This window comes from Arthrobacter sp. YD2, from assembly GCF_030410475.1.
GTDB lineage: Bacteria > Actinomycetota > Actinomycetes > Actinomycetales > Micrococcaceae > Arthrobacter_B > Arthrobacter_B zhangbolii.
Genome location: NZ_JAUHHB010000002.1, coordinates 57,672 through 114,899 on the forward strand (window position 1 = coordinate 57,672; position 57,228 = coordinate 114,899).

At 65.5% G+C, this 57,228-nt stretch carries 53 protein-coding genes (1 of these 53 cut by a window edge); 38 read left to right on the forward strand and 15 right to left on the reverse strand.

Annotated features, from left to right (window positions below; translation table 11 throughout):
* Positions 1-3,470, forward strand: the 3' portion of a protein-coding gene (locus QWJ37_RS06820; protein ID WP_290244879.1) for a CDP-glycerol glycerophosphotransferase family protein. Its footprint begins 277 nt before the window's first position; the window shows 3,470 of its 3,747 coding nt (coding positions 278-3,747); its start codon lies off the left edge, out of view; the stop codon is at positions 3,468-3,470.
* On the opposite strand, the gene QWJ37_RS06825 is transcribed toward QWJ37_RS06820, so the two are convergent.
* Both QWJ37_RS06825 and wecB read right to left on the reverse strand, forming a co-directional pair.
* Positions 3,467-4,333 carry an acyltransferase gene (locus QWJ37_RS06825; protein WP_290244880.1) on the reverse strand — a complete coding sequence of 289 codons (867 nt, stop codon included), beginning with the start codon at positions 4,331-4,333 and terminating at the stop codon, positions 3,467-3,469. The two genes, QWJ37_RS06820 and QWJ37_RS06825, sit on opposite strands and share 4 nt — an antisense overlap.
* A gap of 266 nt (positions 4,334-4,599) precedes the next feature.
* Positions 4,600-5,739, reverse strand: a complete 1,140-nt coding sequence (gene wecB / locus QWJ37_RS06830; protein ID WP_290244881.1) for a UDP-N-acetylglucosamine 2-epimerase (non-hydrolyzing) — start codon at positions 5,737-5,739, stop codon at positions 4,600-4,602.
* A 413-nt stretch (positions 5,740-6,152) separates the two neighbouring features.
* Here wecB and QWJ37_RS06835 point away from each other — a divergent pair, with 413 nt between their 5' ends.
* From QWJ37_RS06835 to QWJ37_RS06850, 4 genes are all read left to right on the forward strand, one after another.
* Positions 6,153-7,166: a DAK2 domain-containing protein gene (locus QWJ37_RS06835; RefSeq protein WP_290245281.1), complete on the forward strand. Its 1,014-nt coding sequence runs from the start codon at positions 6,153-6,155 to the stop codon at positions 7,164-7,166.
* Positions 7,156-9,375, forward strand: a complete 2,220-nt coding sequence (locus QWJ37_RS06840; RefSeq protein ID WP_290244882.1) for an ATP-dependent DNA helicase RecG — start codon at positions 7,156-7,158, stop codon at positions 9,373-9,375. The genes QWJ37_RS06835 and QWJ37_RS06840 overlap by 11 nt, the downstream gene beginning before the upstream one ends.
* A 60-nt stretch (positions 9,376-9,435) precedes the next feature.
* Positions 9,436-10,002: a 16S rRNA (guanine(966)-N(2))-methyltransferase RsmD gene (rsmD, locus tag QWJ37_RS06845; protein ID WP_290244883.1), complete on the forward strand. Its 567-nt coding sequence runs from the start codon at positions 9,436-9,438 to the stop codon at positions 10,000-10,002.
* A 289-nt stretch (positions 10,003-10,291) separates the two neighbouring features.
* Entirely contained in the window at positions 10,292-11,185 is an 894-nt protein-coding gene (locus QWJ37_RS06850) for a GT-D fold domain-containing glycosyltransferase (protein ID WP_290244884.1), read from the forward strand.
* Positions 11,186-11,222: 37 nt separating this feature from the next.
* Here QWJ37_RS06850 and QWJ37_RS06855 read toward each other — a convergent pair whose 3' ends face one another.
* Both QWJ37_RS06855 and QWJ37_RS06860 read right to left on the reverse strand, forming a co-directional pair.
* Complete coding sequence (locus QWJ37_RS06855; RefSeq protein ID WP_290244885.1) at positions 11,223-12,011, reverse strand: fused MFS/spermidine synthase; 789 nt, start codon at positions 12,009-12,011, stop codon at positions 11,223-11,225.
* Positions 12,012-12,046: 35 nt separating this feature from the next.
* A complete protein-coding gene (locus QWJ37_RS06860; protein WP_290244886.1) occupies positions 12,047-13,294 on the reverse strand; it encodes an aminotransferase class I/II-fold pyridoxal phosphate-dependent enzyme in 1,248 nt (415 codons plus the stop codon).
* Positions 13,295-13,334: 40 nt separating this feature from the next.
* Here QWJ37_RS06860 and coaD point away from each other — a divergent pair, with 40 nt between their 5' ends.
* Entirely contained in the window at positions 13,335-13,808 is a 474-nt protein-coding gene (gene coaD, locus QWJ37_RS06865; protein ID WP_227901462.1) for a pantetheine-phosphate adenylyltransferase, read from the forward strand.
* Here the strand turns inward: coaD and QWJ37_RS06870 are convergent.
* Positions 13,805-14,386 (reverse strand): YdcF family protein, encoded by a 582-nt coding sequence (locus tag QWJ37_RS06870; RefSeq protein ID WP_290244887.1) that lies wholly within the window; start codon positions 14,384-14,386, stop codon positions 13,805-13,807. The genes coaD and QWJ37_RS06870 overlap by 4 nt on opposite strands.
* Before the next feature lie 228 nt (positions 14,387-14,614).
* On the opposite strand from QWJ37_RS06870, the gene QWJ37_RS06875 reads away from it, so the two are divergent.
* The 5 genes from QWJ37_RS06875 to QWJ37_RS06895 all read left to right on the forward strand — a co-directional run bounded on the left by QWJ37_RS06875 (position 14,615) and on the right by QWJ37_RS06895 (position 18,923).
* Positions 14,615-15,181, forward strand: coding sequence for a DUF177 domain-containing protein (locus tag QWJ37_RS06875; protein WP_227901578.1), 567 nt, complete (start codon positions 14,615-14,617; stop codon positions 15,179-15,181).
* A gap of 2 nt (positions 15,182-15,183) precedes the next feature.
* Positions 15,184-15,387, forward strand: coding sequence for a 50S ribosomal protein L32 (gene rpmF / locus QWJ37_RS06880; RefSeq protein ID WP_146364453.1), 204 nt, complete (start codon positions 15,184-15,186; stop codon positions 15,385-15,387).
* A gap of 88 nt (positions 15,388-15,475) precedes the next feature.
* A complete protein-coding gene (rnc, locus tag QWJ37_RS06885) occupies positions 15,476-16,183 on the forward strand; it encodes a ribonuclease III (RefSeq protein WP_227901464.1) in 708 nt (235 codons plus the stop codon).
* A gap of 12 nt (positions 16,184-16,195) precedes the next feature.
* The gene (gene mutM, locus QWJ37_RS06890) at positions 16,196-17,176 is read left to right on the forward strand and encodes a bifunctional DNA-formamidopyrimidine glycosylase/DNA-(apurinic or apyrimidinic site) lyase (protein ID WP_290244888.1); all 981 of its coding nucleotides are present in this window, start codon (positions 16,196-16,198) and stop codon (positions 17,174-17,176) included.
* 262 nt (positions 17,177-17,438) lie between these two features.
* Entirely contained in the window at positions 17,439-18,923 is a 1,485-nt protein-coding gene (locus tag QWJ37_RS06895; protein ID WP_290244889.1) for an HNH endonuclease signature motif containing protein, read from the forward strand.
* Positions 18,924-18,976: 53 nt separating this feature from the next.
* On the opposite strand, the gene QWJ37_RS06900 is transcribed toward QWJ37_RS06895, so the two are convergent.
* The 4 genes from QWJ37_RS06900 to QWJ37_RS06915 are packed head-to-tail and all read right to left on the reverse strand — an operon-like array spanning position 18,977 to position 24,594.
* Entirely contained in the window at positions 18,977-19,795 is an 819-nt protein-coding gene (locus tag QWJ37_RS06900; RefSeq protein WP_290245282.1) for a serine hydrolase domain-containing protein, read from the reverse strand.
* A 10-nt stretch (positions 19,796-19,805) separates the two neighbouring features.
* Entirely contained in the window at positions 19,806-20,879 is a 1,074-nt protein-coding gene (locus tag QWJ37_RS06905; protein ID WP_290244890.1) for an NAD-dependent epimerase/dehydratase family protein, read from the reverse strand.
* A complete protein-coding gene (locus tag QWJ37_RS06910) occupies positions 20,876-23,575 on the reverse strand; it encodes an alpha/beta fold hydrolase (RefSeq protein ID WP_290244891.1) in 2,700 nt (899 codons plus the stop codon). The genes QWJ37_RS06905 and QWJ37_RS06910 overlap by 4 nt, the downstream gene beginning before the upstream one ends.
* On the reverse strand, positions 23,569-24,594 hold the full coding sequence (locus tag QWJ37_RS06915) for a 3-oxoacyl-ACP synthase III (RefSeq protein WP_227901580.1): 1,026 nt from the start codon (positions 24,592-24,594) through the stop codon (positions 23,569-23,571). Before QWJ37_RS06915 ends, QWJ37_RS06910 begins: the two co-directional genes overlap by 7 nt.
* A 214-nt stretch (positions 24,595-24,808) precedes the next feature.
* On the opposite strand from QWJ37_RS06915, the gene smc reads away from it, so the two are divergent.
* Positions 24,809-28,420, forward strand: coding sequence for a chromosome segregation protein SMC (gene smc / locus QWJ37_RS06920; protein WP_290244892.1), 3,612 nt, complete (start codon positions 24,809-24,811; stop codon positions 28,418-28,420).
* A 34-nt stretch (positions 28,421-28,454) separates the two neighbouring features.
* Here the strand turns inward: smc and QWJ37_RS06925 are convergent, their stop codons facing one another.
* Together QWJ37_RS06925 and QWJ37_RS06930 are read right to left on the reverse strand one after the other, a co-directional pair.
* Positions 28,455-29,186 (reverse strand): glutamine amidotransferase, encoded by a 732-nt coding sequence (locus tag QWJ37_RS06925; protein ID WP_227927635.1) that lies wholly within the window; start codon positions 29,184-29,186, stop codon positions 28,455-28,457.
* Positions 29,183-30,409, reverse strand: coding sequence for an MFS transporter (locus QWJ37_RS06930; protein WP_227901472.1), 1,227 nt, complete (start codon positions 30,407-30,409; stop codon positions 29,183-29,185). The genes QWJ37_RS06925 and QWJ37_RS06930 overlap by 4 nt, the downstream gene beginning before the upstream one ends.
* Positions 30,410-30,474: 65 nt before the next feature.
* Here QWJ37_RS06930 and ftsY point away from each other — a divergent pair, with 65 nt between their 5' ends.
* Positions 30,475-31,662 carry a signal recognition particle-docking protein FtsY gene (ftsY, locus tag QWJ37_RS06935; protein WP_227927637.1) on the forward strand — a complete coding sequence of 396 codons (1,188 nt, stop codon included), beginning with the start codon at positions 30,475-30,477 and terminating at the stop codon, positions 31,660-31,662.
* Between the two features lie 109 nt (positions 31,663-31,771).
* On the opposite strand, the gene QWJ37_RS06940 is transcribed toward ftsY, so the two are convergent.
* Positions 31,772-33,439, reverse strand: a complete 1,668-nt coding sequence (locus QWJ37_RS06940) for a hypothetical protein (RefSeq protein ID WP_290244893.1) — start codon at positions 33,437-33,439, stop codon at positions 31,772-31,774.
* Positions 33,440-33,676: 237 nt separating this feature from the next.
* Here QWJ37_RS06940 and QWJ37_RS06945 point away from each other — a divergent pair, with 237 nt between their 5' ends.
* Together QWJ37_RS06945 and QWJ37_RS06950 are read left to right on the forward strand one after the other, a co-directional pair.
* Positions 33,677-34,972, forward strand: coding sequence for an ammonium transporter (locus tag QWJ37_RS06945; RefSeq protein ID WP_227901475.1), 1,296 nt, complete (start codon positions 33,677-33,679; stop codon positions 34,970-34,972).
* On the forward strand, positions 34,969-35,307 hold the full coding sequence (locus QWJ37_RS06950; RefSeq protein WP_227901476.1) for a P-II family nitrogen regulator: 339 nt from the start codon (positions 34,969-34,971) through the stop codon (positions 35,305-35,307). The genes QWJ37_RS06945 and QWJ37_RS06950 overlap by 4 nt, the downstream gene beginning before the upstream one ends.
* A 5-nt stretch (positions 35,308-35,312) precedes the next feature.
* Here the strand turns inward: QWJ37_RS06950 and QWJ37_RS06955 are convergent, their stop codons facing one another.
* On the reverse strand, positions 35,313-36,707 hold the full coding sequence (locus QWJ37_RS06955; RefSeq protein WP_290244894.1) for a glucose-6-phosphate dehydrogenase: 1,395 nt from the start codon (positions 36,705-36,707) through the stop codon (positions 35,313-35,315).
* Positions 36,708-36,836: 129 nt separating this feature from the next.
* Here QWJ37_RS06955 and ffh point away from each other — a divergent pair, with 129 nt between their 5' ends.
* From ffh to QWJ37_RS07030, 15 genes are all read left to right on the forward strand, one after another.
* Entirely contained in the window at positions 36,837-38,420 is a 1,584-nt protein-coding gene (gene ffh, locus QWJ37_RS06960; RefSeq protein ID WP_290244895.1) for a signal recognition particle protein, read from the forward strand.
* 103 nt (positions 38,421-38,523) lie between these two features.
* Positions 38,524-39,087, forward strand: a complete 564-nt coding sequence (locus QWJ37_RS06965; protein WP_290244896.1) for an NUDIX hydrolase — start codon at positions 38,524-38,526, stop codon at positions 39,085-39,087.
* Entirely contained in the window at positions 39,084-39,629 is a 546-nt protein-coding gene (locus QWJ37_RS06970; RefSeq protein ID WP_290244897.1) for a GNAT family N-acetyltransferase, read from the forward strand. Before QWJ37_RS06965 ends, QWJ37_RS06970 begins: the two co-directional genes overlap by 4 nt.
* Positions 39,630-39,636: 7 nt before the next feature.
* Positions 39,637-40,155, forward strand: a complete 519-nt coding sequence (locus QWJ37_RS06975; protein ID WP_290244898.1) for a GrpB family protein — start codon at positions 39,637-39,639, stop codon at positions 40,153-40,155.
* Positions 40,156-40,180: 25 nt separating this feature from the next.
* Positions 40,181-41,062, forward strand: a complete 882-nt coding sequence (locus tag QWJ37_RS06980; protein ID WP_227901482.1) for a VOC family protein — start codon at positions 40,181-40,183, stop codon at positions 41,060-41,062.
* A 207-nt stretch (positions 41,063-41,269) separates the two neighbouring features.
* On the forward strand, positions 41,270-41,677 hold the full coding sequence (gene rpsP / locus QWJ37_RS06985) for a 30S ribosomal protein S16 (RefSeq protein WP_227901483.1): 408 nt from the start codon (positions 41,270-41,272) through the stop codon (positions 41,675-41,677).
* A gap of 1 nt (position 41,678) precedes the next feature.
* Positions 41,679-41,921 carry an RNA-binding protein gene (locus QWJ37_RS06990; protein ID WP_146364407.1) on the forward strand — a complete coding sequence of 81 codons (243 nt, stop codon included), beginning with the start codon at positions 41,679-41,681 and terminating at the stop codon, positions 41,919-41,921.
* A 158-nt stretch (positions 41,922-42,079) separates the two neighbouring features.
* Complete coding sequence (rimM, locus tag QWJ37_RS06995) at positions 42,080-42,646, forward strand: ribosome maturation factor RimM (protein WP_227901484.1); 567 nt, start codon at positions 42,080-42,082, stop codon at positions 42,644-42,646.
* Positions 42,647-43,426, forward strand: coding sequence for a tRNA (guanosine(37)-N1)-methyltransferase TrmD (gene trmD / locus QWJ37_RS07000; RefSeq protein WP_227901485.1), 780 nt, complete (start codon positions 42,647-42,649; stop codon positions 43,424-43,426). It abuts the gene before it with no gap.
* Between the two features lie 238 nt (positions 43,427-43,664).
* The gene (gene rplS, locus QWJ37_RS07005; protein WP_227901486.1) at positions 43,665-44,024 is read left to right on the forward strand and encodes a 50S ribosomal protein L19; all 360 of its coding nucleotides are present in this window, start codon (positions 43,665-43,667) and stop codon (positions 44,022-44,024) included.
* A gap of 5 nt (positions 44,025-44,029) precedes the next feature.
* Positions 44,030-44,740 (forward strand): signal peptidase I, encoded by a 711-nt coding sequence (gene lepB, locus QWJ37_RS07010; protein ID WP_290244899.1) that lies wholly within the window; start codon positions 44,030-44,032, stop codon positions 44,738-44,740.
* Between the two features lie 11 nt (positions 44,741-44,751).
* Positions 44,752-45,519 (forward strand): signal peptidase I, encoded by a 768-nt coding sequence (lepB, locus tag QWJ37_RS07015; RefSeq protein ID WP_290244900.1) that lies wholly within the window; start codon positions 44,752-44,754, stop codon positions 45,517-45,519.
* Positions 45,516-46,331, forward strand: coding sequence for a ribonuclease HII (locus QWJ37_RS07020; RefSeq protein WP_290244901.1), 816 nt, complete (start codon positions 45,516-45,518; stop codon positions 46,329-46,331). The genes lepB (QWJ37_RS07015) and QWJ37_RS07020 overlap by 4 nt, the downstream gene beginning before the upstream one ends.
* Positions 46,328-46,648, forward strand: coding sequence for a DUF2469 domain-containing protein (locus tag QWJ37_RS07025; protein WP_227901490.1), 321 nt, complete (start codon positions 46,328-46,330; stop codon positions 46,646-46,648). Before QWJ37_RS07020 ends, QWJ37_RS07025 begins: the two co-directional genes overlap by 4 nt.
* A 20-nt stretch (positions 46,649-46,668) precedes the next feature.
* Positions 46,669-47,268, forward strand: coding sequence for a hypothetical protein (locus QWJ37_RS07030; RefSeq protein WP_290244902.1), 600 nt, complete (start codon positions 46,669-46,671; stop codon positions 47,266-47,268).
* A 47-nt stretch (positions 47,269-47,315) separates the two neighbouring features.
* On the opposite strand, the gene QWJ37_RS07035 is transcribed toward QWJ37_RS07030, so the two are convergent.
* Positions 47,316-48,233, reverse strand: coding sequence for a hypothetical protein (locus tag QWJ37_RS07035; protein WP_290244903.1), 918 nt, complete (start codon positions 48,231-48,233; stop codon positions 47,316-47,318).
* Between the two features lie 265 nt (positions 48,234-48,498).
* Here QWJ37_RS07035 and QWJ37_RS07040 point away from each other — a divergent pair, with 265 nt between their 5' ends.
* The 8 genes from QWJ37_RS07040 (at position 48,499) to QWJ37_RS07075 (ending at position 55,808) form a co-directional block, all read left to right on the forward strand.
* Positions 48,499-49,539, forward strand: coding sequence for a hypothetical protein (locus QWJ37_RS07040; RefSeq protein WP_290244904.1), 1,041 nt, complete (start codon positions 48,499-48,501; stop codon positions 49,537-49,539).
* 110 nt (positions 49,540-49,649) lie between these two features.
* Positions 49,650-50,006 (forward strand): YraN family protein, encoded by a 357-nt coding sequence (locus tag QWJ37_RS07045; protein WP_290244905.1) that lies wholly within the window; start codon positions 49,650-49,652, stop codon positions 50,004-50,006.
* A 171-nt stretch (positions 50,007-50,177) separates the two neighbouring features.
* Positions 50,178-50,624, forward strand: coding sequence for a hypothetical protein (locus QWJ37_RS07050; protein WP_290244906.1), 447 nt, complete (start codon positions 50,178-50,180; stop codon positions 50,622-50,624).
* A gap of 142 nt (positions 50,625-50,766) precedes the next feature.
* Positions 50,767-52,311, forward strand: coding sequence for a YifB family Mg chelatase-like AAA ATPase (locus QWJ37_RS07055; RefSeq protein WP_290244907.1), 1,545 nt, complete (start codon positions 50,767-50,769; stop codon positions 52,309-52,311).
* Positions 52,308-53,561: a DNA-processing protein DprA gene (dprA, locus tag QWJ37_RS07060; RefSeq protein WP_227901497.1), complete on the forward strand. Its 1,254-nt coding sequence runs from the start codon at positions 52,308-52,310 to the stop codon at positions 53,559-53,561. The genes QWJ37_RS07055 and dprA overlap by 4 nt, the downstream gene beginning before the upstream one ends.
* A gap of 62 nt (positions 53,562-53,623) precedes the next feature.
* A complete protein-coding gene (locus QWJ37_RS07065) occupies positions 53,624-54,151 on the forward strand; it encodes a methylated-DNA--[protein]-cysteine S-methyltransferase (RefSeq protein WP_290244908.1) in 528 nt (175 codons plus the stop codon).
* Between the two features lie 62 nt (positions 54,152-54,213).
* On the forward strand, positions 54,214-55,158 hold the full coding sequence (locus QWJ37_RS07070) for a tyrosine recombinase XerC (protein WP_290244909.1): 945 nt from the start codon (positions 54,214-54,216) through the stop codon (positions 55,156-55,158).
* Between the two features lie 146 nt (positions 55,159-55,304).
* Positions 55,305-55,808: a DUF3145 domain-containing protein gene (locus QWJ37_RS07075; protein WP_227901500.1), complete on the forward strand. Its 504-nt coding sequence runs from the start codon at positions 55,305-55,307 to the stop codon at positions 55,806-55,808.
* A gap of 145 nt (positions 55,809-55,953) precedes the next feature.
* Here the strand turns inward: QWJ37_RS07075 and fabF are convergent, their stop codons facing one another.
* Entirely contained in the window at positions 55,954-57,189 is a 1,236-nt protein-coding gene (gene fabF, locus QWJ37_RS07080; protein WP_227901501.1) for a beta-ketoacyl-ACP synthase II, read from the reverse strand.
* Positions 57,190-57,228 lie beyond the last annotated feature (39 nt).

Consider the following 57,228-nt stretch of genomic DNA (forward strand, 5'->3'; position numbering starts at 1 on the left):
TCCGGCAGTACCGGGCAGCACTCGGACTGGAGCCCGGCCAGCCGGGATGGATACACCGCGCTGAATCATGCGAGGCGGCCATTACGAAACTGCGGGTCGACGCCGTGGTTGAAAGCCGCGGGCCAACCTGGCAGTTGACCGAGGCGCTGGAAGACGGGCTGGAAGCCCATGCGACGGACCACAACTGGGCCGAGCGGCTGGGGGATGCGTATTTCCGCATGGGCCGGTATGCGCTGGCCGGCGGGGCCTATGCCCGCTGTACGGGTTTGAAACCCGAGGACTCGAATCTGCACTTCAAAGAAGGCTGGGCCTGGCAGCTTGCCGGAAACCAGCCCGAATCCGACAGCGCATTTCAGCGTGCCGTGTCCCGTGACAAGCGGCTTGGGGCCAGGGACTTCGGCATCGGAGTCTTCTTCGAAGCAAGAGGGCGGTGGAAACTGGCCGCAGAAGCGTACGCCAGGACGCTGCGCGACAAACGGAGTTCAGTGGAGCTGCACTATCGCCTGGGTGTGGCCCGGCAAAAAGCCTATGACTGGGCCGGCGCCGCGGAAGTGCTCCTCGCAGGAACCCGGATCAGTCCACTGACCGCCAAATTGTTCTGGCGCCTTGGTCTGTCCTACGAGCGGCTGGGGGATCTGCAGGCCGCCGAAGCCGCCTACGCCACCGTGCTGGGCAGCCCCTCAGCGGGCAGCCGGTACTGGAAATACCGGCTGGGCCATGTGCTGCGTCTCCAGGGAAAGTACCGGGAAGCATGTGTTGCCTACTTCCTCGCCCACAAAGACGGTCCTGTCCCACAGCCTTCACCGGTACAGGCAGATCCATACCTGGCGCGGGCTTTGGAACGGGACCTGGGACAGCTAAGGGCCACACAATCCGCTGAACTTCTCTACGACTTTGGCCAGCGGGCCGAAAGCCTGGGATGCAACTTTGTAGCGGCGGAGGCGTATCTCGCCACTGTCCAACGAACAACCGACTACTCTCCGGAGCGGTATTTCCGGCTGGGCTGTGCCCTGATGCTCACCGGCAGTTACCAGGACGCGTGTGCGGCGTTTGCCGAGACGAGGCAGTTCAAGCGGGCCCACGCCGTGGACACGGGGCAGTACATGAAACACAAGCACCACAAGCAGGGCATGGCGTACACGGAATACATGGAAACCCTCACGGTTGACACCCGCACCATCATGTACGAGAGCATGCACGGGGCTGCAGTCGCAGGGAATCCGCTGCAGATCTACCGGACGGTCATCCGCGATCCCCGGTTTAATGGTTTCACCCATGTGTGGGTGCTGAACCGGGAGGAAGCGGTACCGGAGGAACTCAAGGGCCGCGTTGATGTCGTTTATGTCCCGAGGAGCAGTGACCTTTATCTGCGCTACCTGGCAAGTGCGGCCTACCTGATCAACGACAATACTTTCCCTCCGTACTTCATTCGCCGACCGGAACAGAAATACCTCAATACGTGGCACGGTACGCCGCTCAAGACCCTGGGCCGGGATATCCGGAACGGGTTCATGGATCATAAGAACGCCGCCCGCAATTTCCTGCACGCCACGCACATGATCGCGCCGAACGATTTTACGGCCGATTGCCTGATTGAGAAGTATGACGTGGCCGGACTCTACAGTGGACGTCTCGCGGTAACCGGCTATCCGCGGATAGACGCCACTCTCACAGCAGACAGCGCACGGCGGCGGGCGCTCAGGGCCAAGCTGCGGATACCCGCCGACAAGAAGGTCGTGTTGTATGCCCCCACCTGGCGGGGGGACCTCGGCTCGGGCAGGCTCGACAACGCCCGTCTGCTCGCGGATGTCCAGGCGCTCGGGTCCGGCAACTGGCATTTCCTCTACCGTGGGCACACCATGACGGGTGATCAGGCCAGCGGGGATGCCCTGGAGCGGCATACGGTTCCTGCCGCCGTCGACACGAACGACCTCCTTGCCATTGTTGACGTCCTGGTCACGGACTATTCGAGTATCTTCTTCGATTTCATACCCACGGGGCGGCCCATCGTCTACTACGCGCACGACCGGGACGAGTATGAAGCGGAACGCGGACTCTACTTCGACCTCGAAACACTGCCGGGCAGCATCTGCTACGACGTTGAAGCACTGATGGACCGGGTTGCCACCGGACTGGAGAGCGAAGATATAGCCGAAAACACCGAGCGGCGGGATGCAGCAATGCGGAGATTCTGCCCGTTGGAGGACGGGAAAGCGTCGGGCCGGGCTGTCGAGTTCTTCTTTTTCGGTGCGTCCGGTTGCGAGGTTCCCGTGAAACAGGACGGTAAACGGAATGTCCTGCTGTTCCAGGGCTCGTTCCTGCCCAACGGCATCACCACCTCCTATCTGAACCTCGTCTCGCATATCGACCGCACTGAGAACAACGTCTACGTCGTCGTTGACCCGGAGGCGCTGGGCTCCAAGGCCGAGCGCCTGGAGAAATTCGCTCAGAACCCGGAGCATGTACGGGTACTGGCGCGAGTGGGAACCCACGTCCTCACGCCCGAGGAGCGCTGGGTGATTGACAAGATGAACACCCAGCATGCCGTGGACACGCCGGAAATGTGGAGCATCATTGACCGGGCATTCGCACGCGAATTCCGTCGTGTCTTCGGGGACGCGGCCTTCGACTCCGTCATCTGTTTTGAGGGCTATGCGAGGTTCTGGGTCGCCCTGCTTGGCAGCGCTCCACTCGAACGGGCAAGGAAATCCGTCTATCTGCATAATGACATGCACAAAGAGTGGAAAAACCGGTTCGAGTACCTTGAGGCCAACTTCCGGCTCTACCGAAAGTTCGACTCGCTGATATCCGTAACCAAGAGCGTTTCCGAAGAAAACCGTCAGCGGCTTTCGGAAGACTTTCACCTCAGTCCGGAGTCCTTTACCTACTGCAACAACCTCGTCAATCCGGAGGAAACAGTGCGCATGGCGGCCGAACCGCTCGACCATGACATTGCCGAGTGGGTAGAGGAAGGTGACACCCTGTTTGTCACCCTGGGACGGCTCTCCCCGGAAAAGGGCCATGCGAAACTCATCCGGGCTTTCGCCGGCGTGGCCGCCGACTATCCGAGGGCAAAGCTCGCCATTCTGGGGGATGGTCCGTTGGAGGAAGGGCTCCAGCAGCTCATTGTCCAACTGGGCCTTGGCGCTCAGGTTATGCTCGCCGGCCGACGGGCAAACCCCTTCGCCATCCTGAAGAATGCCGACTGCTTTGTTTTTTCATCGGACTACGAGGGACAGGGCCTGGTGGTCCTGGAGGCACTGATCCTGGACCGTCCGGTGATATCCACGGACGTGGTGGGACCGCGAAGCGTCCTCGAAGACGTGCACGGACTCCTTGTGGAGAACAGTGCGGAGGGCCTGGCGGACGGATTCCGGCGGTACTTCCGCGGAGAGGTGCCCCACCATCCCTTTGACTACGAGGTCTACCAAAAAGACGCCCTGGCGAAGTTTGCCGCCGTTGCTCTTTAGGCTCCCGGGTGGGAATCCAGTTGCCTTGAAGCTTCGTCCTGCCTTATCACGGGGACAATTCTGGCTGCTGTGCAGTAGCGGTCCGACCACCGGTGTGCAGCGGACTCGGAGGCAAACGAGACGGCAAACGTCGCGCCGTTGCTCTCATAAAGTGCCACAAAGGGTACGTCGGGTTCCTGATCCTCTGTCTTGTCCCAGTAAGCGGACTTGGCGACGGTGCTTGCATCAGGTTTGTAAAAGGGCCTCGTCCGTGAAAGATGGGGCCGCTCCCACGCCACATTGCGTTTGATCACCCGCGCGGGTACGCCGGCGGCGACACTGTTATTGGGCGCCGGACCCGTGACCAGGGAGCCGAATCCGATGACGCTTCCGTCGGCAACGCGCGCGCCACCGAGCAGGACAGCACGTTTGGCTACCCATACGTGGTTGCCTATGGTGATGTCCCTGGACCAGTTGACCCGCCGGTCCGTGATGACATCGAAGATGGCATGCCCGTCATCGGCGCGGATCTCGTTGTCACTTGCCAGCATGACGTCATCTCCGATGACAACCGATGTTCCTTCGACAGCCGAAATCACGCACGTGTTGGTGGTTGTCAGCTCTTTCCCCAGGATGACCCGGGAGTCCTGTCCGATGCGGATAAAAGCCGAGAATGTGCCAAAGCTGTTGCCCGCCATGTCAAGAACGCCGTTGTCGCAATCGAAGACCACGTCCAGCTTGCCCAAAAACACGCCTGACCTAACGCGAAAGCTGTTCCCCGAGCCGTTGAATTCAATTCGGACGTTCGGGATTGCGCTGCCATCATAAATAATCCGATTCCCGTTCTCGTCGCTGTACTTCGCCAGCGTATTCAGGATCACCATGACGCCGAGCCTATATTCGCCGGGAGCCCCGTCAATACGTAATGACCCCCAAGTTCCCTGGCTGTAGGTAATTCCCCTCAAGCTATTCAGATGGCACCAAAGAGCCTCTTTTTCACGAACAATCAGCAGTAGTCTCCGGATGGGTGGAAGCGCAAAAATGCCGGTAGACCACGGTTTCATAGCGATGTTTGGCGGTCTTCCAAGCAAACCCGTTCATCCGCGAATGGACGGCGGTTCTGGAGCGCTCGGCGGGCGGTGCGTAGTCCTCAGGACCGGATGGCGTAGGGCCGGTCCGCGGTCAGAAGTTTTTCCATGGCATCAACACACCGGCGGGCGGCATGTCCGTCCCCGTACGGGTTGACCGCTCCGAGCCCTGCCGACAGGCGACTGGCGTCATGCAGCAGCAGGTCAACCTCGCTGACGATGCTGTCCTCGTTGGTGCCGACAAGTTTCGCCACGCCGGCCTCCAATACCTCGGGCCGTTCCGTGGCGTCCCGCATCACGAGGACGGGAGTTCCGAGGCTGGCTGCCTCTTCCTGCACCCCGCCGGAGTCCGTGAGGACAACGTTTGCCAGACAGAGCAGCCGGGTGAATTCCCCGTATTCGAGCGGTTCCGTGATGTGGACGTTGGGGAGCCTGTCCACATAGGGCAACACTGCAGACCGGACGGCCGGATTGCTGTGAATCGGCAGGACAATCGTCAAATCCGGCTCGGCTGAGGCAATACGTGCCAGCGCCCGGCCAATGCGGTGCATCGCTTCGCCCTGGTTCTCGCGCCGGTGGGTGGTGACCAATAGCATTTTTCGCCCGCCGGAGGCCAGTTCCTGCAGCCGTGTATCAGCGAATCGGATCTCTCTGTCCATAGCGGAATACAGAGCATCCACAACGGTGTTCCCAGTTACCACAATGTTTTCCGGCCTGACTTTCTCCGCCAGCAGGTTGTCCCTGCTGGTTTCCGTGGGTGCCAGATGGAGGCTCGAGATCTGAGTGGTGATTTTCCGGTTTCCTTCTTCGGGAAACGGTGCATGTAGATTGCCGCTTCGAAGCCCGGCCTCCACGTGGACAACCGGGATGGTGTGGTAGAAAGCAGCCATGGCTGCCGCGGTTGAGGTAGTTGTGTCGCCCTGGACCACAACGGCATCGGGACGGTTGACGCTGAAAAGCTTGTCGAGGCCGTTTATGGTGCGGGTGAGAATGGCGTTGAGGGACTGACCCGGCTCAAAGATATCGAGATCATGGTCGGGCACGATGTCGAACAACGCGTTCACCTGGTCCAGCATTGACCGGTGCTGCCCGGTCACCGTGATGAAGCACTCCAAGGTGTTGGACTTTTTCAGCTCGGCAATGATCGGGGCCATCTTGATAGCCTCCGGGCGGGTGCCGTAGATAGGCATAATAACTGGCAAGGGAACCCCCAATTTGAACCTGGAACGGTTTAGCTTAGGGCCGAAAAACGCTGATGACAGCAGAAATCTAATGGTTGGTCTGCGTGAAAAACGGTTCTTATTACTTGAGAACCGCGTGCCGGTTACTCGAGTAAGCGGACTGCGTGCGGAAGGCCCGGCCACACCTGCCGCCATACCTGCCGGCATTCCGCCAGGTGTACGGCGGCGCCCAACCCGCCGCTACGAAGCGTCCGTTTCCTCCCGAACCGGCGGCAAATCGTTATCGGCGTCTGTCAGTGCCCTGCGGTAGGCTTCCTAATGACATAAACGGTTAGCGGCAAGGACGGCGGGAACCGGACGGATGGCCCAGATGAGCCCCATAAGCAGGAATCGGGATTACTTTGCAGACTAAGATCACCGCCAACGCGCAAGCGCTGAAGCGATGGTTGAGCAACGCAGAGGTGTCCCTGGGCAACCACAGCGACCGCCTCAATGCCATCAACATCTTCCCGGTGGCCGACGGCGACACCGGTACCAACCTGTACCTGACCCTGTGTGCGGCTACGGAAGCAGCGGCCGAGGCCGACACCGCTGACATCGGTGAACTCCTGGGCCTGGCAGGCCGCGCCGCGATGGAATCCGCCCGCGGAAACTCGGGCACCCTCTTCTCCGTTTTCCTCACCTCCATGGCCGAGCCCCTCGCCGGCGCCGTCCGGCTCTCCGCACCGCTGCTGGGCGCCGCCCTGCAGCGTGCCCAGCTGCGGTCCTGGTCCGTGCTCAGCGACCCGGTTCCGGGCACCATGCTTTCGGTCCTTGAAGCAGCCGCACACGCCGCCTCGGACAGTGAAGCCGCTATCACCGGAGATGACAGCAACGCAGGGCTGGCCCTGACCCTGCGCGCCATGATGGATGCCGCGCTGGCCGCCGTCGTGGATACCGAAAACCAGCTCGATGCGCTGACCGAAGCACGGGTGGTGGATGCCGGCGGCGTCGGCTTCCTGCTCATCCTGGATGCCCTGCGCGCGGCGGCACTGGGGGAGGAGCTGCAGGAGGAACTCCTGGACGGGCTGCACGGCTACGACGTCCAGGCCCCGCACATCCACGCGCACATGCCCCGCATGGAAGGCGTGGAAGTGATGTGCACCATCAACCTCAGCCCGCTGGATGCCGCCACCCTGAGGCTTCAGCTGGACGAGATGGGGGACTCGGTGATCATGAGCGCCGTCAGCCCCGTGGAGGACGGCTACCGCTGGCGGGTGCACGTGCACACGCCGGACGCCGGCGCCACCATTGACCTGCTGCGCCAGCTCGGTGAACCCATGAACCTGTCCATCACCGAGCTTTCGGCTGACGGGCACGAGACCCGGGAACTTCCCGTCATCACGCCTAACCCTGACTTTCCGGTCTTCCCGGGGGCAGGGGAGACCTCCAAGGCACATGGACTCTAGGCTCCCCGGGGAACTCGAATTCCCTCTGGACCGGCGGATCGGCAAGACCACCGCCAAGGCACTGGAAAAGCATCTGGGCCTGAAGACCGTGGGGGACCTGCTCCACCACTTTCCGCGCCGCTACCTGGAACGCGGCGAGCTGACACCCATTGCCGAGATCCCTTTTGATGAAGAAGTCACCCTGATTGCCCGCGTGCAAAGCAACAACCGCCGGCAGATGCGAGCCCGCAAGGGGACGATCGTTGAAGTAGTGGTCACCGATGACACCGACGGCAGCCTGGGGCAGCTTCACCTGACGTTCTTCAATGGGTTCAATGCCGCCAAGGAGCTCGTCGTGGGCAGCCGGGCCATGTTTTCCGGCAAGGTCGGCGCCTACAAGGGGCAGCTGCAGCTGACCAACCCCAGCTATGTCCTGCTGGATGAAGACGCCGTGGATGAAGAGGAAGCCAAACGGCCTATTCCCGTCTACCCGGCCGCCGCCAAGGTCGCCAGCCCCACCATCGCCAAGTCCGTGGCCATGCTGCTGGACACCCTGCAAACCGAACGGCTGCGTGATCCCCTTCCCGCGTCGATCCGGGACCGGGAGTGCCTCCTCGGCCTGACCGAGGCGTATGAGCAGATCCACCGCCCCGCCGAGGTCGCCGACGCCTACAAGGCCCGCCACCGGTTCCGCTACCAGGAGGCGCTGGTCCTGCAGACGGCACTGGCCCGCCGTCGTGCCCTGACTGCGCAGGAGGAGGCAACCGCCAGGCCGGCGGTGCCCGGCGGCCTGCTGGACCGCTTCGATCAGTCCCTGCCGTTCACCCTCACCAGCGGGCAGGCGGAGATCGGCCGGGAGCTGTCTGCGGAACTGGCCGGGGACCATCCGATGAACCGGCTCCTGCAGGGTGAGGTGGGCTCCGGTAAAACACTGGTGGCCCTGCGTGCCATGCTGCAGGTGATCGACGCCGGGGGACAGGCAGCCCTGCTCGCCCCCACCGAGGTCCTGGCGGCGCAGCACTACGAATCAATCAGCGCCATGCTTGGCCCTCTGGGCAGGGGCGGGCAGCTGGACGGGGACCCGGACGGCACCCGGGTGACACTGCTGACCGGATCCATGAACACCGCCGGCCGCCGTGCCGCCATGCTGGATGCCGCCAGCGGAGCCGCCGGCATCATCATCGGCACACACGCACTGCTGTCCGAGCATGTCAGTTTCGCTGATCTTGGCCTGGTGGTGGTGGATGAACAGCACCGGTTCGGCGTGGAGCAGCGTGACGTGCTGCGCACCAAGGGTCACAGCACCCCGCACCTGCTGGTCATGACCGCCACCCCCATTCCGCGGACGGTCGCCATGACCGTCTTCGGCGATCTGGAGGTCTCCACGCTCACCGAGCTTCCTGCCGGCCGGGCACCCATCTCCACCTTCGTTGCTCCGCTGGCGGAGAACCCCCAGTGGGAACAGCGGATCTGGGCCCGTGCCCGGGAAGAGATCGACGCCGGCCGGCAGGTGTACGTGGTGTGCCCCAAGATCGGTGCCCGGGAAGATGAGCCGGGCAGCGACGTCGCGCTGTTCGATGACGACGGCGGCACCCGGGAGCGGGCCCAGCGCCAGGAACTGACGTCCGTCACGGAGCTGACCGAATACCTCACCACCGTCCCGGCGCTGGACGGAAAAGTGGTTGCCCCTCTGCACGGCAGGCTGGACCCGGCGGACAAGCACGAGACCATGACCGCGTTCAACCGCGGGGATATCGACGTGCTGGTGTCCACCACCGTCATCGAGGTGGGCGTGGACGTTCCGAACGCCTCGCTGATGGTGATTATGGACGCTGACCGGTTCGGCATTTCCCAGCTGCACCAGCTGCGCGGCCGGGTAGGCCGTGGCGGGCTGCCCGGAACGTGCCTGCTGGTTACCCAGCTGGAACCGGGCCACCCGAGCCGGGAGCGGCTGGAGGCGGTGGCCGCCACCACCGACGGCTTTGAACTCTCCCGCAAGGACCTGGAGCTGCGCCGCGAAGGCGACATCCTCGGTGCCAGCCAATCCGGTGGCCGGTCCACCCTGAAACTGCTGCGCGCCGTCCAGGATGAAGCCCTCATTGAAAAGGCCCGTGCCGACGCCGTGGCCCTGGTGGCCGAGGATCCGGACCTTCGCGGATATCCGGCCCTGGACGAAGCCATCGAGGCGTACCTGAACCCCGAGGCCGAAGCGTTCCTTGAGCGGGGCTAGCAGGCGCCCCGGGCACCCTCCGGTTCCGGCCCGCTGCCCGGTGGCGGATAAGGTGAAAGCATGAGCCGCATTATTGCCGGAGCCGCCGGCGGAACCACCCTGTACAGCGTTCCCGGGGACGGAACCCGTCCCACCACCGACCGGGTGAAGGAAGCACTGTTCTCCCGGCTCGAGTCCTACGACATCCTGCAGGACGCCAGAGTGCTGGACCTGTTCGCCGGTTCCGGAGCACTGGGCGTGGAAAGCGCCAGCCGCGGCGCCCGCAGCGTGGATCTGGTGGAGCTGGCTGACAAGGCCGCCGCCACCTGCCGCAGCAACGCGGACCTGGTTTCCAAGCTCCTGGGCCATTCCCGCGTGAACGTGCACCGGGCCAAAGCCGAGACCTACCTGATGCGGGTGCCGGCGGACGTCCGCTGGGACCTGGTGTTCATCGACCCGCCGTACGCGCTTACCGAAGGTGAACTCGACGCCGTGCTGACCCCGCTGGCCGGCCACCTGGCCGAGGGGGCCGTGGTGGTGCTGGAACGGTCCACGCGTTCACCGGAACCGGGCTGGCCGGCCGGGCTGGAGCGCTTCAGCGAGAAGAAATACGGCGAAACCACGCTCTGGTTCGCCGAGCCGAAGTAGGCTCCCGACCGAGTAATACGAGGTTGAATCATTGTGATTCAGCCATTGACTACGCCTCTTCCATATAAGAAGCTCGATCATGCTAGGCCCGATTCTGGGTGGGATGAGTCTGTGGGGCTGATAACTGACACCGCCTAAGCCGGTCCTACGGGCAATGTCCGAGGATGGCATGCTCCTCCTTGCGGTGTCAGTTGCTACAGAACATCGGAGAATCTTCGATGTTCTGTAGGTGAAGGCCAGCGCTAAGGATCGACGGACCTCCATCCGACATCAAACCAAGGGGGAACCATTGTCAAGCGCCGATGATGCACTCATAGAGCACGCAGCCCGCCAGAATCGCTTACTCGAAGACATACTTCAGGTTTTGAAGGTTCAGGGCCAGGCGATAGCCAAAATTCAGGAAGAATCCGTCACTACGCGTCGTCTTGTCGACGGACTAAAGACGATGGCAAGCCAACCTTTGTTGGATGAGGTTAGGCGGGCGTTTCATGGCAAACAGCTAAGTTTTATGGACACTTTGCATGCGATATCCGCAGAGTCCCTTAGCTTCGCTAGGTTCGGCGATGGCGAATTGCGGAACATGTTTCGCCCGGAGTACAGCATATATTTCCAGCGTAACAGTGCCGAGCTTTCTTCCGATTTGAAGGCGGCGTTCGCGGGCGAGGGGGCATCCAACCTACTGATTGGCCTTCCCCAAATCTTTGCTGATCACTTGCACTGGAATGTGGTGCTCCATGAGTTGTGGTCGGATATGAAGGCCTACGTGGGAGAGCTCCCTCGCTTCGGCAATCTGCATGTGACTAGACCCGTTGCCTTTCAGGCGCATGGTGACGACTTGGTAGACGCATGGAGGCACATATGGGACGACAGGGAAGTGCTCATCGTGACCGGCAAGGGGTCACGTTTTGAGTTGGAACCGGATCTATTCGATAATCTGAGAGCATGGCGATTCGAACATAGTCTGCCGAGAGATGCCTATTCCGATTTGAATCGCGTCGAACAGGCTGCTGTAGATGCGCCTGAGAAGATGGTGTTGATTTCGCTAGGACCCGCGGGAAGCGTACTCGCGCACCGACTTGCGAAAGCTGGGAAACAAGCACTTGATCTGGGGCATTTGAGTAGCAGTTACGCCAATGTTATGAAAGGTGGCGCCTTCCCGGAGCGTACGGCGGTTGCTAGATAGCTAGATAACTCCACCAGGGCTGCACATAGGCGCTTCGCTAGGACGCGAAGACGTCCAGTTCCTCCCCGGTGAGCACCGCCGCCGGGTGGGGTCCGGCCGCCAGCAGGCTCCGGGTCCATTCCTCCGGCCACCCGAACGGTGTTGCGGCCAGCACAATGTTGCCCGGATACCTGCCGGTGAACATGTCGGCCGGGCCCAGTGCGGCAACGTCGCCGTCGCTGCAGCCTGCCGCTGCCAGGCCGGCCAGAAGCTCGCGGATCTGCCGGCGGGCGAAGGCCAGCGGCGGATCATCGCCCACGTTCACCAGCAGCACGCCGTCGGGGGAGAGCAGGCGTGCCAGCTCTGCGTAGAACTCCGCCGTTGTCAGGTGTCCCGGCGCGTCGGCGCCGGCGAAGATGTCCAGGACGACGGCGTCGAACTGCCGGCCGGCAAAGCGGTCCAGGGACTCCCGGGCATCACCGATGACGGTTTCCAGATGGGTGCCTTCGGGCAGGGGCAGATGCGCCAGGACAAAGTCCAGCAGTTCGCGTTCGAGTTCAACGGCTACCTGCTCGGAGCCGGGTCTTGTGGCCTGTAGGTATCGGGTCAGGGTCAGTGCCCCCGCGCCCAGATGCAGTGCCCGCAGCGGCTGCCCGGGCGCTGCGGCCAGATCCAGCACGTTGCCCATCCGCCGCAGGTATTCGTAGAAGATCTCCTCCGGCCGCGCCAGATCCACGTGGGACTGCTCCGCTCCGCCGATGCTCAGCACAAAAGCGCCGGGGGTGAATCCGTCCTCAGTGATGGCGGCATGCGCACCGATGCCGCGCAGCAGCCGTGACGCGGTCACACCGCCCCGCCCGGAGCCGCCGCGTCCTGACGTTTTCACAGCACACCGCCCAGTCCGGCGAGGCGTTCGGATGCCAGTTCCAGGACCTCGGTCTTCTTGCAGAAGGCGAACCGCAGCAGCGAGCGGGTGCGCCGCGCGCCGTCGTCGTGGCAGAAAACGGCCACCGGTATGGCCGCCACCCCGATCAGTTCCGGCAGCCGGCGGGCCAGGGACGTGGCATCGGTGATGCCCAGCGCGGAGGTATCCGCCGTGACGAAGTACGTGCCCTGTGAGGGCAGCACGGCCATACCCGCAGCCTGCAGGCCGGAGCTGAGCAGGTCCCGTTTGGCCTGCAGGGTGGCAGCGGCGCCGGTGAAGTACTCATCCGGAAGCTCCAGGCCGACGGCGACGGCGGACTGGAACGGTGTGCCCGAGGTGTAGCTGAGGAAGGTCTTGACGGTCCGCACCCCTGCCACCAGGGCCGCCGGACCGGTCACCCAGCCGATCTTCCAGCCGGTCACGGAGAAGGTCTTGCCGGCGGAGGAGATGGTCAGTGTCCGCTCCGCGGCCCCCGGCAGCGTGGCTACGGGGATGTGTTTCGCGGCGTCGAAGGTGAGGTGTTCGTAAACCTCGTCAGTGACAATGACGGCGTTGTGCCGGGCGGCCAGATCGACTATCTGCTGCAGGACCCGCCGCGGAAAAACCGTGCCGGTGGGGTTGTGCGGATTATTGACCAGAACCACCCGCGTGCGGTCGGTGAAGGCCGCCTCCAGTGCGCCGTCGGCGGGCAGGAAGTCCGGCGCCTGAAGGGCAACCGTGGTGTGTGTGGCGCCGCTGAGGCCGATCACCGCGCCGTAGGAATCGTAGAACGGCTCAAAGGTCAGCACCTCGTCGCCGGGGCCGGTGAGCGCCAGCAGGGTGGAGGCAATGGCTTCGGTGGCGCCGGTGCTGGCGATCACCTCGGTGTCCGGGTTAAGGTCCAGGCCGTAGAACCGCTTCTGGTGTGCCGCCACCGCGTTGCGGAGCACCGGAAGGCCCTGGCCGGGGGCGTACTGGTTGGCGCCGCCCGCAATGGCAGCCCGGGCGGCGTCGAGCATTTCCGCGGGGCCGTCCTCGTCGGGGAAACCCTGGCCGAGGTTAATCGCCCCGTGCCGTCCGGCCAGGGCGGTGATTTCCTCGAAAATGGTCACGCCCAGGTTGCCGTCCGGAGCCAGGAGGTTGGCACCGGCGGCGGTGCGCTGCCAGGGGGCGGGGCCCGGAGCCTGCCGGGAGCGGAGCAGGGACGCGGCTGGTGAAGAACTCATCCACCAAGTATTACCCCGCCGCACCCGGTAGATTCGACTTATGCGACGCGCTGTATGCCCCGGTTCCTTTGATCCCATCCACAACGGCCATGTGGAGGTGATTGCCCGTGCCGCGAGTCTTTTCGACGAAGTGATCGTGGCGGTGTCCACCAACTATGCGAAGAAATACCGTTTCTCCGCCGAAGAGCGCCTGGAACTGGCGTCGGAAACCCTGGGCTCGCTGCGCGGAGTATCCGTTGTTCCGATGGGGGAAGGCCTGCTGGCTGAGTTCTGCCGCGAATACGGTGCCAACGCCATTGTGAAGGGCCTGCGGTCCGTGCAGGACTACCAGTACGAACTGCCGATGGCCGTGATGAACCGGCACCTCACCGGCGTCGAAACCGTGTTCCTGCCGGCCGAGGGCAGCTACACTCACCTCTCCTCCTCCCTGATCAAGGAAGTGGCCGGGCTGGGCGGCGATATCTCGGAGTACGTGCCGGGAACCGTGCTGAAGCGGCTGCTAACTCCGCGCTAGACCGGATTGGCGCAGGCCGGGCGGACAAAGCCCGCAGCGATTCCGCCGGTTTCCTCCACGAAACGGCCCATCCAGTTGGTTAGGCCAATATCCGGCTGCGACGCCACCAAAGTGATGTCCACCGAACTGCACTGTTCCAGGTTCAGGCCGGCACGGGCAACGTGATAGCTGGAGGTCACCACAATGATGTTCCTCCACCCGTTGTCCCTGGCCAGCCGTGCCACAGCCCGGGCCTCGCCGCGGGTGGTCATGGGCTCGGGGGAAAAGCACATTACCCGCGGGTTCACGTTGTGCGTGCAGATATAGTCGGTCCGCGCATTCCCCGGCGTATGGGTGGCAGACAGCGCCAGCACCGGTGCACGGTTCCCGCTCAGCAGGTCCAGTCCCACGGGCAGCCGCTCGCTGCTGGCGCCGGCCAGGACAACGACGGCGTCGGCCCGGGGAGGCTCGTCGGAAGCGGCCGACGGAAACACAAACAGGTTTACAGCCACCAGCAGCCAGACGAACCCCACGCAGAGGGCCGCCGTCGTCAGCTGTATAAGGACGCGGCGGCGCAGGAGCCGGTGGAGGGAAGGCACGTACCAACCCTAGGCGACGGTGGCCCGGCAGGCCTGCAGGACGTCCGGTTAGCGCCACGGCCGGGGACGGGTAAACTGGTCTCGGAACACCGTGCATGCACGCGTTCTTCGGCTGCCTGCCAGCCGCAGTTTGAGAGATACCGGCAAGTCAGGCTAAGATGATATGTCGGTCTATGTTCTACAGGAGTTCTCATTAGCGAATTTTCGCGGTCCAATCCGGATTCTCCCCTGGCTATCAACGTCAGGGACCTCGGGCGCAGCCCGGGAACGATGCGGACCATGCATGAACATGTACCGGCACCGAAAGACTTCGGTGTTGCGCTTATCGGCGTTCCGGAAGGATCCGACCTCGAGCTTGATCTGAGGTTGGAGGCCGTGCACGAAGGGATTTTGGTGTCCGGCGACGTAATCGCTCCCGTAAGGGGCGAATGCGGCCGCTGCCTGAAGCCACTCGCGTACGACCAAGAAGTCGATGTGCAGGAACTCTTCTACTACGAGGACGCTGAGTCCTTCGAAGAAGAAGAGGAAGAAGAGCAACGCCGGATCGAGCGAGATGTCATCGATCTTGAACCGGTATTGCGGGACGCCGTGGTTCTTACCATGCCGTTCCAGCCGGTGTGCCGGGAAGACTGCGAAGGCCTTTGCTCCGAATGCGGAGCGCGCCTTGAAGAGGATCCGGGTCACCACCATGAAGTCATGGATCCTCGCTGGGCAGCCCTCGCCGGGCTGACCGGCACCGCCGCAGAAGATACTGCGGCACCAAGTACAGAGTCAGACGAGAGAGAAGAGAGTTAGTCGTGGCTGTTCCGAAGCGGAAAATGTCCCGCGCGAATACACGTGCACGCCGGTCCCAGTGGAAGGCGACCGCGCCCAACCTGGTGAAGACCGTGGAGAACGGCCGCGTCACCTATAGCCTGCCGCACCAGGCCAAGGTCGTAACCGACTCCGCCGGCACCGCGCTGTTCCTTGAATACAAGGGCCGCAAGGTCGCGGACGTCTAAGACCAGTGTTCGGGTCCGCTATGTACACCCCTAGGGATGTTGCTGCAGGCGGGTCCGTGAATACTGCTTTTCGGGTTGTATCCAAAAAGTGAAGAATACTGAAGAGCTTATGAAGCGTCTCGGTGTCGATATCGACGCCGGGACGCTTCGTCTTGCACTCACGCACCGTTCCTATGCCTATGAGCAGGGCGGCATCCCCACGAACGAACGCCTGGAATTCCTGGGCGATTCAATTCTGGGGTTCTCGGTAACCGATGCGCTCTACCGGGATAATCCTGACCTCTCCGAAGGTGAACTGGCCAAGCGCCGCTCCGCCGTCGTGAGTACCCGAGCCCTCGCCGGCATTGCCCGCGAATTGGGGCTGGGGGAGTACATCCTGCTGGGACAGGGTGAAAAACTGACCAACGGCCGGGATAAGTCCTCCATCCTGGCAGACACCACGGAGGCCGTAATCGGCGCCGTGTACCTGGACCACGGCATTGAAACCGCCCGGCAGATGGTGATGCGCCTGATTGGCCCGCTGCTGGCCGACGCCGACGCCCTCGGCGCCGGCACGGACTGGAAGACCAGCATCCAGGAAATAGCCGCCAGCCGGAAAATGGGCGAGATTGAGTACCGGGTTTCCGGCTCAGGCCCCGACCATTCGCGCAGCTTTGTGGCTGTGCTCCACATTGGGGACAAGCCGTACGGCTCCGGGACCGGCCATTCCAAGAAGGAAGCCGAGCAGGAAGCTGCCGCTGCCTCCTGGAAGATGATCAACGCCAAAAAGACCGACGCCGCGGCTGCCGGTTCCTAAAGGCCCCCGGCTGTGCCAGAGCTCCCCGAAGTCGAGGTGGTCCGCCGCGGACTCGCATCATGGGTCCGCGGCCGCACCATCACCGGTGTCCGGATCCTGGATCCGCGTTCCGTGCGGCGCCATGCCGCCGGCCCCGAGGACCTCGCCGGCAACCTTGAAGGCGCAGTTGTCACCGACGTCGTCCGCCGCGGCAAGTTCCTGTGGCTGCCGCTGGTGGAGGAATCCGCAGTCACCGGCCCCGGGAACGACGACGGCGTCCCGCACCTGGCGCTGATGGCGCACCTCGGGATGAGCGGGCAGCTGCTGATGGAGGATTCCTCGCTGCCCGATGAAAAGCACCTCAAGGTCCGCTTTACGCTCAGCCCTGCCACTGACGCTGCCGGAACGCCGATGCCCTCGGAGCTGCGGTTTGTGGACCAGCGGATCTTCGGGGGAGTATTCCTCACCGACCTGGTCCCCACGCCCGACGGTGAACCCGGCGGGCTTTCCGAGACCGGATTGCCTCTGGTGGCTGCGGAGGCGGCGCATATTGCCCGCGATCCGTTGGACCCGGCCTTCTCCTTTGACGATTTCTACCGCCGGCTGCGCGCCCGCCGGACCGGAATCAAGCGTGCCCTGCTGGACCAGGGGCTGATCTCCGGTGTGGGCAACATCTATGCCGACGAATCCCTTTGGGCGGCCCGGATGCACTTTGCCCGGGCCACCGACACCATGCGGCGCGCCGACGCGCTGCGGCTGGTGGAAGCGGTGCGGGACGTCATGACCCGTGCCCTGGCCGCCGGAGGAACCAGCTTTGATTCGCTGTACGTCAATGTCAACGGCGCCTCCGGGTATTTCGCCCGGTCCCTGAACGCCTACGGCCGCGAAGGTGAGCCTTGCCCGCGGTGCGCTGAGCTGGGGCTGAGCACCCTGATCCGCCGGGACTCCTTTATGAACCGGTCCTCTTATTCGTGTCCGGTTTGCCAGCCGAAGCCGCGGAACGGGCGCTGGTAGGTTTCACGCCTGTTGCACGAACTGGATCGGGTGACCGTCCAGGTCTTCGATTTTGCCAGATGGCACCCGCCGCGAGTGCTCTTTGGTCTGGTGAGGGCACTCGAGCTACGTCCATGCCGGGCAGCAACGTCCAGCAGACTGTCTCGGCGCGGTCCGGCGCGGTGTTAGGGGTTTGTGCACTCGCTGAAGGCGGGAAAAACGGGTAGCGGAACAGGTACTTTCGCCCTGTTTCGCTGCTCTTTTCACGACTACACTCGAACACATGTTCGAATACTCTTCCCCTCAGGAACACCGGCTGCCGGCCACTGCCGGCAGTGCCGCGGTGTATGGATGGGTGGAGGTATTGGCTGAGTCTGACCCTGCCGGACAGGTAACGCCGGCGCTGGCGGAGGATGCCGAACTCATTGACCGGATCCGGGCGCTCGAGGAGCTAAAAGCCGCCGCATCTGCTGCCCAGGCTCGGGCCGCCGTGGCCTTTGATGCTTCCCAGCGCCGGAAGCAGGCGGCAGCGGGAGTCCCGCGCGAAGATCTGGGCCGCGGTGTTGCGTCACAGATTGCCCTGGCACGTAGGGAGTCCGCCAACCGCGGAGGGCGGCTCCTGGGTTTCGCGAAGGCACTGGTCTCCGAGATGCCCTGCACTCTGCAGGCCCTTACGAGCGGGACAATCAGCGAATGGCGGGCAACGTTGCTGGTTCGGGAGACAGCATGCCTGACCTTGGAGGACCGGCAACGGGTGGATGAGGAAGCAGCCGGGGACCCCCGTGTGCTTGAGGGACTGGGTGACCGCCAGATTATTGCCCGCGCCAGAAGTGCCGCCTACCGGCTGGATCCGCAGTCGGCGGTTCGGCGGGCTGCCAAGGCCGCCTCCGAGCGGTTCGTCTCCTGCCGCCCGGCTCCGGACACCATGACGTATCTGACCGGTCTGCTTCCTGTGGCCCAGGGCGTTGGCGTATACGCTGCCTTATCGCGCGAGGCGGACCGGCTCCGTGCTGCTGGGGACGCCCGGGGACGGGGTCAGATCATGGCCGACACCCTCGTGGAGCGGATTACCGGAGAGGCGGATGCCAACGGGATGAAGGTCGAGGTGCAGCTGGTGATGTCGGACCGGACGCTGCTTGCCGGGGACTCCGAGCCGGCCATCGTGGCGGGATATGGTCCGGTTCCGGCGCAGTGGGCCAGGGACTTGGTGCGGGGCACGAGCTTGGCCGGGAAGTCCAGCCGCACCAGAAGGGAGCGGGAGACCGCGGGAACCGAGGAGAAACAGGCCGAACGCTGGATTAAGCGGCTTTACGCCGAGCCTGCTACCGGCCAGTTGATTGCGATGGATTCCAGGTCCCGGCTGTTCCCCAAGTCCTTGGCACGGTTTGTTGCTGCCCGCGACCAGACCTGCCGGATGCCGTGGTGCGGGGCGCCGATCCGGCACACGGACCATATCCGGCCGCGTAAGCGAGGCGGTCCGACCAGTGCTGCTAACGGGCAGGGACTCTGCGAGGCGTGCAACCAAGCAAAGGAAGCACCTGGCTGGAAGACCCGAGTAGCTGACGAGCCGGGATCGCACACCGTCCTTGGATCGCACACCGTCCTTGGGTCCCACACCGTCCTTGGATCGCACACCGTCGAGACCACCACGCCAACCGGGCACAGATACCGGTCCACCGCGCCACCGCTGCCCGGAAGCGGCGGCGGAGAGCATCAGCCAACCGGGACCCTCGAAGTGGGAATCACCGATCTCGTATGGGCGGCATAGGACTGAATCACCGGCACCGGCACCGGCACAGACGCCGACGCCTACACCGGAGCCTAGCGCCCGGCGAGTTCCGCGAGGACAGCATCCGTGAACGGAGGCCAGGCCTCTGCTGCCCACGGACCGAAGTCCCGGTCGGTGAGGCACACGGCAGCAGCCTGCGCGTCCGGGTCGACCCACAGGAACGTACCGGACTGGCCGAAGTGGCCAAAGGTTTTGGCAGAGCTGTTGGTGCCCGTCCAGTGCGGCGACTTGTGATCACGTATTTCGAAGCCGAGGCCCCAGTCGTTCTCCTTTTGCCGGCCAAAGCCCGGAAGCACTCCGGCCAGACCCGGGAAGACCACCTGGCTGGCCTCCTCCAGCCTGCCTGGATCGGTCAGGACGGGTGACTGCAGTTCGGCCGCAAACCGGCTCAGGTCCGCGACAGTAGAAACCGCCCCGGCAGCCGGGGAGCCCTCCAACGCAGTGGCGGCCATGCCCAGGGGAACCAGCAGCCCTTCGCGCATGTACTCGGCGAAGGCGATGCCGGTAGCTTCTTCCAGCTTTTCACCGAGCACTTCAAAGCCCGCGTTGGAATACAGCCGCCGCGTGCCCGGCGTGTAACGGACCGTGCGCTCGCCAAAGTCGTAGCCGCCGGAATGGGCCAGCAGGTGCCGAACCGTGGACCCTTCCGGCCCGGCAGGATGGTCAAGCTCCAGCGCCCCCTCGTCCAGGGCAATGAGCACGGTGTAGGCGCTGAGCAGTTTGGTGACGGAAGCCAGCGGAAAGCGGCGGTCCTGGTCGCCGGCGGTTCCCAGCACCTCACCGTCAGCGGACACCACAGCGGCAGCGGCGTTATCCACCGGCCAGGATTCGATCGTCTGCAGGCTGTTCACAACACTCATCCTAGGAGTTGGGGGAGCGGCCGCCGTAGTGCTCGGCCAGCCGGGCCATGCCGTCTTCGATGGACACCTCGGGAGTCCAGTCCAGGACGGCGCGTGTCTCGCTCTGATCGAACCAGTGCGAGGTGGAAAGCTGTTCGGCGAGGAAACGGGTCATCGGCGGCTCGTCATGGACCAGCCCGCGCTTTCCCGCAGCCAGCCAGACACGCTCGATCACGCTTCCGGCCTTCCGGGCAATCCTGCCGGGCACACTCCACCCCGGAGCTTTCACACCCGCAGCGGCACAGATACCGGCAATCAGTTCACCCACCGGACGGGGCTGCCCGTTGGTCACCACAAGGGCCTTGCCCTGGGCCGCGTCCATCCGGTCGAGCCCGCGGACAATAGCAGCGGCGGCGTTGTCAACATAGGTGGTATCGATCAGGGCGGCTCCGGCGTCGAGCAGGGGAAGGCGTCCGGACCTGGCACGGTCAATCACCCGCTCCACCAGCTGGGTGTCGCCGGGACCCCAGACAATATGGGGCCGGATGGCTGTGACCCGGAAATCGGGGGAATTGGATGCCAGAGCCAGCAGCTCTGCCTCGGCCTTGGACGCGGCGTAGAAGCCCCGGGCACGTGCCGGATCGGCAGTGCCCGCCCCGGCACCGGCAATCGGTTCGCCGAAGTGCGCTACCGAGGGCGAGGAAACAAAAACGACGTCGCGTACCCCGGCAGCGCGGGCAGCCTTGAGGAGAATCTGGGTCCCCAGGATGTTGGTGTCCTCGAACTCCTGCCATTCACCGGTGAAGGACACCTTGGCAGCAAGGTGGATGACGGCGTCCATACCTTCCACGGCGCGGGCCGCGGCGTCAGGATCCGAGACCGAGCCGGCCACGAAATCGGTGCCATCCAGACCCCGACGCCGCTGGAAGGTCCGGACCTTGTGCCCCTGGGCGGCCAGCAGGTCGGCCACGGCACCGCCGAGCAGACCGCTGGCGCCCGTCACCAGGACGTTGCGGGGGACGAAATCGGGGGGTGTAGGTTCGCGGGGTGCAGGTTCGCTGGATACAGATACACCGGGAGCAGAGCTGTTGGTCATCGCGACGCTCCTTCAAAAGCCGGTACCGCGGCGTCGCCCGCCGGAGCGACGGCAGGAACGGCAGGGCCACCCTTGCCGCGTTTGCCCAGCTTCGGCACCGGACCACCGGCCAGCAGCCGTGAGGCCCAGCCTGCCAGAGCAGTACGGTCAATCTTGGAGTTGTGCCGGATATCGGTCGGCATGGCCGGCAGCACCAGCACCGCGGCCAGGTCGTACCCGCAGAGCTCAAGAACCCGGGAGCGCACAGCAGCAGCCAGCTGGGCATCCGCGGGCCCTGCCCGGCGGACCGGGGGAGAGGTTTCCAGAACGGCCACGGGGACCTGCCCGCCGGCGGGGCCGACGCCGACGACGGCCACACGGCCCACGCCGTCTACGCTTTCGGCGGCCTGTTCCCCGGCCACCGGCGTGCGCACACCCTCGGCCGTGGTGAGGATGTGTCCGAGGCGGCCCTCCACCCAGAGCCGGCCGTCGTCGTCGAGGTGGCCGACATCGCCGGTGCGGTGCCAGCCGGGAATCGACGAACTGCGGGACTCGGTAATCCAGAGCCGGTCATACCGGTCCTTCACATGCGGGGCGCTGACCAGGATTTCGCCGGTGCGGTTCGGGGCTGTCAGCGGTTCGCTGCCCACCGAGCCGTCCGGAAGGACTTCGGCAATGGCTACCCGGGCACCGGACACAGGTGTTCCCACGCAGACGCCGTTACCGGAGCCTGCCGAACGGATGCCTTGCAGGCTGATGTCGGTCACCGGCAGGGCTTCCGTCATGCCGTACGGGGTGTGCAGGGAAGCGCCGGGTACCAGCTCCTGCACCTGGGCCAGGAGCGGTTCGGCGATGGGGGCGCCGGCGGACAGCAGCAGCTCCACCTGTTCCAGTGCGGCCTTCTGCGCCGCGTCCAGGCTGCCGGAGGTGGCCAGCACATTGGCCAGCGCCGCCGGAGAAGCAAAGATCGTGGTGGCGTTCACGGCCACGGCAGCATCGGCAAGGGCCGCGGCCGTCAGCGTGCGCGGGGAGGTGACATCCATGTCCGGGGTCACCGACGTCGCACCGAGGGCGGGACCGAGCAGCGCGAACGGAGCGAACCCGGCCACTAGGGACGTGCCGGCACGCAGGTTGTAGGTGTTCCTGATGGCGTCGCGCATCGCAGCCAGCTGCCGGTGCGTGTAGACCACACCCTTGGCCGGCCCGGTGGAGCCGGAGGTGAACAGCACGGCGGCGTCGGCGTCGGGGTCCACGGGGTGCCACGGAACGTCGGAGCCGGCGCCGTCGGCAATCAGTTCGGCCACCGAGTGCTGAACGCCGAGGAGGCGCTTACGGGCCGGGGTGAGCTCATCAACGCTGATCCGGATCCCCGGCCAGCCGAAGGCCCGGGCACCGATCAGGGCTCGGTCAATGCCGATGAGGAAGGCCGGACCTGCGCCCTTGATCGCCCGGCCCAGTCCCTTGGTACCCAACCCGGCGTCGGCCACCACAATGACGGCGTTCAGGCGCAGGCAGGCATAAATCAGCGAGGTCAGTTCTATGCCGGGAGGCACCAGCAGGTTCACCCGGGTTCCGGGACGAACCCCGGCTGCGGCCAGACCGGCGGCCAAGGCGTTGACCCGTTCGGCGAGGCCTGCCCAGGACAGCGTGCGGGGACCGGCGCCGGTGTCGTTTCCGTCCAGCGGCGCCATGTCGACGACGGCGGCGCTGGTGTCGCCCGCCCGCTCGTCGAGTTCGGCCAGCATGGGACGGAACGAATCGCTGCGTCGCAGCGAGGTATTCGCCGGCGTTTCCACGGCAGTCTTTAGCCAGCTGAAAACAGGGGAGGCGATATCCACGTCTTCGGGCAGCAGATGGCTGGCGCCCTCGAACCGGTGGACGGAAGAAGCCGGCATGCGCTCGAGCAGGTCACGCAGGTACCGGTCGGAGAACACCGGATCCTTGGGACCCCAAAGAACCAGGGAGGGAACGTTCAAGCGGCGGATCCCGTCCGCCACGGCGTTGAGCGCACGCCAGCTCGGGTGCGTTTCATCGGCCGGGATGTCGGCGACGAAGTTGGCCACACCCTGCCGGCGCACAGCACTGCGGTACGGCAGTGCGAAGGCGTCCTTTACCGGTGCGCTCAGGGCGGGCCGGGCCAGGGCGTGCGTGACACGGATGAAGGCGTCGGTGCTGCGGGTGCCCCACGGGTGGACGGCCGGATGCAAGGCCAGTTTCAGGGCCGGCGGCAGGGAGAACCCGGCCGGATGCACTGCTGTGTTGGTCAGGATGGTTCCGGCCAGCTGGCGACGGTGCCGCAGCGCCCAGCCGAGGGAAATCACACCTCCCCAGTCATGGCCGACGGTGACCACCGGACCGGCGATGCCCAGGGCATCCGTCAGGTTGCCAAGGTCCGTGATCCGGTCCTCGAGGCGGCGGAACACGCCGGTGCGGTCGGAAAAGCCCATGTCCAGCTGGTCAACGGCCACCACGCGCCACGGCTTCTCCGCCGTGGACGCGGCGGCCAGCAGGCTGCGCCAGAGGTAGGACCAGGTGGGGTTGCCGTGCACACACAGCAGGGTCCCCGCAGGTTCGATACCGTCGGCGGCGAGCTGGGGCCCGTTATCGAGGATGTGCCACTTGTGGACCCGGCCGGGAACGTCGACGGCGGCGGTGGAGGGCACACGGATAAACGTGGACCAGGCTGAGGAAACGCCGGGCCAGAGCTCTTCTACCACGCGATCTCCATCATCGTGGTGTTCAGCCCGGAGCCCACGCCCATGCACAGCACCCGGTCGCCGGGGTTCAGGGTCCGCGCTTCCTGGGCCAGGGTCATCGGCAGCGACGCCGGCCCCACATTGCCCCAGTTCGGGAAGGTGATCGGCACCTTTTCACGGTCCAGGTCCACGGCCTTGATGATGGCGTTGGTGTAGGAGTTGGACACCTGGTGGGTGACATAGCGGTCCATGCCGGTCCAGTTCCAGCCGTTTTCCTGTGCCTCGTTCCAGCCGTCCACTACCAGCTCGAGCCCGCCGTCCAGCAGGCCCTTGGTATCCGTGTACATGCCGTCGACGCCGCCCACGCACAGTTCATGGTGCTGGGTTCCGGCACGCGAAACACCGCCCAGGATCCGGTGTGAGCCGGGGTGCTTATCTGCCCGGCCGATGACCGCTGCCGCGGCGCCGGAGCCCAGGGTGAGGGTGGCGAACTCGCGCAGGTAGTCCTCGCGGGTGGAATCGGGACGGTTGAGCCGCTCGAAGGTGGCTTCCTGCACGCCCTGGGAATCTTCGCCGGCCACAATCAGGGCATAGTTGATCTGCCCTGAGTCGATCATGTTGGAGGCCAGGGTGATGCCGTTGACGAATCCGAGGCACGCGTTGGCAAGGTCGAAGTTCATCGCGGAGGAGGGCAGCCCCAGTCCGTTGTGGATCTTCACTGCGACGGATGGCTCAAGGTTCCGGCGGGTGACCGAAGTGTTGATCAGCAGGCCTATCTGGGAGGCCTCGACGCCGGACTCCGCCAGCGCCTTCGCGCCCGCTTCGATCGCGCCGTCGTCGAACGCGGAACCGGGGGCCCACCACCGCCGCTCGCTGACTCCGGCAACCCGTTCCAACAGCCGTTTGGAAAGACGCAGCCGCTTCAGCGAAGGCTCAAGCCGTTCGTCGAAGGAACTTGACGTCATGACCACCGGAGCTTCAACGCTGTTAACGCTGAGGATGGCCGAGTTGGAGTGCTGGAAGTTGAAGTTCCCGGTCAAAATGCCTGCCTTGTCTGATGATGTGACTATCGCGCTGGCGGCCGCCGTGAAGCCTGCATCCACGCCCTAAAATCATATGACTCATTTATCAGCGTACTTTCCGGCCCCGCGAATCAGCAGGGAAACGGCGGATTACGCTCTCCGAGTAGAGCGGAATTTTGACGCTAACCGCGTAGATTTAGGAGATCAACCCCGGCAGGAGAGATTAACCCCAGTGCATCTGAAGACCCTGACCATGCGAGGCTTCAAGTCCTTCGCATCGGCCACCACCTTTGAGTTTGAACCCGGCGTAACCGCCGTGGTGGGCCCCAACGGTTCCGGGAAGTCCAACGTGGTGGATGCCCTGGCCTGGGTGATGGGGGAACAGGGCGCGAAAACACTGCGCGGCGGCAAGATGGAGGACGTGATCTTTGCCGGTACCTCGGGCCGGCAGGCCCTGGGCCGGGCACAGGTATCGCTGACCATCGACAACGCCGACGGCGCGCTGCCGATCGAATACTCCGAAGTCACTATTTCGCGCACCCTTTTCCGTGCCGGCGGCTCCGAGTACGCCATCAACGGCAGCCCCTGCCGGCTTCTGGACATCCAGGAACTGCTCTCCGATTCCGGCTTGGGCCGTGAGATGCATGTCATAGTCGGGCAGGGCCAGCTGGATAAAGTGCTGCACGCGACGCCGGAGGAACGCCGGGGGTTTATCGAGGAGGCGGCAGGCATCCTCAAGCACCGACGGCGCAAGGAAAAAACGCTGCGCAAGCTTGAGGCCATGCAGGCGAACCTGGCGCGGGTGACGGACCTGACCGCCGAACTGCGCCGCCAGCTCGGCCCGCTGGGCAAGCAGGCGGCCGTGGCGCGCCGCGCCAAGACCGTGCAGCAGGACGTCCGCGACGCCCGCTCACGCCTGCTCGCCGATGATTTGGCCACCCTGAAGGCCTCCTACGAAAAAGAAGCTGCAGATGAAGCGGCACTCAAGGCACGGCGTGCGCAGGTTGAAGAAGCGGTAGCGGCCGGCCGGCAACGGCAGGCGGAGCTGGAGACACTGGCCGCCCAGGCGGCTCCGGCGCTGAACGCCGCCCGGGAGACCTGGTATGAGCTCTCTTCGCTGCAGGAACGGTTCCGTTCCCTCAGCGCACTGGCCTCTGAACGTGCCCGGCTGCTGGGGACCGAAGAGCCCGCAGCCGGTTCCGGACGGGACCCGGAGCAGCTGCTGGCCTCCGCGGAGCGGGTACGGGCGGAGGCCGCCGCACTTGAAGCGGACATCAGCGACCGGCAGGCACGGCTGGAGGACGCCGTCGAAATCCGTGAGGACGCCGAGGAGGAGGCGGCTGCCGAGGAGAAACGCCTCGCGGCCGTGCTCCGTGCGGCGGCGGACCGCCGCGAAGGGCTGGCCCGGCTGTCCGGGCAGGAAGATGCTGCCCGCTCCCGGCTGGCTTCCGCGCAGGCCGAACTGGAGCGGCTGCAGGGATCAATCACGGCAGCGGGGGAGCGCCGGGCAACCGCGCAGGCGGAGTTTGAGCAGCTTGAGGTGTCCGTTGCCGGTGACGAAGCCGGCGAAGCGGACCTCGACGCCGGCTATGAGGCGGCCGAGGCAGAACTGGCGGCCGCCCGGGATGCGGTGGAGCAGTTGCTGGACACCCGCAATGAAGCGGTGCGTGAAATGGAGACCCTCTCGGCGCGCAGGGACGCGCTCGCCGTGGGGCTGGACCGCCGCGACGGCAGCGGGGCACTGCGTGAGGCCGGCGTTGCGGGAGTGCTGGCGCCGCTGGCCGATCTGATCAGCGTCAAGCCGGGGTATGAGAGGGCAGTCGAGGCGGCCCTGGGTGCTTCCGCGGAAGCGCTCGCGGTGGATGACCTGGCAGCCGCTGCCCGGGCGCTGCGCCACCTCAAGGACACCGGCGACGGGCAGGTCGAGCTGTTGCTGGGCGGACTTCCGGCCGGGCACACGGTCCTGTCCGCCGCCGACGGCCCTGACCTTGTGCCAGGGGCAGTGCCGCTACTGTCCCTGATCAGTGCCGATGCCAGGATCCAGGCAGCGCTGAACCAGCTGCTGGCAGACACCGTGGCAGTGGAGAGTCTGGATGATGCCGCGGCACTGGTATCCGCCCGGCCCGGGGTCACCGCCGTGACATCCGGCGGGGACGTGCTGTCCGTGTTCAGGGCCCGCGGCGGATCAGCCTCGGCGCCGGGGCTCATCGCGATCCAGGCCGCGGTGGAGGAGACCGATGCCCGGCTGGCCGCTGCGCGGACCCGGGCGGAGCAGGCCGGTGCAGGCATGGCCGAGGCGGAAGCCCAGGTCGACGCCTGCCGGGCCCGCAGCAAAGCAGCGCTGTCCGCACTGCACGAGTCCGATGCCCGGCTGGCCGCCGTTGCCGAGCGCCTTGGCACACTGGCCTCCGCGGTCAGGGCCGCCACGGGCGAAGCCGAACGCCTTGCCGCGCTGGTGGCCACTGCGGAGGCAAATGTGGCGGACGCGGAAGAGCACCTGGCAACGGTGTCCGGCAGGCTTGCCGCCGCCGGGCAGGAACAGCTGCCCGACGCGGAACCGTCCGCCGCCGAGCGCGACGCACTGGCGCTGCGGGCGGCCTCGGCCCGCCGGGCGGAAATGGATGCCCGGCTGGCGCTGCGGTCAGCGGAGGAGCAGCTGAAGGCAGTGTCCGGGCGGGCAGAATCGCTGGAACGGGCGGCAGCGGCAGAACAGCGGGCAAGGGCGGCAGCAGTTGAACGCGCCCGGCACCGTGCCCGGCAGCAGGCCCGGGCTGAAGCCGTGGCCGCCGCGGCCGAGACTGTGCTTGCCCGCCTGCAGCACTCGTTGTCGCTCGCGGCGGAGGAAAGGGACCGCGCCGAGGAGAACCGAGCCGCGCGCGACGCCGAACTCTCGTCCGTGCGCGCAGCCAACGTTGAAGCCGCAGCCGAGCTTGCCGGGCTCACCGACTCCGTGCACCGGGATGAACTCAACCGTGCCCAGCACGCCCTGCGGATCGAGGCACTGGAAGCCCGCGCACTGGAAGAGCTGGGCGTCACCGCCGAGCATCTGCTGGCCCATTTCGGCCCCGACCAGCCGGTTCCGGTGCCGGCGGAAGCCGAAGGCGCCGGAACGGACAAATGGGCGGCACTGCACATCCCGGTGGACGAGGACGGCAATCCACTCATGCAGGGCGTCCCCTATGTGCGGGCCGAACAGGAAAAGCGGCTGAAACGGGCGCAGCGGGACCTGGCCGCCCTGGGCAAGGTCAACCCGCTCGCCCTGGAGGAATTCGCCGCGTTGGAGGAACGCCACCAGTTCCTCTCCACCCAGCTGGAGGATCTGAAAGCCACCCGCCGGGACCTGCTGGACATCATTGCGGACGTCGACCGCCGGGTGGAGGAAGTCTTCACGGCCGCCTACCGCGACACCGCCGAACAGTTTGAACACGTGTTTGCGCGGCTGTTCCCGGGCGGCGAGGGCCGCCTGGTGCTCACCGAACCGGAGAACATGCTGACCACCGGCATCGAAGTGCAGGCGCGGCCGGCCGGCAAAAAGATCAAGCGGCTTTCGCTGCTGTCCGGGGGAGAGAGGTCGCTGACCGCAGTGGCGCTGCTGGTGGCCATTTTCAAGGCCCGCCCCTCACCGTTTTACGTGATGGATGAGGTCGAGGCGGCACTGGATGATACGAACCTTGGCCGGCTGATCGGTATCTTCGAAGAGCTGCGCGAATCCAGCCAGCTGATTGTGATCACCCACCAGAAACGCACCATGGAGGTGGCGGACGCCCTCTACGGCGTGACGATGCGCGGCGACGGCGTTTCGACCGTCATCAGCCAGCGGATCGAACGCGGGACCGGCAGCTGACCCCGGTACGGCGGGCCGCGCCTGGCCGCGCTAGCTAGCGGGCGTACCGGGCGGTGAAGTTGGCCAGCACCTGCGGAGGCACGTGCACCGCCGAGCCGCGGACGGCCTCCATGACGGTCTCCGCTTCCTCCGGCGGGAAATATCCGGCGTGCCGGTACACGGAAATCCGGGTCAGCAGACCGGCCACATCCAGTTCCGGATGGAACTGGGTGGCGTACAGGTTGGACTTGATCCGGAACATCTGGACCGGGCAGGTGGCCGATCCCGCCAGGTTCACCGCATGCGGCGGCAGCTGGGCCACCGCTTCCTTATGCCCCACATACGCGGAGAAACGCTCCGGCACCCCGTCCAGCAGCGGGTCCCGCCGGCCCTCGGCGGTCAGTCGGATTTCCACCGGTCCAATGGGCTCGCCGTAGGTGCGGTCCACCGTCCCGCCCTGGTGGCGGCCCAGCGTTCCCACCCCGTAACAGGCGCCGAAGAACGGAAAGTCGCGGGCCACGACGTCGTCCAGCAGCTGTCCGAGTTCGGCCTCCACCCGCAGCTGGACAGCGGACTTGGACTCCTCCGGATCACTTGAATTGAACGGGCTGCCGCCGACAATGATGCCGCTGTAGTCCGCCAGGTTCACCGGGGGCATCGGTTCCTTCTCCAGCCGGACCCGGTGCAGCTGCTCTTCCGCGAGGCCGCCGAAGCGCAGGAAGGAGGCATACTCCTCATCCGCGGCGTCGTCTTCGGCGCGGGTGGCAACAAGCAGGAAAGGCTTCATTCCTCGATGGTAGTGCGGGCCTCGGCTGCCTTACGCGAAGGCAGGGTTTCCCGCGCCGCCAGCCAGGCCACGAAGGCCATGGCCACGATGCCGCCGGTCACCCCGAACGCCCATGAGTAGCCCAGCGAATCCGCCAGCATACCGGCCAGCACCGGCCCGGCAATGGCTCCGGTATCGCTGGCCATCTGGAAGGTGGCCAGGACCTTGCCGCCGCTGCGTCCGTTGCCGATGATGTCACCGACCGCGGCCTGCTGGGCGGGGTTGAGCAGGCCGGTGCCCATACCGGCAATGACGGAGATGATCAGGAACTCGGTCACGCTGGAGCTGAAACCGATCATCGCGGTGGCCACGGCGTTCACCGCCAGCCCGATCAGCAGCAGCGGGCGGCGGCCCCAGCTGTCGGCCAGCCGTCCGGAGAAGGTCAGGACGACGGCGGTGCCCACGGCGAAGGCGGTCAGGGAAATACCGGCCACCTCGGGGCCGGCGGACAGGGCGGCAGCGGCGAACAGCGGCACCAGGGCGTTTCGGACGCCGAAGGAGGACCAGCCGTTGGCGAAGGAGGAGACCAGGGCGCCCCGGTAGGCCGAATCGCGCAGCGCTTCCCGCACGGTCAGCACCGGCAGGCCGGCAGGCTTGGTCTCCTCCGCGCCGGGGGCGGGCCGGGCGTCCTTGAGGCGCAGGAACACCACGCCGGCCGCCACCACCAGGGCGCCGGCATACACCAGGAACGGAACCCGCAGGCCAAAACCGGCCAGCAGGCCGCCGAGCAGCGGCCCGCCGATATTGCCGAGCAGGAAGGACGAGGCGTAGGCGCTGGACACCCGGCCGCGGACTTCAGGAGGAGCCAGCCTGATGATGAGCGCCATGGCGGAAATGGTGAACATCGTCGAGCCGATGCCGCCGAGGCCGCGGAAAATCAGCAGCTGCCAGTAGCTCTGGGCGAAAGCGCAGGCGGCCGTGGACAGCGCCACGATCAGCAGGCCGGCGATATACACGGGGCGTTCACCGAGTTTTTCCAGCAGCACGCCGCCGGCCGGGGCGAACACCAGCCGGGTGAAGGCAAAGGCGCTGACGATCACCGACGATGCCGTGACGCCGACGTCGAAACTCAGCGCGAACTGCGGCAGGACAGGGGCCACTATGCCGAAGCCGAGGGCAATGACGAAGGCGGCCGCGATAAGGACCTTGATTTCCTGCGGGATTCGGATTCGGGGAGTGCGCACCATAATAAGCTGATTCTCTCAGATGCCCGGGTGGCCCGTGAGCGGCATATGAGAAGCTTGGAAGCGTGAATGAGACCCTATCGATAGTGATCTACGTCCTCGTCGCCCTGGCGGTGGTCGGCTCTGTGGCTGCGCTGCTGGTAAGGACCCGGCGCACACCCAAGAGCATGTATCCCACCCGGCGCGACGCCAATGATCCGGTGACCGGATCCGCCGCCGGCACCGACACGCTGGAAGCGCCGCCGGGGGAGACCGACGTCGTTGTTCCCGACGACCTCCGCGACCTGGAGGAAACCCCCGCCCCGCCGGCCCGGACCATTGAAACCCCGGAACCGGTACAGGGCCGTCTGGCCCGGCTGCGGGCCCGGCTGGCCAAATCCAACAATGCCCTGGGCAAGGCGCTGCTGGCCCTGCTCTCCAGCGACAAGATCGATGAAGACGTCTGGGACGAGATTGAGGAAACCCTTCTCCTGGCAGACCTCGGCACCGAGCCCACCATGGAACTGGTGGACGCGCTGCGCTCGCGGGTCAAGGTTTCCGGCAGCCAGGATCCGCAGGAAGTCCACGCGATGCTGCGCGAGGAACTGATCAAGCTGGTTGATCCGACCATGGACCGTTCCCTCGCCGTCGAGCGCCACGCCGAGACTCCGGCCGTGGTGATGGTGGTCGGCGTCAACGGCGTCGGCAAAACCACCACCGTGGGCAAGCTGGCCCGCGTTCTTGTGGCCGAGGACAAGGATGTGCTGCTGGGCGCCGCGGATACCTTCCGTGCCGCAGCGGCCGAACAGCTGGCCACGTGGGGCCAGCGCGTGGGTGTCCCCACGGTGCGCTCCGACGTTGACGGTGCGGACCCGGCATCGGTGGCCTTCGAAGCGGTCAAGGCCGGCATCGACGGCGAAGTGGACGTGGTCCTTATCGACACCGCCGGACGGCTGCAGAACAAGGTCGGCCTGATGGACGAGCTCGGCAAGGTCAAGCGCGTCATCGAGAAGCAGGCCGCCGTGGACGAGGTCCTGCTGGTCCTGGACGCCACTACCGGCCAGAACGGCCTGACCCAGGCGAAGGTCTTCGCCGAGGTGGTCAACATCTCCGGCATTGTCCTGACGAAGCTGGACGGCACCGCCAAGGGCGGCATCGTCGTCGCCATCCAGCGCACCCTGGGTGTGCCCGTGAAGCTGGTGGGCCTGGGCGAAGGCGCAGATGACCTGGCACCCTTCGAAGCCGAGAGCTTCGTGGACGCACTGCTGAGCTAGGCCGGGCCGGCCAGCGACGCAGCCAGCCAAAGACAATGCCCCGCCCTCCGAACAGGAGGGCGGGGCATTGTGCTGTCCGGGGGGGCACGGATACCGTGCCGGGTGCGGCTTAGAACGTGAAATTCAGGACGGTGACCGTCCCGGCGGTCAGCGGGAACGTCTGAGTGCTGGATCCGTAGGCAAAGCCGGGAACGGTCAGCCGCTCGGCGGCCGGCGTGCCCTCTGCGGGCGCCCCGTCAATCAGGGTGCCGTCCTGGGCGCCGTATGCCGGGCCGGTCATCTGCGACATGGTTCCCGTGAGGGCCTTGCCCGGCAGCTCCAGGGTGACCTGGGACTGGGCGTCCGTCTCCGGATTGTGGTTGTTCACCACCACAACGCTGATGCTTCCGTCCGCATGGCGGATGGCGTAGGGGTACGTCAGCTCACCTGATGCAGTTTCCACCTTGAGGAAGTCTCCCGCGGGCATCTCGGCGACCATGGACAGGCCGTAGTAGTTTGCCCGCTCGTCCACCCGCCCGTTGGGCTGAAGGTATTCCCCGCCAATGCAGATGGCGGACATGGGCGGACCGCCGGTGCAGGTGATGAGGGAACTGTGGAAGCTGACGCGGGAGATCCCCAGCTGCGCTGCACTCAGGGCGTAGTCGGCGCTCCACAGTGCCGAGGCATGGGTTTTTGTGGTCTCGTTGGAGCCCGGGCATGCTGACACACCGGTTTCCGGGATCCAGGTCTGCAACCCGTTGGCGAGGGCCGGCTTCAGGGCTTCGCCCCGGAAGTCGTTGGCATGGTCGTGGATGTATCTGTTGGTCAGGTTGGGCATAACCGGCTTGCCCAGCGGATCTGCTCCCTCGCAGGAGGACAGCGGGTAATGGTGGAAGGAAAGGATCCTCTCCTGCGGCAGGGGAGTCTCGGCAAAAGCCTTCCACCAGGCGGACTCGTAGGTTCCCGGCCCGATAATCGGAACCTCGGGGGCTACGGCGTAGATGGCCTCGGCGTAGGCCTTGAGCTCGGTGAGGTAGTCCGGGATCCCATAACCGGAACCGCGCAGGCCCGTTTTGGCAAACCCATTGGGTTCATTGCCCACCGTGATGCCGGTCAGGCGCTCGCCGAAGGCGGCCGTAGCAGCCTTGGCCATATCGGCGGCACGGGCCGGATCGTAGTTACCCAGATCCACGGTCAGGGCGATCTCGCCGTCCACCGCTTCCAGGAGGGTGTTGACCCGCTGCAGGTCTGCGGGGGTAACGGCGCGCACCGGGTGGGCCTTGTCCCCTTTGAGGTTCCCCGGGATGGCTTCCCCGGCGGAGGTCCAAAAGAACCGGCGGTCCACGGCGTTGCCGCCGAAACGCAGCAGCGGGCGTCCGAGGCCGGAGAGCGACTCCACCATTTCCGGGTTATCGCCGGACAGTGACGGATCGGCCAGGTCGGTGGCCTCCAGCGAGAGGCCCACGAGGCCGTCGGGGAGGAACGTTCCGGTGGTTTCCGCGGCGATCTTGACGGACAACGGGGCAACCGGGTTCAGGGGCGAGCCCTCCGGAGGGCCCATCTGCTGGTAATAGCTGAACTCGGGGGCGGGCGGCAGCGTGGGAGCGGCTTCGACGCTGAAGGTTGCCCCGGTGGGTCCTGCTGCGGGCGCTTCATCGCCGTCCAGGAGAACCGGGACGACGACGGCGGCCGCGGCCGCGACGGCCAGTGCCGCGGCGCCGGCCAGCACTTTCTTTCGGCGCGAATTCCGGCGTTCTCCGGGAGGGGCCTCACGGTTGGTGGGGGTGTCTTGTGGCACGGATGGTCCTTCGGTTTGAGACAGTGCCACCAATCCTGCCACAGGGGGCATCCGGCTCCCGCTGCCACCCGGGTACCCGGTGGCGGATACCTGCCCGAAACCGTTCCGACACGGGCCTTTTACCGGAGCAGCGGCTTTGTAACCTCCCGGCAACACCATCAGGCACACCCGGAAATCTGGCCCCGGCAAAGTTCTTTCCAGGCGGGAAAGACCCGCCACAGGTGAAGGGACGTGAAGATGGATCTGTCAGCAGGTCACGTCTGGGTGATGGTTTCTGCGGCGCTCGTGCTGCTTATGACACCGGGGGTGGCATTCTTTTACGGCGGCATGACCCGCGCCAAGGCTGCATTGAACATGATGATGATGAGCTTCGTATCCATTGGGCTCGTTGGTGTGGTCTGGGTGCTCTGGGGCTTCTCCATGACGGGCGGAGACGGCATCGCCGGCCTGTTCGGCAACCCCTTCACCTCCTTTGGCCTGGAGGACATCCTCGGTACGGAGGATCTGATCAGTGCCGGCTACGGGGCCACCTTTGCCATCATCACCGTGGCCCTGATCAGCGGGGCGATAGCGGACCGCACAAAGTTCGGCGCCTGGGCGGTGTTTGTACCCATCTGGGTAACGCTGGTGTACTGCCCGCTGGCCTTTATGGTCTGGGGCGGCGGGCTGCTCGGCGCTGAAGGAGCGGTGGGCTCCGTGGTGGGCGAAGCCATCGACTTCGCGGGCGGCACCGTGGTCCACATCAACGCCGGCGTTGCAGGCCTGGTACTCGCCCTGATCATTGGCAAGCGCAAGGGATTCGGCAAGGACCCCAGCCAGCGGCCGCACAACATCCCCTTCGTGATGCTCGGCGCCACCCTGCTCTGGTTCGGCTGGTTCGGGTTCAACGGCGGCGCGGCCGGGACTGCCGAAGAGGCAGGTCTTATCTGGATCAACACCCTCGCCGCTCCCGCAGCCGCCATGCTCGGCTGGCTGCTGACCGAACGGATCCGCGACGGACGCGCTACCTCGCTGGGGGCCGCCTCGGGAGTTGTGGCCGGCCTTGTGGCCATCACTCCGGCCTGCGCCAACGTCAGCCCGCTGGGCGCCGTGGGGCTTGGACTGGTTGCCGGTGTGCTCGCGGCCCTGGCCGTCGGGCTCAAGTACCGTTTCGGCTATGACGACTCGCTGGACGTTGTCGGCGTGCACCTCGTTGCGGGTCTGGTGGGCACCCTGGCCCTGGGCTTCATTGCACTGCCGGTGGACGGCGCCGGCGGCGGCCTGTTCTACGGCGGCGGACTTGCCCAGCTCGGCGCCCAGCTCGCCGCAGCACTGATCGCCATCGTGTTCGCAGCGGTGATGACCCTGGTGATCGGCCTGGCCATCCACAAGACCATGGGCTTCCGGGTATCCGAAGAAGCCGAGGTCAACGGTGTGGACCTGAGCGAACACGCGGAAACCGCTTACGAATTCGGCGGCCTGGGCACCGGCGGATCCTTTACGCCCTTCCCCGAAACAGCACGCACCACCACCAAGGAGACGGTCAACTCATGAAACTCGTAACCGCCATTGTCCGCCCGGAGAAGCTGGACGCCGTCCGGGGGAGCCTGGAGAGCTACGGAGTCCAGGGACTTACGGTCAGCTCCGCCAACGGCTACGGCCGCCAGCGCGGCCACACCGAGGTCTACCGCGGCGCGGAGTACACCGTGGACCTGCTGCCCAAGGTCCGGGTGGAGGTACTGGTGGCCAATGATTGGGTCAATGACATTGTTGATGTCCTGGTGTCCACCGCCAACACCGGCCGCGCCGGCGACGGGAAGGTATGGGTGGTGAACGTGGAGGAGGCGCTGCGCGTCCGTACCGGGGAGCGCGGGGACAGCGCCCTCTAATAGCGCTACAGGTCCGCCCGGCTGGTATCCCAGCCGGGCGGTCCCTGCGTTCCGGCCCGGTATTCCTCCAGCGGCACCTCATCCGCGGCCCAGGCCCGCACCACCGGATCCACTATCCGCCAGCATTCCTCCGCAATATCGGCACGCACGGAGAGCAGAGGGTCTCCGTCCAGTACGGATTCAATCACCTCGCCGTACGGAGTCAGGTGCGACATGTGGGTCGGTCCCGTCAGCCCGGTGCGCTCGAGCCGGAAGACATTCTCGGGACCGTTGACGTTCAGTTCAAGTTCAATCTCCGCCGGGCCGAAGGATATCCGCAGCCGGGAGGGCAGATCCGTCACCCCCGTGAATCCGGCCGGCAGATGGCTCACGGGCCGGAACGTCACCAGCACCTCCTTGCGCGTCCGGTCCATCGCTTTTCCGGAACGCAGGATGAACGGGACGCCGGCCCAGCGGTCATTGCTGATGTGGACCACCACCTCGGCCAGGGTCTCGGTGCCCCGGGACGGATCGACGCCGGGGGAGTCTGCATAGGCCTGCAGTTCCTCGCCGTCCACGGCTCCGGCAGTGTAGCGGGCACGGCGGCTGCCGGTCGCCGGATCGATGGTTGCTGCCCGCAGGGTGGCGGCCACGAGGTCACGCAGATCGCGCTCGCCGAGGGTGGCCGGCACGCCGATGGCCATAAAAGCCATCACATGCAGAAGGTGGCTTTGGATCATGTCTTTCAAGGCACCGGCGTTGTCGTAGTACTTTGCCCGTCCTTCCAGCCCCAGCTGCTCATCAAATACCACTTCCACTTTTTCGATGTGCAGGTTGTTCCACGCAGGCTCCAGCAGCCGGTTGGTGAACCTGAGCCCCAGGATGTCCATCACCGTGGTCATGCCCAGGAAATGGTCCACCCGGAAGACGTCCGCCTCCGGGACCAGGCGGGACAGCGCCTGGTTGAGGGCCACGGCCGAATCCCGGTCACTGCCGAAGGGTTTCTCCAAGACCAGGCGGGTACCCGGTGGCAGGTCCCGCAGGCGGTCCACCGTTTGCGCGGTGAGTGCCGGGGGAAGCGCTAAGTAGACGGCCAGCGGGCCGGGCAGCTCCCGGATGCGCTCGTTCACTTCGGTTCCGGAGGAGAGATCCAGCCTCAGGTAGCGGGAACGGTCCACCGTTTCGCGCAGCTGCTCCCGCCCGGCACTGTCCGCTGCCTCGTAGGCAGAGTCGAAGCTGGAGCGCATCCGGTCCTGCCACTGCTCACGGGTCCAGTCCCGGGACCCCGAACCGATCACCGTGATTCCCGGTGCCCGGCCCTGGCCGACCACCCGGGCCAGCCCGGGAAGCAGCAGCCGGCCGGAAAGGTCTCCGGTGCCGCCAAGGATCAGCAGGGTGCGCACGTGCTCAGGATCCGGCATTTATCCAGCCTCCCACTGCATCCGCTTCCGAGTAAGGCTGTGGCGGCAATTTGCCGGACCGGCTTGGTACCCTTAACAGCTGGGCCTGCCAAACAAGGCGAAGAAACTGACGAAAGAAGTGCGCGGCACGTGTTCAATTCACTGTCTGACCGGTTGACTTCAACCTTCAAAAACCTGCGAGGCAAGGGCCGGCTCACCGAGGCCGATGTCGACGCCACCGTACGCGAGATCCGCCGCGCCCTGCTGGACGCCGATGTCGCCGTTCCGGTAGTGCGCGCCTTCACGGCGTCGGTCAAGGAACGCGCCCTGGGGCTGGAAGTTTCCCAGGCCCTGAACCCGGGCCAGCAGGTGGTCAAGATTGTCAACGAGGAGCTCAAGAGCATCCTCGGCGGCGAGACCCGCCGGCTGCGTCTGGCCAAGAACCCTCCGACGGTCATCATGCTCGCAGGCCTCCAGGGTGCCGGTAAGACCACCCTCGCAGGCAAGCTGTCCAAGCACCTGAAGTCCCAGGGCCACAGCCCCCTGCTCGTGGCAGCGGATCTCCAGCGGCCCAACGCCGTCCGCCAGCTCCAGGTCAACGGCGAACGCGCCGGCGTACCGGTCTACGCACCGCACCCCGGCGTCTCCTCCGAATTCGAAGCCGCCACCGGTGATCCGGTAGCCGTTGCCCGCCAGGGTGTCGAGGAAGCACGCACCAAGCTGCACGACATCGTCATCGTGGACACCGCCGGCCGCCTGGGTGTGGACGCGGAACTGATGCAGCAGGCCGCGGACATCCGCGCCGCCATCAACCCGGACGAAGTTCTTTTCGTCATCGACGCCATGATCGGCCAGGATGCCGTCAACACGGCCCAGGCCTTCAACGAAGGCGTGAATTTCACCGGCGTCGTGCTGACGAAGCTCGACGGCGATGCCCGCGGCGGTGCCGCCCTCTCGGTGGCCTCGGTTACCGGCAAGCCGATCATGTTCGCCTCCACCGGTGAGGCGCTGACCGACTTCGAGGTCTTCCACCCGGACCGCATGGCCAGCCGTATTCTGGACCTCGGCGACGTCCTGACCCTGATCGAGCAGGCCGAACAGAGCTGGGACAAGGACGAAGCCAACCGGATGGCGAAGAAGTTCGCCGACCAGGAAGACTTCACCCTCGACGACTTCCTCGCCCAGATGCAGCAGATCCGCAAGATGGGCTCCATGAAGAAGATGCTCATGATGATGCCCGGCGCTGCCGGCATGCGTGAGCAGCTGGAGAACTTCGACGAGCGCGAGATCGACCGGGTCGAAGCCATTGTCCGCTCCATGACGCCGCACGAGCGCGTGGCCCCGAAGATCATCAACGGCTCCCGCCGCGCCCGCATTGCCCGCGGTTCCGGCGTGCACGTCTCCGAGGTCAACGGCCTCCTGGAGCGCTTTGTCCAGGCCCAGAAGATGATGAAGAAGATGGCCCAGGGCGGCGGCATCCCGGGGATGCCCGGCATGGCCGGCCCCGGCGGTTTCGGCGGCGCACGCAAGAAACAGCAGGCTGCCAAGGGCAAGAAGAAGGCCAAGTCCGGCAACCCCGCCAAGGCAGCGCAGGAACGCGCCGAAGCGGAGGCCCGGCGGTCCGGCACCCGCAAGGCACTGCCCACCGGCAGCGCCTTCGGCGCCCAGGACACGGACTTCGATCCGTCATCGCTGAACCTGCCCAAGGGCTTTGATAAGTTCCTCGGCAAGTAACTCCGCCATGCACGCAACGCCGGACTACCTGTCCGGCGTTGCGTGTTTAACCGTCCTGCATGGTTCCATTGCAGCAGTCCGGCACCACGGAAAAGAGGACACTATGGCAGCACCGGGACTGAGCGGATACTACGGTTCAATCTTCAAGCGGAGCACCACGGCCGGTGCCGTCATCCGCACCGTGGACGGCGGGGTCCTCCTCCTGCGCTACGGGACCGGCCCGTGGCAGCTGCCGGCGGGCGTGGTTAAGGCAGGTGAGGATCCCCGCACCGCCGCCCGCCGCATCGCCCGGGAAACGCTGGATCCCGGGTTCGACGTCGGCCGGGTCCTGGCCGTGGATTATCTGCAGGGAGGCCCGGGCCGGGGCGATTCCATCGCGTTCCTCTTCGACGGCGGAACCCTGGCGACCACGGTGGCGGCCTTCACCGGTGCCGGCGGCGGGTTTGAAGCGCGGTTCCTTCCTGCAGCTGAGTGCCGCCAGATGCTCGACGGCGTCACTGGTAAGCAGCTGGCCGGTGCTCTGCAGGGGCTGGAACTGGGTACGACGGTGGAACTGGTGGACGGGGTGCAGGTGCCGACGGAAGCGGTATTCCCGCCACCGCTGCGCAGGATGATGCCGCCGCTGGAGGACTTTTCCGCAGTTCTCGAACACCGGGAGCGGACATGAAGCGGGAACCTTCATCTGGGCGGGGAGTCCACGTGCGGCCGGCGGACGCCGGTGATTTTCCGCTGTTGCCGGCCCTGGAGGCCGCTTCCGACACCCTGCTGGCCGCGGCGCCGGGTGTGCGGGCCTCGCAGGCGGCACTCCCGCCGGTGGCCACCCTGCCCGAGTTCATTGCTGCCCGCCGGGTCCTGGTAGCCGGACGTCCGCCCGCCGGGTTCGCCCGGCTGGAGGAAATCGACGGGCAGGCACATTTGGAACAGCTTTCGGTCCATCCTGACGCCGCCGGTGCCGGACTGGGGCGGGCACTGGTGGAAGCGGCCCTGGAATGGGCCCGGGAGCAGGGCTATGCCACCATGACGCTTTGCACGTTTGCCGGCGTGCCGTTCAACGCGCCGTTCTATGCCAGCTGCGGTTTCGAGGTTGTGCAGGACCCTCAGGCAGAACTGGGGGCACTGCGACAACACGAAGCGGCACTCGGGCTCGATGCCATGGGGAAGCGGGTGGCAATGCGGGCGCGCCTGCTGCCCGCCTCCGCGGGGGAATGACGCGCTTATGAGCGAACAGCAACCAGTGGTCCTGGTTCCCAGCAGATACGCCGATTGGTCCGCCATGGCAGCCGGGATGGCACGCAGGATCCACCGGCTGGCACCGGCGTCACAGGTGGAGCACATCGGTTCCACCGCCGTGCCGGACCTCGCGGCCAAGGATGTGGTGGACCTGCTGGTTGGTGTTGGGAAGGGCCGGATTCCGGCCGTCGCCGGGGAACTGGCAGCTGCCGGGTTCGATCTGGAGGGCACTCTTCCCGGGCACTGCTGGCTCAGTTATCCCGCCCGTGCAGAACGAAGATATGTGCTGCACGTGGTCGAATTCGGCGGCAGGCCCTGGCAGCGGCGCCTCGCTTTCCGAAACCTGCTCCGAAGTGATCCGCAGGCGCGGGAGCGGTATCTGGCAGCCAAGCGAGACGCAGCGGACGGATCGTCAGGCTGGGACGCCTACACCCAGGCGAAAACTCCGGTGGTCAGCGAATTGCTGGCCGGTATGACGGATGAACAACCGACAGCTCGCTATTAGATGAAGCTTCAAGTAAGCTGTTTACATGAACCTTCAAGTAAGTGACCTGCTGCCGTCCGACCTGTCCATGGGGACGGTAATGCTCAAGGTCGGGGACATGGCCAAGGTGTCCGCCTATTATCGCGGCGCCCTGGGTCTGGAGGTGGTCGCCGAAGCTGACGGCGGCCTGTATCTGGGCAGGGGCGCCGTCCCGCTGGTGCATCTGGCCCCGGCCCCCGGTCTGCAGGTTGCCTCGCGGGGCGAAGCCGGACTGTTCCATACCGCCATTCTGTTTGAGGACCAGGCATCCCTGGCCGCTACGGTTGCCTCTGCCGCCCGGTATGATCCCGCGGCCTTTGTCGGATCCGCCGACCATCTTGTCAGCGAGGCGTTCTACTTCACCGACCCCGAGGGCAACGGCATCGAGCTGTACTACGACAAGCCCCGCGGGGACTGGGAGTGGACTACCACTGCCGCCGGCCGCGAGGTGAAGATGGCTTCCCTCGCCCTGTCCCCGCAGGCCTATCTCCGGGACCACCTGGCCGAAGCGGAACCGGACCGGCTCAGCGCAACGGCCGCCGGCGTCGGACACGTGCATCTGCAGGTGGGGGATACGGCGACAGCCCAGGCGTTTTATGTGGAGACGCTGGGCTTCGAGCGCACAGCGGGTTTCCACGGCCAGGCACTGTTTGTCTCCGCCGGCGGCTATCACCATCACATGGCCATGAATGTGTGGAACAGTCGCGGAGCGGGCCCCCGGCGGGACACCCTGGGCTTGGGCGAGGTGCTCATCGGCGTACCCTCGGCCGACGACGTCGCGGCGCTGGCGGACCGGCTGAAGGTTGCCGGCGTATCCAGTCACCACACGGGTGCGGAGCTCGTGTTTGAGGATCCCTGGCGCAACCGCCTGCGGGTTGCAGTGCGCTGATCCGGTCCCCGCGGGAGATACCTGCCGGCCCGGCGGGTCGGCAAGTCGCAAAAGGCGGAGTCATCTGGCACAATGGTCAGGTACTCGATCTGCGCGGCCCCTCTCTCCGTGCATGCATCTTGTCCTTTTGAACCCCAACGTTATGGCCCGCCCCACGGGAGCAGAAGTACGGGTTCGCCCCATTTCAGATCAGGAGTGACCACAAAAGTGGCCGTAAAGATTCGCCTTAAGCGCCTCGGCAAGAAGTTCTCAGCACACTACCGCGTTGTTGTCATGGATTCCCGTGCCAAGCGCGATGGCCGTGCCATCGAGGAAATCGGACTGTACCGTCCGACCGAAGAGCCGTCGTACATCGACATCAAGTCCGACCGCGCCCAGTACTGGCTCGGCGTCGGCGCCCAGCCCACCGAGCAGGTCGCAGCACTGCTGAAGATCACCGGTGACTGGCAGAAGTTCAAGAACATCGAAGGCCAGGAAGGTACCCTGCGTACCAAGGCCCCGAAGGAGCCCTTCGTGGCTCCCGAAAAGAAGTCAGTGATTGTCCCCGAGGCCATCACTCCCAAGGCCAAGAAGGAGGAAGCCCCCGAGGCTCCCGCCGAGGCTGAGGCTGAGTAACTTGCTCGCTGAAGCACTGGAGCACCTCGTGCGCGGCATCGTTGACAGTCCTGAGGACGTCAAGGTTTCCGCCAAGAGCAACCGCCGGGGGGAAACCCTCGAGGTTCGGGTTCACCAGGACGATCTGGGCCGGGTCATCGGCCGGCAGGGACGGACGGCCCGCGCACTGCGCACGGTCATCGCCGCCCTGGCCAACGGTGAGCAGGTCCGGGTTGACGTTGTGGATACCGACCGGCGCCGCTGATGATCACCGGCGCTGCGGAAGCGAACAGTTCTTCCTTGCAGTACCAGCAGTAAAAGCAGTACACAGGATCCGGCCCCGACACCAGATAATGGTGCAGGGGCCGGATTTTTTGTGAGGCGGGCTCCCGCCGGCACCCTATCCCTGACAGAGGAGAAACCATGCAGTTGCAGGTGGCACGTATCGGTAAGCCGCACGGCATTCGTGGCGAAGTGACCGTCCAGGTCCTGACCGACGCCCCCGGGGACCGCTTTGTCCCGGGCACCGAACTCACGGTGGAACCGGCCTCCAAAGGGCCGCTGACCGTCCTCAGCGCACGCTGGAACAAGGACATCCTGCTGCTCGGGTTCGAGGAGGTCGCGGACCGTAACGGTGCCGAGGAGCTCCGCGGAGCCAAGCTGTTCATTGACACCGAAACGGTGGATGAGGACGGTGACGACGAGGGCTGGTACGAACACGAGCTGGTGGGCCTGCAGGCGCGCGTGGGGGACGACGTCGTGGGCACCGTCAGCGGGCTGCGCACCCTGACGGTGCAGGACCTGCTGGTGGTCGAGGGCACCGGTGGAGAGGAAATCCTGGTGCCGTTTGTCGAGGCAATCGTTCCCGAGGTCAACGTGGATGGCGGATACGTGCTGCTGACGCCGCCGGAGGGGCTCTTCGAGCTGAACACCTCCGAAGAGAAGAAGCCTGAAGAGAAGAAGGCCGATCCGAAGGAAGCCGGACAGTAAGTGCGCATCGACGTTGTCAGCATTTTCCCCGAGTACCTGGCAGCCCTGGAGCTGTCCCTGATCGGCAAGGCCCGTCAGGACGGACTGCTGGATCTGGCCGTGCACGATCTGCGCGACTTCACCACCGACCGTCACCGGACCGTGGATGACACCCCGTACGGTGGCGGCGCCGGCATGGTGATGAAGCCCGAGCCGTGGGCACAGGCACTTGAGTCCGTGGCCGGTGAGGGGGAAAACCGTCCCGTGCTGATTGTTCCCTCACCCGCCGGAGCCGTTTTCACGCAGGCCATGGCGTACGAGCTGGCCGAGGAAAAGCACCTGGTCTTCGCCTGCGGACGTTACGAAGGCATCGACGAGCGGGTGCTGGAATGGGCCGGCGAGCGTTTCGACGTCCGGCCGGTCAGCCTGGGTGACTATGTGCTCAACGGCGGGGAAGTGGCCGTGCTGGCGATGGTGGAGGCCGTGGGCCGCCTCGTGCCCGGCGTCGTAGGCAATCCGGAATCCCTGGTGGAGGAATCCCATTCCGACGGACTGCTTGAATACCCCGTCTACACCAAGCCCTCCGCCTGGCGCGAGCGTCCGGTGCCCGAGGTTCTGCTCAGTGGCAACCACGCGAAGATTGCCCGTTTCCGCCGGGATGAGCAGCTGCGGCGCACCGCTGCGCGGCGTCCCGACCTGATCGAAAAGTTCGACGCCGCGAGCCTGGATAAAGCCGACCGTGCCACGCTGGCTTCGCTCGGCTACGAGGTCCGTGACGGCAGGATCAGCCGCGGCGCCTGAACCCGGTACCGGTGATTGGTGCCGGGGATGCCGATGTGGCAAAATAAGACACTGTGTCATCTGGGCCCGTACCTGCCACAGGGGGAGCGCGGCCAACAGCCATGACACACCGGCAACCCATCCTCGGGTCCAGCCGGTCTTTCTAACTTCGACAGCATCCGTGCCGCCCGTCCGGGCCGCATTCTTGCTGCCGTTACCAAAGTGGATGACCTGTGGCGTTCACCAGGAGTGATAAACAATGCACATCCTAGATTCTGTTGACGCAGCTTCCCTGCGTACGGACATCCCCGAGTTCCGCGCCGGTGACACCGTCAAGGTTCACGTAAACATCATCGAAGGCAAGAACACCCGTGTTCAGGTCTTCCAGGGCTTCGTGCTCAAGCGCCAGGGTGATGGCCTCCGCGCGACCTTCACGGTCCGCAAGGTCTCCTTCGGTGTCGGCGTTGAGCGTACCTTCCCGGTACACTCCCCGGTCATCGACAAGATCGAGGTTGTCTCCAAGGGTGACGTGCGTCGCGCCAAGCTGTACTACATGCGCGATCTGCGCGGCAAGGCAGCCAAGATCAAGGAAAAGCGCGACTTCCGTCCCGCCAAGTAACTTACTTGTCTGCAGCATCCGCCTCCGGGGAACCCTCCGCGAAGCACACGAAACGCCGGCCCCGGTTTGTGGGCTGGCGTTTTGTGCTATGTGCTCTCGCCGCCGCAGTGATCCTCGCCGCCGTCGTCCGGGCTTTCTTCTTCGACGTCTTCTACATTCCCTCCAACTCCATGCAGCCGCTGCTGGAACCCGGAGACCGGGTGCTGGTGTCGCGTACGGCGTACTCCTCCGAGGACATCCGCCGCGGCGACGTGGTGGTTTTTGACGGCCGCGGCTCCCTGGCCCCCTTGCACAGCGGTCGCCCGGCCCTGGCCGACGCTGCGGTCACCGTAGGACGCTGGCTCGGACTGGCCGGCAGCGACACGGTCTATGTGAAACGCGTCATCGGAGTTGCCGGGGACCGGGTCAGCTGCTGCTCCGACGACGATCCAAGAATCACGGTTAACGGAACTCCGCTGGATGAACCGTACGTTTATGAGGGAGATGCAGCCAGCGACCACGGGTTCGACGTGACGGTACCGGAGGGGCGGCTGTGGCTGATGGGCGACCACCGGTCCGAGTCCGCTGATTCACGCTCCCTGCTGGGAGCCCCGGGCGGCGGCCTGATCTCCACGGAGAGGGTGATCGGCGAAGCCCGGAAGATTCTCTGGCCGCTCGAACGCAGTACCAATATTGACCGGCTATCCTTAGGAGCCGAGTGGAACACGGAGAAATAAGAGGAAACGCAATGTCGCAGAATCCGGACCAGTCCCAGGACGGGACACCCGGCTCCGGGGAACAGCGGGATCACGCAGCACATAAGGCGCCCAAGGACAGGAAGCGCGGCCTCGGAGCCTGGTTGCGCGAAGTCCTCACGATTGTGGTCATCGCCCTGCTGCTGTCCTTCCTTATCAAAACCTTCCTTTTCCGGGCCTTTTACATCCCGTCAGGGTCCATGGAGGAGACGCTCGAGATCAACGACCGGATTTTCGTGAACCTTCTGGTCCCGGAACCGATCGACCTGAACCGCGGCGATGTTGTGGTGTTCAAGGACACCAAGGGCTGGCTGCCCGAGACCGTCGCCAAGGAATCGAACCCGGTCCGTGATGCCCTCACCTTTGTGGGACTGCTGCCCGATGAATCACAGCAGCACCTGGTCAAGCGTGTCATCGGCACCGAAGGGGACCACGTTGTCTGCTGCGATGCCGATGGCAGGATCACGGTCAACGGCGAACCGCTGGACGAGCCCTACCTGTATCCCGGTGCCGCGCCTTCGGACATCCCCTTTGACGTAGTGGTGCCGGAAGGGAAGGTCTGGGTGATGGGGGATCACCGCAACGCCTCCGCCGATTCCCGGGAACACCAGAACGGTGAAGGCGGCGGTTTCGTCGACGTGGACGACATTGAAGGCAAAGCCGTTGTGACTGCCTGGCCGCTGAACCGCATCGGCGGCGTCAGCAGTTACGAAGAGGTTTTCAAGGACATACCCGCCCCGACCGAAAACAGTGGTCAATGAGCACGGAAACCGTCCCGGCGACCAGCCCGGCAGCAGCGCGGACTGCTGCGCGCCCGCCGGCGTCCAAGGCGCCGACCCTGCGCTATGAACGCACCTTCGCCGCCCGCGGGCACCGTATCCTCGCCGGCTGCGACGAAGTGGGCCGCGGAGCACTTGCCGGGCCGGTCTCCGTAGGGCTGGTGGCCGTGGACCTGGCCACGGTGCGTTCGCTCAAAGGCGTGCGGGACAGCAAACTGTTGTCCGTCGCTGACCGGAATGCACTGGTCCCCAAAATCAAGAAATGGGCCCTCGCCTGGGGCGTCGGCCACGCCAGTGCCGCCGAAATCGATCTTCACGGACTCACCGCTGCACTGCGCCTGGCCGGGACACGCGCCTGGGACCAGGTGTGCCTGACCCTGCGCCCCGACGTCGTGCTCCTGGACGGCAACTTCAACTGGCTCTCCCCGGAGCGCCAGGGAAGTCTCTTCGACGAGCTCGACGGCGCGGATGCTTCCGGGGCGGACGACGGCGGCTGTACGGCCGAGGTGCATACCCGGATCAAGGCGGACATGCAGTGCCTGAGCGTGGCCGCCGCCAGTGTTCTGGCGAAAGTGGAGCGCGACGCCATGATGGTAGAGTTTGCCGCTGCCCACCCGCACTACTCGTGGGAGATCAACAAGGGCTACGCCACCGGCTCGCATCGTGCGGCCATAGATGTCCACGGACCGACGCCGCTGCACCGGATGTCCTGGCGCCTTGGCTCCAGGGAACGGCCAGGCGCGTTGGAATCCGGGAACGACCTAAGCCCAGTTGGGGGGATGATAGGACCATGAGCGCCGAAGATCTCGAGAACTATGAAACGGACATGGAGCTTCAGCTCTACCGGGAGTACCGGGACGTTGTAGGCCTGTTCAGCTACGTGGTGGAAACCGAGCGCCGGTTCTACCTGGCCAACCATGTTGACCTCCAGGCCCGTTCCGCCGACGGTGAGATCTACTTCGACCTCACCCTGCAGGACGCCTGGGTCTGGGATGTCTACCGTTCCGCCCGCTTCGTCAAAAGCGTGCGCGTGATTACCTTCAAGGACGTCAACGTCGAGGAACTGACCCGCAACGACGACCTCACGCTGCCCAAGGCGGACGAACTCTAGCCCGGGGGCATACTGCCGGCATGCCTGGATCCGGTACAGGTTTCGACGCGAACCGGCGGTTGTATGCCCAAATGCGGCCCGACGGCGGGTCGCTGGCCCATTTGCTGGCCCTCCAACAGGCGGTCGCCGCCGCGGCGCCTCGCGGCGTCCGTCCGGTCCCGTCGCGGCAACTGCACCTGACGCTCATCCACTTCGGCAAAGTGCTGGATGTGTACCGGGTCATCACTGCTGCCACGGGTATCTCGCTGCCGGATTATGCCCGGCTGCTGGAAGGTTATATCGAGCGGACAGAGTCGCTCCTGCCCGCAACAGCGTTCCATTTGCAGCCGGTGCGGGCCGCCGGGTTCGGTGCCCACGGACGCACCCTCGCGGTGGAGTATGCGCCCACTCCGGAGCTATCCGCGCTGCATGCAGGACTGTTGGAAGAGCTGGAGGGGTTCCTGGCCGCCTGCGGAATTGCGGGTACGGCGTCGTTCATGGCCGGTGACCCGAATTTTATGTTTGCCCGAACCCTCCGGCCGCACATCACATTGGTCAGAGGTTATACCGGGCCGCCGCCGGGCCTGGAGCTGGGGCGTGTGACGCTGATTCCCATGCCTGTGGTGTACCCCGGGCGCTGAGCAGGCCGGGGTACACCGTGAGGCGCCGGCTGATACCGGGCAGCGGGCTAGCTGTGGTTGCCGCGGCGGCGGGTCAGGAGCACAACGGCCGTGCCGAGGCCCAGGATCCCGGCTCCTGCCAGTGCCGGGAACAGTCCGTCCGCACCCGTGGCGGCCAGTGCCGGGTCGGTTGCCGATGTGTCGGTCCCTGCAGGGCCGGATGATCCGGGACCTGAGGATCCGGGTTCAGTTGTTCCGGGATCCGGGGTGCTGGCGCCTGCGGGGGTTTTCGTGGCAGGAGGTGCGGCCGGGTTGGTTGTCGGCGACCCGGTCGGTGTCGGGGTAGCCGTGCCCTTGGGGGCGGGCGCAGTGCCGGTCGGCGTCGGGGTGGCAGAGCCTGTCGGCGTGGGCGTCCCGGTTGGCGGCTCGCCGGGCTCGCCGGGCTTGCTCGGCTCGCTGGGCTTGTCGGAGGGAGTTGACGGCGACGGTGAGGGCTGCTCGGTTGGCCCGCAGGCCGGTACCAGGGCCACGTCCGCGAGCTCCTGGTGCTTGGCCTCCACCAGTGTCACGTTGCCCGGGAACCCCTCGGGGTAAGTGATCGTGTCCGGCCATGCAATGGCTCCCGGCGACTCCAGCTGGTCCTGCTGCACCGCCCACCCGTCCCCGCAGACCTCCACGGGAAGGAGAGCCGTGATGTCGGTAAACCAGCGGTGCCCCACCTGTGTGTCCAGGAGGGTCTGCGGTCCCGAATTCTCCCAGGCGGCGGGCTGGTCCTTATCTTTCTTTTCGTACAGGTAGATACCCGTTTCCTGAAACGGTGTACCCGGTGACGGGTCCTGGGCCGGCGTCGATGTGCCAGCGGTGGGATGTTCATTCGGCTGCCCCGTTCCGGTAGCCAGTGCGGGGGCTCCGGTGGCCACAGATAAGCCGGCGAGCACTGCTATCCCCGTTACGAAAGCGGTTCGGTGCGTCTTGCGGATGTGCATGGTTTCCTTCTCGTGGTTTGGAAGTCGGCGCTTTTGCGGCCACAGCGTGACGCGCCTTTCGCAGTATTCGGGGATTAACACAGGGAGCCCGCAAGATCAGCGCAAGATACTCGAAACCGAGTAGCTTTCAGATAAAAGCAAGTAGTTTTGGGCGGAAATAACGCTGTTGCCCGGCTCGCTGGAGGGCTAATCTCTCGGCTGTTGATGCCTGGACGATGTGGCCCGGGCCCGTGTGCTGATGAATCGGCCCGTGTGAGGATGGGGCATGACTTTCAATGCCGATGTGTTGCTCGCCGGACCGCGGGGCCGCCGCCTGTGTCTGGAGGTGGCGGCGGAACTGGATCCCGATGTCCGGAACGCAGTGTTCCAGCTGGGCTACGAACTCGACCCCGGCCGGGGCACTTCCGTGGTGATGTTCGGCGATCTGTCGAAGGACGCCGGTTCCCGCCCGGCAGCGTCAGCGGACGCACTCGCAGCTCTGCTTGGCTCCATGGACGTACCGGACCTGACCGAGGACCTTATCCTCGATGCACTGCAACGGTCGGTGATGAGCGCCCGATACTGGCAGGAACCTGACGGGGAGGATGTGCTTGCTGCCATACCGGCTATCCGCCGGGCTTTGCAGCGCGTCGCAGAACGGGCGGTGGTCATGGAGGTGCTTCGGGCGGATTCGCGGATGCAGCGGCAGTGGGCCATCGACTGGCGGGGACCGGATGATCCGGCACCGCTGGGCAGGGACCCGGAAAAGACCCTGGCCAAGTGGGGCCGCGCCATACGTGCCGATGAGCTGACGTGGCGGGAAAGTCGGCGCGGGCCGGAATGGACGGGGGACTGGTGGTCCATTCCGCTTGGCCTCACCGGCACAGTCGGCCGTATTCCGGCGGGGCTGAACCTGGTGGAGGACTATCCGGGCTGGGAGCGCGCGACCACTATTCCGGTCGACGGGGCAGGCAGGACGTTTGAAATCCGCAGCGAGGAGGACTGGGTTCTGCTGTGCCGCCGGTTCCCGCTGGAAGTGTCCGCTTCCCGGCGCTGGGTCTGGCTGCGCACCACCGGACGTGAGGGCCGCTGGGTTATTCCGGACTGGGAACTCGTGGCAGGGGAGTGGGACGCCGTCCACTTGACGGTGCCGGGGTATCTCAGCTGCGCCGGTAGGGCGCTGGCCGTGGACGAGAGGACCGGATCCGTGATTGCAGGCTGGGACCCGGACCGGACCATCTGGCTTACCGACGTGGTACGCGAAACCGGCGAACCACGGCAGTATTGGCGCCGTTCCCCGAACGGTGACGGCTGGTTCCCCGTGTAAGCGGTTCGCGGTGCCTCCACAGGACCCCTTGAAGTGTCGCGCACCCGGTGCTCTCCACATGCCCGGGCTCCACGCCTGCTGGCCGGTTCGTTAGCCGCAAGCGTGATGACATGAGAGCCAAAGACATACTCGGCAGCCGCGGCGAAGAACTCGCGGCACAGTATCTGACTGAGTCAGGGCTGTGTGTGATTGACCGGAACTGGCGCTGCCCGGACGGGGAGATAGATCTGGTGGCGGTGGACGGAGCAACCCTGGTGATAGTGGAGGTCAAGACGCGCTCGTCCCTGAACTTCGGCCACCCCTTTGAAGCCATCAGCCCCGCCAAACTGGCACGCCTGCACCATCTGGGTGCAGCGTGGGTGCGGGCGCATAACAGATATTATGCGCATCGACGGATCGACGCGGTGGCAGTGCTGGATGACGGCACCGGTTCGCCCGTGCTCGAGCACCTGAGGGGGATTTCCTGATTCCCGCGAGCCCGGGACGCGCCGCTGCACGGCACCGGCACGATCTAGCTTCCTGGACAGTGACACGGCGGGCAACCGCTTCACCGCGCCGTAGTGGTCGGCGCCATTGGATGCGTCTTTTTCGGCGCCGGCGGGGCCTTCTGTGTCTGGAAAAAGCTGAGGGAACCCGCTGTGCTGACCCTTACTCCGGCCGGGATCAGGGTGCAGTCTGCCGGGTTTATCCCATGGGCTAACCTCGACGCTGTCGGCGTGGGCCGGACACCGGGCGGTCCATACGGAGCGAAGATCATCGGTATCCGGGTGAAATCCCAGAAACAGCTCGTGGAAACGATGAGTCCGCAGGAGCAACGCCTCATGCGCGGTGCCGCCAGGGTAGGCAGGGCAGCAGGGTTTGCCCTGCCGGCCGGCAGGCATCCGGGTCAGAAAGCACTCCGGTCCGTACCCCGGCAGGATCCTGTGGCGATCATGGAGTGGACCCGCAGTACCACCGGCTGGGACCTGAGCTGGTCCCCGATGCTCTTCAACCACCGCAGTACCACCGTGGTCGAGATGATCGAAACGTATCACCGGAGTGTGCGGCGTTCCTCCAGCCCTGACACCTTTCCTCCACACCGCTGAGCTTCTCCCTCAGGCATAACCGCTTGTGCACAGCGACCGGCAGAGGAATCCCCTGACACCGCAGCCCCGGGCAGGGTGGTGCCATGAATGCACAGGAACGCCGAATACACGGTAGTACGGTCAGCCCTGCAGCGGTGGCGTCATGAGTCTGGGCCGCACCTATGGCGTGGGACTCGTGGGTCTCCAGGGCAGGATGGTGGAAGTCGAGGCGGACATCGGCCAGTCCCTCCCTTCGTTTATTCTGCTCGGCCTGCCGGACGCGTCGCTGAACGAGTCACGCGACCGGGTGAAGTCTGCAGCGAAGAATGCCGGATTGCCGTTGAGCAGGCGCCGTATCACGGTGAACCTTATGCCCGCAGACGTCCCAAAACACGGATCAGGTTTCGATCTGGCCATAGCCGTGGCCGCACTGTGCGCCGGCGGTGCGCTCCGCAGCCCCGGAAGGTGCGTTTTTCTTGCAGAACTGGGACTCGACAGCAGATTGCGGCCGATCCGCGGCGTCCTTCCGGCCGTGATGGCGGCGGTAGCCGCCGGGTATACGGATTTCGTCGTGGCCGAGGAGAACGCAGCGGAAGCGGCACTGGTTCCCTCCGCCCGGGTGCGGGGCTGCTCCTCCCTGGCACAGGTCGCTGCCGGCCTGGGAGCTGATCCGGAACTGCTGGTATTCCCCGCTCCGGTTGCCGGCGGGGCCGGCGCCGAAGCGGAAGAGGACCCGGGAGTGCCAGCGGTACCGGATCTTTCCGATGTGTCCGGACAACAGGAGGCACGGTTCGCCATCGAGGTTGCGGCCGCCGGCGCTCACCATCTTCTGATGACCGGCCCCCCGGGAGCGGGGAAAACCATGCTGGCCGAGCGGCTGCCCGGTATCCTCCCGGACCTGCCCGACGATCAGGCGATGGAAGTGACCGCAATTCATTCACTGGCCTGGCAGGGACGCCCGTGCCGTGAGTTGCTGCGTCGGCCGCCGTTCCAAAGCCCGCATCACACGGCGTCCACTGCTGCAGTGATTGGAGGCGGTTCGGGCATTCCCCGCCCCGGCGCAGCGTCCCGGGCCCACAGGGGTGTGCTTTTCCTGGATGAGGCACCTGAATACGAGCGACGGGTATTGGACGGATTGCGCCAGCCGTTGGAAAGCGGGCAGCTCGTGCTGCACAGGGCCGCCGGCACTGCCGTATACCCTGCCCGTTTCCAGCTGATACTGGCAGCGAATCCCTGCCCGTGTGGTTTGGCGACGGGGAAAGGCATCGAATGTACCTGCACCCCGCAGCAGCGGCGACGGTACTTTAGCCGCCTCTCCGGTCCGCTGCTCGACCGCGTAGACCTGCAGCTCAGCGTGCGGAGGGTTGCGCTGGGCGATTACTTTTCCACTGAGACACCGGAAACAAGCTCAACTGTTGCGGAGCGGGTACACAGTGCCAGGCACCTCCAAAAGGAACGGCTGAGGCCGTTGAACTGCGAAACGAACGCCGAGGTTCCCGGCGGGCTGCTCCGGGACGCGCTGCGTCCCCGACCCAAAGCTACGGCCGCCCTGGACCGGGCCATGGAGCGGCAGCTGCTGACGGCGCGCGGCTATGACCGTGTACTCCGCGTCGCCTGGACCATCGCAGACCTCGCCGGTCATGGCACCCCGGACGCCGACGACGTCGGTCAGGCGTTGGGCTTCCGGACCCAGGGGGCTGCGGCATGAGTGAGGACCTTCTCCGTGCCCGCGCCGCACTGTCCAGATTGTTCGAACCTTCGGACATGGTGGGTCTTGCCCTGGTGTCTGCAGCCGGACCGGAGCAGGCGTTGCAGATAGCCACCGGGGGACGGCAGGTTTCCTCAGCGCTCATACACAAAACCGCCGGCATCCTGACCTCAGTGGGCGTGGCCGGAAAGGGATACGCCCTCGCAGAGGGACTGAAACGCTGGCGTCCGCGGGTTGCTGATCTGGCTCCTGACAGAGATCTGGAAACCATCAGGCGGCTGGGTGGTGAGCTGCTCATCCCGGAGGACCCGCGTTGGCCTGAGGCGCTGTCCCATCTGGAGCTCGGGATGCCGCTGTGCCTGTGGGTCCGGGGACAGCTGGCGGGCGGGCTCCCCGATATGAAACGTACGGTGGCTCTTGTCGGATCCCGGGACGCCACGGGCTACGGCCTGTCCATCACTGGGGATCTCTCGGCGGGTTTGGCCAGCCGGGGATACACCGTTGTTTCAGGAGGCGCCTACGGCATTGATGCCCAGGCACACCGTGCTGCGCTCGCCGCAACACTTCCGGAGGCAGCCGGCTCCGGGATATCTACCATCGCGGTAATGGCCTGCGGTGCGGACCGGTTCTATCCGGCGGGCAACGAAGACCTGCTCCGTGCAATTGCGGAACACGGGCTGCTGCTGTCGGAGGTACCGCCCGGGTCAGCACCGACACGGTGGAGGTTCCTGCAGCGGAACCGCATCATCGCCGCACTGAGTGCGGTGACGGTGGTGGTCGAGGCACGGTGGCGTTCCGGGGCACTGAACACCGCACATCACGCGGCAGGATTGGGACGGGAGGTCGGGGCGGTTCCCGGATCGGTGTACTCAGCCAACTCCGCCGGCTGCCACCGGTTGCTGCGTGACGGCAGCGCCGTCTGCGTAACTGATGCCCAGGAAGTCGCCGAGCTGGCCGGGCCGCTGACACAGGAAGTACCCGACGTGGCCCAAGCTGTGGAATCCGCATCGCAGTCCGGGCACGGGCCGGCCGGACGGGCCCGGGAGAAGAGATCAGACCACGATGGTTTGGCAGTGGAAGATCTCCTCCTTCTGGACGCCCTTCCCGTACGCAGCGACACCTCCATCGACAAACTCGCCTCGGTGGCCGGGCTGCCGGTGGCGGGAGTGCGTGCAGGGCTGGCCAGGCTGGAACTGGAAGGCCTCGCAATCCGTGCCGGACCCGACGGGTGGCGCCGCGGTAAACGCTAGGGATTCAGCCCGTCCCATCCTTGTTGTCCGACCCGTCCCAACCCAAAAAGGAAGAACCCATCATGATGACTCACAAGATCATTACTTCGCCCGTCGGGGTGCTTAGCCTCGTCGCAACCGACGGTGTCCTCTCCGCGTTGAGGCTGGGCCCGCCGACTGAACTGACCGGAGCGGGTACACCCTACGGCCTGGCAGCTGAGCAGGGCTTTGAAGACGTGGAGCGGCAACTGGCGGAGTACTTCGACGGCAGGCGATGCTGCTTCACAGTGCGCGTTGCTCCCAGGGGCACTGACTTCCAGCGCAGCGTCTGGGAGCGGGTGGGAAGCATTACCTACGGCTCAACCGCCACTTATAAATCGCTGGCACTGGGCTTGGGAGATGCAGCCAAGGCACGCAGCGTAGGGGCGGCGTTGTCCCGTAATCCGCTCAACATCGTTGTACCGACGCACAGAGTTGTCGGTTCCCGGGGAGCACTGACGGGATATTCCGGCGGGCTGGAAGCGAAACAGTATCTTCTGGAGCTCGAACAGTCACCCGGCACCGAGGCACTCCGACGATCCTGCAGTCACACGGACAAAGTGCCTGCCTAGGACTTCCCCTCAGGACCGCGTGCCTGCTTGAAGGAAGGGGGCAATAAGAGAACAGTAAAGGGGTGAGAACCAAGGGAACCGCAGACACCGTGCCGTGGCCGGCAGAATTCCGGTCAGCGCTTGAGGGCTTCTGCCGGTACCTGACGTCGGAACGGGGGCGGTCCGAACACACGGTCCGGGCCTATGAATCGGACGTCACCCAGCTTCTGGACTTCGCGCTGGGGTCAGGGATTGTTGCGCTCAAGGATTTGGACCTGAGTGTTCTGCGTGGATGGCTGGGGGAACTGAGCAGCAGCGGCCAGGCACGTTCCACCCTGGCCCGGCGGGCAGCCACGGCCCGCAGCTTTGCCAACTGGGCGCTGCGCGAAGAACTGATCAGCGAGAATCCGGCGCTGCGGCTTCGGGCGCCAAAGAAGGAAAAAACCCTTCCCGGCGTGCTGCGGAGCGGCCAGCTGGAGGACCTGTTCAAGACCATGCAGGCAGCGGCTGCCGAAGGGGAGCCTGTTGCCCTCAGGGACCGGGCCATGGTGGAACTGCTCTACGCCACCGGAGTCCGGGTCGGCGAGCTGTCCGGCCTGGACATCGATGACCTGGACCCCGATCGCAGGACACTGCGGGTCCTGGGCAAAGGCAACAAGGAGCGCACGGTGCCCTACGGTCTGCCGGCTGCCCTTGCCGTGGACGATTGGCTGCGCCGGGGACGCCCGGCACTGGCCGTTCCCGAAAGCGGTCCGGCCTTGTTCCTCGGGAAGCGCGGACGCCGGGTGGACCAGCGGCAGGTCCGCGGCGTCGTCGCCGAACTGCTGGCGGCCCTGCCGGACACCTCCGCCACGGGTCCGCATGCACTGCGCCACTCGGCGGCCACACATCTCCTGGACGGTGGCGCGGACCTGCGCGCAGTGCAGGAAATCCTGGGCCATTCCTCGCTGGCAACCACACAGCTATACACGCATGTCTCCGTGGACCGGCTGCGGCAAAGCTACAGCCAGGCACATCCGCGGGCCTAGGACCCATAGGACACTTGCGGTACGTGCGGCTCATTGGCGCATTCCGATAACATGCGGCACAATGATGGACAGCGGGCACGCGGACCGGTTATTCGTCCATGCAGCAGGTCGTTGGGGAAGACGTACCTACAGCTATGGAGGATGGAATGTCTGTTGTGATGGCGCGCGGAGTACTCTTTGTGCACTCTGCCCCTTCCGCGTTGTGCCCTCATATTGAGTGGGCCATTGGATCCGTCGTTGAAAAGCGAACGGATCTACAGTGGACCCCTCAGCCCGCCGCGCCCGGAATGGTCCGCGCCGAGATCGCATGGTCCGGGCCGCAGGGGACCGGCTCCCTCCTGGCTTCCGCCCTGCGCGGCTGGGCGCACCTCCGCTATGAAGTGACCGAGGACCAGAGTCCGGGCGCCGACGGAAGCCGCTGGGCACACACCCCCGAACTGGGGATCTTCCACGCCGCCACCGATGTCCACGGCAACATCATGGTTTCCGAGGACCGCATCCGCTACGCCTACGAGAACGGTGCCGGAGACCCCTCGGCGGTCTACCACGAGCTCTCCCTGGCCCTCGGCGAAGCCTGGGACGAGGAACTGGAACCGTTCCGTCATGCTGCCGACGGCGCTCCGGTGCGCTGGCTGCACCAGGTCGGCTAACGAACCTGACGAACCTGACGGACCGGGCGTTCCGGCGCCCGTAGACCTTCCATAGCAAAAGGAACAGGCATCCGCTTCCCGGTGAGGGAAGCGGATGCCTGTTCCTTTTGGTTCTGTCTGCCGGTCAGTAACCGGCACGCCCTTATCAGTGGTTGCGGAGCACTGCTACGGCATTGTGGCCGCCGAAGCCGAAGGAATTGCTCAGCGCAACAATGTCACCGTCGCGCAGTTTGCGTTCGGCAGTCACCACGTCCAGCGGGATTTCCGGGTCCTGGTTGTCCAGGTTGATCGTGACCGGGGCCTGGCGCTCGTACACGGCCAGTGCGGTCAGGACCGCTTCCACGGCACCCGAGGCACCCAGCAGGTGGCCCATCTGGGACTTGGTCGCGGAGACCGCCACGCCGTCCAGGGCGCTGCCGAGGGCGGCCTTCAGAGCGGTGTACTCGGGCTTGTCGCCCACCGGGGTGGACGTGGCGTGCGCGTTGACGTGGACTACGTCCTCGGCCTGGGCACGGGCATCGAAGAGTGCGGCCTTCAGGGCCCGGGTGGCGCCCAGTCCTTCCGGATCCGGTGCGGTGATGTGGTAGGCATCGGCGGTCACCGCGGTGCCGGCCAGTTCGGCGTAGATGCGCGCACCGCGGGCGATGGCGTGCTCTTCGCTCTCCAGCACCAGGGCGCCGGCGCCTTCGCCCATGACAAAGCCGTCACGGTCCCGGTCATAAGGCCGCGAGGCATGCTGCGGATCATCGTTGCGTTTGGACAGCGCCTGCATGGAGGCGAAGGAAGCCATCGGCATCGGGTGGATGCAGGCCTCGGCACCGCCGGCGACGACAATGTCGGCCTTGCCTGAGCGGATCAGTTCCAGGCCCTGATGGAGGGCCTCGGTGCCGGAGGCGCAGGCGGAAACGGGGGTATGTGCGCCGGCACGGGCGCCCAGATCCAGGGAGACGGCAGCGGCGGGACCGTTGGGCATCAGCATGGGAACGGTCATGGGCAGCACACGCCGCGGACCCTTCTCACGCAGGGTGTCCCACGCATCGAGCAGGGTCCAGACACCGCCGATGCCGGTGGCGAAGGTGACGGCGAGCCGGTCCTGGTCTACATCCTCCAGTCCCGAGTCGGCCCACGCTTCGCGGGCGGCGACGACGGCGAACTGGGTGGACGGGTCCATGCGCTTGGCTTCAACCCGGGAGAGGACCTCAGTGGCGGGAGTGGTGACCCGCGCGGCGAAGGTGACGGGCAGGGAGTATTTCTCCACCCATTCGTCTTCCAGCGTCCGGGCGCCGGAGACGCCCTGCAGTGCGTTCTTCCACATCGTGGGGACGTCCCCGCCGATGGGCGTGGTCGCGCCAAGGCCTGTGATGACTACTTTGCGGGCCATGATTCACTCTCTTGAAACAGTTGCTGTTGGGGTGCCGGG

Coding starts and splice junctions, on each gene's coding strand:
- QWJ37_RS06825 (WP_290244880.1), bottom strand. CDS start 4,333: ATGGTGATCCTGAATACGCTGGCGAAGTACAGCGACGAGAACGGGAAT.
- QWJ37_RS06840 (WP_290244882.1), top strand. CDS start 7,156: ATGGACTCTAGGCTCCCCGGGGAACTCGAATTCCCTCTGGACCGGCGG.
- rsmD (WP_290244883.1), top strand. CDS start 9,436: ATGAGCCGCATTATTGCCGGAGCCGCCGGCGGAACCACCCTGTACAGC.
- QWJ37_RS06860 (WP_290244886.1), bottom strand. CDS start 13,294: ATGAGTTCTTCACCAGCCGCGTCCCTGCTCCGCTCCCGGCAGGCTCCG.
- coaD (WP_227901462.1), top strand. CDS start 13,335: ATGCGACGCGCTGTATGCCCCGGTTCCTTTGATCCCATCCACAACGGC.
- QWJ37_RS06895 (WP_290244889.1), top strand. CDS start 17,439: ATGTTCGAATACTCTTCCCCTCAGGAACACCGGCTGCCGGCCACTGCC.
- QWJ37_RS06905 (WP_290244890.1), bottom strand. CDS start 20,879: ATGACCAACAGCTCTGCTCCCGGTGTATCTGTATCCAGCGAACCTGCA.
- QWJ37_RS06925 (WP_227927635.1), bottom strand. CDS start 29,186: ATGAAGCCTTTCCTGCTTGTTGCCACCCGCGCCGAAGACGACGCCGCG.
- QWJ37_RS06945 (WP_227901475.1), top strand. CDS start 33,677: ATGGATCTGTCAGCAGGTCACGTCTGGGTGATGGTTTCTGCGGCGCTC.
- QWJ37_RS06950 (WP_227901476.1), top strand. CDS start 34,969: ATGAAACTCGTAACCGCCATTGTCCGCCCGGAGAAGCTGGACGCCGTC.
- QWJ37_RS06955 (WP_290244894.1), bottom strand. CDS start 36,707: ATGCCGGATCCTGAGCACGTGCGCACCCTGCTGATCCTTGGCGGCACC.
- QWJ37_RS06965 (WP_290244896.1), top strand. CDS start 38,524: ATGGCAGCACCGGGACTGAGCGGATACTACGGTTCAATCTTCAAGCGG.
- QWJ37_RS06970 (WP_290244897.1), top strand. CDS start 39,084: ATGAAGCGGGAACCTTCATCTGGGCGGGGAGTCCACGTGCGGCCGGCG.
- QWJ37_RS06975 (WP_290244898.1), top strand. CDS start 39,637: ATGAGCGAACAGCAACCAGTGGTCCTGGTTCCCAGCAGATACGCCGAT.
- QWJ37_RS06980 (WP_227901482.1), top strand. CDS start 40,181: ATGAACCTTCAAGTAAGTGACCTGCTGCCGTCCGACCTGTCCATGGGG.
- rimM (WP_227901484.1), top strand. CDS start 42,080: ATGCAGTTGCAGGTGGCACGTATCGGTAAGCCGCACGGCATTCGTGGC.
- rplS (WP_227901486.1), top strand. CDS start 43,665: ATGCACATCCTAGATTCTGTTGACGCAGCTTCCCTGCGTACGGACATC.
- lepB (WP_290244900.1), top strand. CDS start 44,752: ATGTCGCAGAATCCGGACCAGTCCCAGGACGGGACACCCGGCTCCGGG.
- QWJ37_RS07020 (WP_290244901.1), top strand. CDS start 45,516: ATGAGCACGGAAACCGTCCCGGCGACCAGCCCGGCAGCAGCGCGGACT.
- QWJ37_RS07025 (WP_227901490.1), top strand. CDS start 46,328: ATGAGCGCCGAAGATCTCGAGAACTATGAAACGGACATGGAGCTTCAG.
- QWJ37_RS07030 (WP_290244902.1), top strand. CDS start 46,669: ATGCCTGGATCCGGTACAGGTTTCGACGCGAACCGGCGGTTGTATGCC.
- QWJ37_RS07035 (WP_290244903.1), bottom strand. CDS start 48,233: ATGCACATCCGCAAGACGCACCGAACCGCTTTCGTAACGGGGATAGCA.
- QWJ37_RS07040 (WP_290244904.1), top strand. CDS start 48,499: ATGACTTTCAATGCCGATGTGTTGCTCGCCGGACCGCGGGGCCGCCGC.
- QWJ37_RS07045 (WP_290244905.1), top strand. CDS start 49,650: ATGAGAGCCAAAGACATACTCGGCAGCCGCGGCGAAGAACTCGCGGCA.
- QWJ37_RS07055 (WP_290244907.1), top strand. CDS start 50,767: ATGAGTCTGGGCCGCACCTATGGCGTGGGACTCGTGGGTCTCCAGGGC.
- dprA (WP_227901497.1), top strand. CDS start 52,308: ATGAGTGAGGACCTTCTCCGTGCCCGCGCCGCACTGTCCAGATTGTTC.
- QWJ37_RS07065 (WP_290244908.1), top strand. CDS start 53,624: ATGATGACTCACAAGATCATTACTTCGCCCGTCGGGGTGCTTAGCCTC.
- QWJ37_RS07075 (WP_227901500.1), top strand. CDS start 55,305: ATGTCTGTTGTGATGGCGCGCGGAGTACTCTTTGTGCACTCTGCCCCT.
- fabF (WP_227901501.1), bottom strand. CDS start 57,189: ATGGCCCGCAAAGTAGTCATCACAGGCCTTGGCGCGACCACGCCCATC.